Here is a 56,168-nt window from a genome sequence, read left to right as displayed (position 1 = left end):
CGCGCTCAACCTCTATATCAGCTTCCTGAACATGTTCCAGTTCCTGCTCATGTTCATGGGCCAGCAGGAATAGCAGGAACCGCCTGACAGGTTGCCAAGGGCCGGCCACATCGACCGGCCCTTTTTTTGTCGCGACACGGGCACAGGCCCCGCACAAAAAGAAAGCCGCGCCCGAGGGCGCGGCATCTCAAGGCCAAAAGCGGCAGATCGTTACTTGATCTTGCCTTCCTTGTATTCGACATGCTTGCGCACGACCGGGTCGTATTTCTTCACGACCATCTTTTCGGTCATGGTGCGGGCGTTCTTCTTGGTCACGTAGAAATGCCCGGTGCCCGCGGTCGAGTTGAGGCGGATCTTGATGGTGGTCGGCTTTGCCATGTCTCGTCTCCTGCGGCGGATGCAAAGGGGGCATCCGCGAATATCCCATGAACCCCGCCTTTTACCGGCGCGCGCGACCGAGTCAACCGCGATCGTCGCGCGTGGTGCGGGAATTGCGCGGCGTTCAGTTGCTCGAAACCCGCACCGGCTTGCGATAGAAGTGATGCACGCCGATCGAGGCGGTGCGCGCGAAGCTCCGCGCCCAGCGTGGCGTGACGGCGCGGGTATGGTAGTAGGTCGCACCATCGGTCAACTGTCGCGGCGCGCCATCGACCATCAGCCGCGCCACCTTGGACACCTGGCCATAAACCGCCTGATTATTGATGTGCTCGGGGTTGCCGTCGCAGGTATAGGTGAACTGGCACTGATATTTCTTGCCCGTGCCCTGATGGATCACGCCGCAGACCGTATCGGGGAATTCAGGGCTGTCGACGCGGTTCATGATGACCTCTGCCACCGCGAACTGGCCGCGCACGCTCTCGCCGCGCGCCTCGAAATAGAGCGCCTCGGCGAGGCATTCGGTGGCCCGGTCATTGCCGCCCAAGCGCTGCTGCGCCAGCCAGTCGCGGGAATATTCAACCTCGGTCTCGGTCCGGGCGACATAACCCGCCAGCCGGTCGGTCGAAATGGCGCGCAGGGCGCGCGTTTCCTGTGCCATGAGTTGCGTGAGCGGCGTATCCGCCGCAACCGCGCCCGACACCGCCGAGACAAGCGCCGCCGTCAACAGCGTCCATTTCATGCGTGTGCTCCTTCGCTTTCGGCGGGAGGATGTCCCGCCTGATCGCGAGAGCCCTTAGCCGAAAACGCCGCCCCCGTCGACCGGGCCCATCGGCGGGTCTCTGCCGATGTCGGATTCGTCCCGTTCGAGGCCGGTTATCGTGAAGGATCTTGCGCCACTTGCCCTTGGGACGCCTCGATCCTGTCGCGCACCGAAAGCTGTGCGGCAGCAAGTCGCGCCACCGGCACGCGGAACGGCGAGCAGGACACATAGGTAAACCCGGCATCGCGGCAGAACGAAATCGATTCGGGATTGCCGCCATGCTCGCCGCAGATCGACAGCACCACGTCCGGGTTGGCGGCGCGCCCGCGCTCGGCCCCGATGCGCAAAAGCTCCCCCACACCGTCCACGTCGAGCACGTGAAACGGGTCTTCGGGATAGACGCCCTGCTGCACATAGGTGGACATGAACCGCCCCGCATCATCGCGCGAGAGGCCATAGGTCATCTGCGTGAGGTCATTGGTGCCAAACGACAGGAACGAGACCAGCGGCGCGATCTCGCCCGCGCGCAGCGCGGCGCGCGGCGTCTCGACCATCACGCCAAGCCGATAGGTGAAATCGCGCCCGGTCTCGTTGCGCACGGCGGCGGCCACCGCATCCACCCGCGTCTTGACGATCTCCACTTCGCGGCGGGCGCTGACCAGCGGGATCATGATCTCGGGCACCACCGGCGCACCCTCGCGGCTGGCCTCCAGCGTCGCCTCGAAAATGGCGCGCGCCTGCATGTCGTAGATCTCGGGCACGGTGATGCCAAGGCGCACGCCGCGCATCCCCAGCATGGGGTTGTATTCGCCCAGCGCCTCGACCCGGCGGGTCACGTCCGAGACCGGCAGATCGAGCGCATCGGCCAGTTGCAGATGCCCCGCGCGGTCGGCAGGCAGGAATTCGTGCAACGGCGGGTCGAACAGGCGGATGCAGACCGGCTGCCCCTGCATGATGCGAAAGAGATCGGTGAAATCGGCGCGCTGCATCGGCAGCAGCCGCTCCAGCACGGCGGCGCGGTCGGCGGGCGTGTCGGCAAAGATCATCTCGCGCATGACAGTCAGGCGGTCGGCCTCGAAGAACATGTGCTCGGTGCGGCACAGCCCGATGCCGCGCGCGTTGAAATTGCGCGCCACCTCGGCATCGGCGGGGGTGTCGGCATTGGCGCGCACGGCGATGTCGCGGGTCTCGTCGGCCCAGCTCATCAGCGTCTGGAACGCCGCGTCGCGCGCGGCCTCCAGAAGCGGCGCCTCGCCCGCCAGCACATGGCCATTGGTGCCGTCGATGGTGATCGTCTCCCCCGCCTTGACCACGCGCCCGTCGGGCATGGTCAGCATCTTGCGCCGGGTCTGGAAACGGATTTCCGAGGCCCCCACCACGCAAGGCAGCCCGATACCACGCCCGATCACGGCGGCATGGCTGGTGATGCCGCCGCGCTCGGTCAGGATGGCGCGCGCCGCGTGCATCCCGCGAATATCCTCGGGGCTGGTCTCGCGGCGCACCAGAACGCAGGCCTCGCCGCGCGCCTCCGCCGCCTGCGCCTCGACCGCCGAGAACACCACCTTGCCCGAGGCGGCACCGGGGCTGGCGGCGATGCCGCGTGCGAGGATGTCGCGCGGGGCCTCGGGATCGACCTGCCGGTGCAGAAGCTCGTTGAGCGCGCGCGGCTCGATGCGCATCAGCGCCTCCTCGGGCGGGATGATCGCATCCTCGGCCAGCGCCACCGCGATCGCCACCGCCGCGCGGGCATTGCGCGCCACGCGAATGCCGTCGAGAATCCAGACGCGCCCCGCCTCGATGGTGAACTCGGTCTGCATCTCCTCGCGCAGTTTTTCGCGCATGAGGCGGGTATGGGCGAGAATTTCGGCAAAGGCGTCGGGGGCCAGTTCCTCGAGCGAGGGCCCGCGCGCATCGCGCGTGAGATAGAGCGCATCCGCCCCCCCGCGCAGCGCGTCGCGCCCCTGGCTCTGGCTTTGGTAGCGCCCGGTGATCTGCCGCGCGCCGGTGCGGCTGTCGACAAGCTGCATGACGCCCGACCCGCTCTCGCCCCGCCCGATCCCCAGCGCCAGTTGCTGCACCACAAGGCCAAGCCCGGCCTCGGCGGGCGCGCCCTTGGCCTGCCGCAAGAGGCGCGCGGTCGTGCCCTCCCAGGCCCGCGCCATCGAGCGCAGCACCTCCGAGAGCTGCACGGCAGGGTCTTGGGGAAATGCCTCGTCGGTCTCGTCCTCATAGGCGCGCAGCGCCTCGGCGAGGCCAAGCACCGGGTCCGCGGCGACATCCTCGAACAGGTCCGGATCAAGCCGGGCGACGTGGATCGCGTAGGATTGCACGAAGCGCAGGTATATCTCCGAGGCCGCCCGCTTGCCGATCTGGTCGGACAGATCAAGAAACCGCGCATCGTTGATGCCGATATTGAGAACCGCGTTCGGCCCGCCCCAGTCGGGGTCTTCCGAGGAGGGGCGCACGCATAAAAGCGGGGCCGGACCAAACGGCGCGAGCAGCGCCGCCATATCGGGCAGCTCACCGGCGGCGATCCGGTGCACGGCGGCAAAGGACAGCGCGATGGTGCGCGGCACCGGCAGATCGAGCCGCACCAGTCGTTGCAGGCATTTCGCCCGCCCGCCATGGGTGGCGATGTGCATCGGGGCCGCAGGCGTGATAAGGGTGATGTCGGGATCGTCTTGCTGCACTGCGGCACCTTTCGTTTCACCGCACCATACGCCGCGAAGCACACAAGGCAAGGGAAAGGATCACGCCCCCGCGACGGCCCCCGCCCCTATCGCCGCCTCTGTCAGAGGCAAGACGAAAGAGCGCGCCCGGCTCGGCAGAAGGCGGCCCTCTGCCGTGCTACCCCTGCAAGGCGGAAATGGCCATTGTCATCGCCGTCTCTCCGGCCTTTTGGAGGTAAACCGAATCGAAAGCATTCTCTGCACAATGTTCCTGAAAGGGAGGCGACATGGACCCGCGACCAGGCAGCATCGTGACGACGGCGATTCGAAACCTGACCGGGCTTTCGGCCGGGGCCGCTATCATGGATAAGGGGCACCGCCCCGCCGTGGAAGGACCCACGCTAGCGCTGCTTGTCACCTGTTACGCCACCTGGATCATCGGCACGACATGGGCGGCGGCGCTGTGGCTACCGCTGGGGGTGGCGGTCACCGGGCTGGCCATCGCGCTGCATTCCTCGCTCTGTCACGAGGCGCTGCACGGGCACCCGTTCCGCGCGCGCGGTGCCAATGAGGCGGCGGTGTTTCCCTGCCTGTGCCTACTCATCCCCTATGGCCGCTTTCGCGACACCCATCTGGCGCATCACCGCGACGAATGCCTGACCGACCCCTATGACGACCCGGAATCAAACTATCTCGACCCCGCGACATGGCACCGGCTGCCACGCTGGGGCCGCGCCGTTCTGCGTGCCAACAACACACTGGCCGGGCGCATTGTGATCGGGCCGCTGATCGCGCAAGCCGCGTTCCTGCGCGGCGAGTGGCGGGCAATGCGCGCCGGTGATCGCGCGGTGCTGCGCGCCTGGGCCTGGCATGTGCCGCAGGTGGCGGTGGTGCTGGCTTGGGTGTGGGTCGCGCCGATGCCGCTCTGGGCCTATCTGCTGGCGGTGTGGCTGGGCATCGCGCTCCTGAAAATCCGCACCTTTCCCGAGCATCGCGCCCATGAGCGGGCACGCGCGCGCACCGTCATCATCGAGGATCGCGGGCCGCTCGCGCTCTTGTTTCTCAACAACAACCTGCATGTCGTCCACCACATGCACCCCGAGGTCGCGTGGTATCGCCTGCCCGCGCTCTATGCCGCGCGGCGCGATCATTACCTGCGGCGCAACGAGGGCTATGTCTATCGCTCCTACGCGGAGCTTTTCCGCGCCTATCTCTGGCGCGCCAAGGACCCGGTGCCGCATCCGCTCCGGCCCGCGCCGCAAGAGAAATTGCGGCAGGGCTGAGCGCGCGCCCCGCCGCCCGATATCACCGGTTCAATTGCCGCTTTCCACGTCAAAGCCAAGGTGTTTGGCAACCGTGAAAATATCCTTGTCGCCGCGCCCGCACATATTCATCACCAGCAGGTGATCAGCGGGCAGGCTGGGCGCGATCTTCATCACATGCGCGAGCGCATGGGAGGGCTCCAGCGCCGGGATGATCCCCTCCATCGCGCAGCAAAGCTGGAACGCCTCCAGCGCCTCGGTGTCGGTGATCGACACATATTGCGCGCGCCCCGTATCGTGCAGCCAGCTATGCTCCGGCCCGATGCCGGGATAATCAAGCCCCGCCGAGATCGAATGCCCTTCGAGGATCTGCCCGTCGCCGTCCTGCAACAGGTAGGTGCGGTTGCCATGCAGCACGCCGGGCCGCCCGCCGGTGAGCGACGCGCAATGCTCCATCCGGTCATCGACACCGTGGCCGCCGGCCTCCACCCCGATGATCGCCACCTCCTTGTCATCGAGGAAGGGATAGAACAGCCCCATCGCGTTCGACCCGCCACCGATGGCCGCGATCAGCGTGTCGGGCAGACGGCCCTCGGCCTCCTGCATCTGCTCACGCGTCTCTCGGCCGATGATCGACTGGAAATCGCGCACCATCGCCGGGTAGGGATGCGGCCCCGCCACCGTGCCGATGCAATAGAACGTGTCGCGCACATTGGTCACCCAGTCGCGCAACGCGTCGTTCATCGCGTCCTTGAGCGTGCCGCGCCCGCTCGTCACCGGGATCACCTCGGCGCCCAAAAGCTTCATCCGAAACACGTTGGGCGCCTGCCGCTCGACATCATGCGCGCCCATATAGACCACGCATTGCAGCCCGAACTTGGCGCAGACCGTGGCCGTCGCCACGCCATGCTGGCCCGCGCCGGTCTCGGCGATGATGCGGCGCTTGCCCATGCGGCGGGCAAGGATGATCTGCCCCAGCACGTTGTTGATCTTGTGCGCGCCGGTATGGTTCAACTCGTCGCGCTTGAGATAGATCTTCGCGCCGCCCAGGTGCCCGGTCAGCCGCTCGGCGAAATAGAGCGGGCTGGGGCGGCCCACGTAATGCTTCCAGAGGAACTCCATCTCGGCCCAGAAATCGGGGTCGGTCTTGGCGTGCTCATAACGCTCTTCCAGCTCAAGGATTAGCGGCATTAACGTCTCGGACACGAACCGCCCGCCGAAATCGCCGAACCGGCCCTTCTCATCCGGGCCTGTCATGAAGCTGTTGAATAGATCGTTGGCCATGTCGCGAGCGCCCCCTGTTTGCTTTGGCTTGTCCTAATGCGCCCCGCCCCGCAGGGCAAGGCGCAGGCGCAGGGCACGTGTCAGTATTCCACCACCGCGCGGATCGATTCGCCCCGGTGCATCAGGTCGAACCCGTGGTTGATCTGATCAAGCGTCAGCTTGTGGGTGATCATCGGGTCGATCTCGATCATGCCATTCATATACATATCGACGATCTTGGGCACATCGGTGCGCCCGCGCGCGCCGCCAAAGGCCGTGCCGCGCCAGACCCGCCCCGTGACAAGCTGGAAGGGCCGCGTCGCAATCTCGGCACCCGCCGGGGCCACGCCGATGATGATGCTCTCGCCCCAGCCCTTGTGCGCGGCCTCAAGTGCTGTGCGCATGACCTGCACGTTGCCGGTGGCGTCAAAGGTGTAATCCGCCCCGCCCCCGGTCAGCTCCACCAGATGCGCGACCAGATCGCCCGCAACCTCCTTGGGGTTGACGAAATCGGTCATGCCGAAGTGGCGCGCCATCTCGGCCTTGCCGGGGTTGAGATCGACGCCCACGATCTGCGCCGCCCCTGCCAGCCGCAGCCCCTGGATGACGTTGAGGCCGATGCCGCCCAGGCCAAAGACGATCGCGCGGCTGCCCAGTTCCACCTTGGCGGTGTTGATGACCGCGCCGATGCCGGTGGTCACGCCGCAGCCGATATAGCAGATCTTGTCAAAGGGCGCATCCTTGCGCACCTTGGCCAGCGCAATCTCGGGCACCACGGTATGATTGGCGAAGGTCGAGCAGCCCATGTAGTGATGAATGGGCGTGCCGTCGAGCATGGAAAACCGCGTCGTGCCATCGGGCAAGAGGCCCTGCCCCTGCGTCGCGCGCACCTTCTGACAGAGGTTGGTCTTGGGGTTGAGGCAATACTCGCATTCGCGGCATTCGGGCGTATAAAGCGGGATAACGTGATCGCCCACTTCAAGGCTCGTCACCCCCTCGCCCACCTCGATCACCACGCCTGCACCCTCATGGCCGAGGATGGCCGGAAAAATCCCCTCCGGGTCGTCGCCCGAGCGGGTGAACTCGTCGGTATGACAGAGCCCCGTGGCCTTGATCTCGACCAGAACTTCGCCCGCCTTTGGCCCGTCGAGATTGACCTCCATGATCTCCAGCGGTTTGCCCGCCTCTACCGCAACCGCCGCTCTCGTGCGCATCGTCGTCTCCTTGTCATCTGCGTTTTCCCAGACCTAGCCGCAGACGCGCAGCCGCGCAATCTCCGAAGTCCGCCCGCAAGGCGGCAAAGGGCTTTGACAGGGGCCGCACGGGCGCGTATCTGAACAGGTGTTCATTTACCCAGGGAGGCCACCATGCGCATCACAGACACAGCCGCGATCATCACCGGCGGGGCCTCGGGCCTTGGCGAGGCCACGGCGCGGCATTTCCGCGGGCTTGGCGCGCAGGTGACCATCTTGGACCGCGACACCGAACGCGGGCCATCGGTCGCCGCCGAGATCGGTGCCAGCTTCGCCGAAACGGATGTGACAAATGAGGCCTCGGTCGCCGCCGCCATCGCAACGGCCAAGGCCGCCATGGGCCGGATCACGGCGGCGATCAACTGCGCGGGCATCGCCACCGGGGCCAAGACCCTCGGGCGCGACGGGCCGCACCCCCTGGATGCCTTTCGCCGCACCATCGACATCAACCTTGTCGGCACGTTCAACGTCGCCCGCCTCGCCGCCGCCGAAATGGCCGGGAACGCGCCCGATACGGACGGCGCGCGCGGGGTGATCGTCAACACCGCCTCGGTCGCCGCTTTTGACGGCCAAAAGGGCCAGACCGCCTATGCCGCCTCCAAGGGGGGGATCGTCGGGCTGTCGCTGCCGATGGCGCGCGATCTGGCACGCGAGGGCATCCGCGTCATGGCGATTGCGCCCGGCACCTTCGCCACGCCGATGCTGCGCGGCTTGCCGCAAGAGGTGCAGGACAGCCTCGCCACCGAGGTGACGTTCCCCAAGCGCCTCGGCGATCCCGACGAATACGCGGCACTTGCGCGGTTCATCGTGGAATGCGGTTATCTCAACGGCGAGGTGATCCGCCTCGACGGCGCGCTCCGGATGCAGTGACCGCGCCGGGGGGCGTTTGACAGGATGTACTGAGCCGCGCGGTCGCTGGGCCGGGGACTAGCGATGCAACGATAGAAATTGCCGCTTTATGCCAGCCAAACCCGTGTGACGCCGCTGGGTTACGCTTCCTCGCAAAATCGCTAGGCCGCATGACGGCCCAGCGACCGCACACCCCACCGAAGACCAGAAGAAATCAGCCCGCCGTTTCGGACCGTTCCGCCAGCGCCAGCCATTCCTCCTCGGCCTGCGCCAGCGCCGCCTGCCGCTGCGTGAGCGCCTCGGTGGCGCGGCGGAACTTGACCGGCTCGCGGGTAAACAGCTCCGGGTCGGCCAAGAGCCCCTCCAGCTTGCCGATCTCCGCCTCCAGCCGCGCGATCACGCCGGGCAATTCCTCCAGCCGGTGCGCCTCGGTAAAGCTGAGGCGCGACGCGGCGGGCTTCTTCTGCTTTAACTCCGGCTTCTTAGATGCTGATTTACCAATATTTTTCGGATCATCGGCCCCCGCCTCGCCGCGCTGTGCGCGATAGTCGCTCCAGCCCCCGGCATAGGCCGTGGCGCGGCCGTCCCCCTCCATCGCGATGGTGGTGGTCGCCACCCGGTCAAGGAAATCGCGGTCGTGGCTGACCAGAAGCACCGTGCCGTCGTAATCGTCGAGCAATTCCTGCATCAGATCGAGCGTCTCGACATCGAGATCGTTGGTCGGCTCGTCGAGCACCAGAAGGTTGCTCTCGCGCGCCATGATCCGGGCCAAGAGCAGCCGCGCCTTTTCCCCGCCCGACAAGGACTTGACCGGCGCGCGCACCTGCCGCTCGTCAAAGAGGAAATCCTTGAGATAGCTCACCACATGACGCGGCACTCCGCGCACCAGAACCTGATCCGCCTGCCCCGAGACGCGCATCTCCGCGTCCCCCGTCAGGCTGTCCCAGAGCGTCATTTCCGGGTCGAGACGCGCCCGCGCCTGATCGAACACCGCCGGGATCAGGTTGGTGCCCTGCACCACGGTGCCGCTATCGGGCCTCTCCTCGCCCATCAGCATCTTCAAGAGCGTCGTCTTGCCCACGCCATTGGGGCCGACAAAGGCCACCCGCTCGCCGCGCATCACCGTCAGGCTAAAGGGGCGCAGGATGAGGACATCCCCGTAAGCTTTTGTAATCTCTTTCGCTTCGATCACCTTGCGGCCAGAGCTTGGGCCGCTTTCCAGCGCCATCGCCGCCGTGCCCTGCCGTTTGATCTGCGCGCGCCGCTCCTCGCGCAGGGCTTGCAGGTTGCGCACCCGGCCCTGGTTGCGCTTGCGCCGCGCGCTGATGCCCTCGACGGCCCAGCGGGCCTCGGCCTTGATCTTGCGGTCGAGCTTGTGGCGCTGCTGGTCCTCTTCGTCCCAGACCTTGTCGCGCCACGCCTCGAACCCGCCGAACCCCTCTTCCTGACGGCGCGTCATTCCCCTGTCAATCCATAGGGTTGCGCGGCTAAGCTCACGCAGGAACGCGCGGTCGTGGCTGATCAGGACAAAGGCCTTGCGGGTGCTGCGCAACTGCTCTTCCAGCCAGCCGATCGCCTCGATATCCAGATGGTTGGTCGGCTCGTCGAGCAGCATCAATTCGGGTGCCTCGGCCATCAGCTTGGCCAGCGCCGCGCGCCGCCGCTCGCCGCCCGAGGCGGTCTCGACCGCGCGGGCGGGATCGAATTTCAGCCCCTCGCCCGCCATCTCGACGCGATACATCTCGCCCGGCTCCAGCGCGCTCATGGCATAATCGCCCAGCGTGGCGAAACCGGCCATGTCGGGCTCTTGCTCCATATAGCCCACGCTCACCCCCGGCGAGACCACGCGCGCGCCGCGGTCGGGTTCCACCAGCCCGGCCATCACCTTCATCAGCGTTGATTTGCCCGATCCGTTGCGCCCCACCAGCGCCACGCGGTCGCCCGCCTGCACCACCAGCGACAGCTCCGCAAACAGCGGCGCGCCGCCAAAGGTGAGCGATATATCGGTGAGTTGCAAAAGCGGGGCACGGGCCATGATCGCGGGCTACCCCGCCGCCCGCGCGCCGTCAAGCCACCTTGCGCGCTACCCCGCCAGCGCCCGCAAGAGCCGCCGCCGCGCCGCCGGGATGGCGCTGATCTCGACCCCGGTAAAGACATGCAGCGTGCCCATCTGCCGGTCGATCACCGCGTGATCGCTGACCCAGCCGCCCATCATCAGATAGGTCCGCAAAAGGGGCGGCATATGGCGCATCGCGGCCTTGAGGTCGGGCTTGTGCCGCCGCAGCCGCTCGGCAAAGCGGAACACGCTCGGCGCCTTGACGCGCGGCCACCAACGGCGGGGCGCAAGGTGCCGCGCCCCCAGCACCGCGAAGGCGTCAAGATAGGGCGCGGCCTCGACCCCCTTGAACGAGGAGCAACCAAACAGCATCGCCACGCCGTGATCGTCCACCAGCCGCGTCATCGCCGCCCACGCGAGCCGCAGGATATCGGCATCGCGCTGCCCCGGTGCCACGCAGAATCGCCCCATCTCGGCCATCCGCCCCTCGAACGCCTCGAGCGCCGTGAGATCGTAGAACCGCGCCGAATAGCTGCGCGCAACCCCGGCCCCGCCGTCGAGCATCAAAACCCGGAAACAGCACAAAAGCCGCCCGCTTCGCGCCTCTTCGACCAGCACATGAAGGCACTGCGCGTCATGCTCATCAGCATCGGATGCGGCCTCGTCGCCCAAAAACGCCGCCGCGCGCAGCGCCTGCGCGCGCGCCACATCCTCAGGCCCGAGCGCCAGCCGTGCGACATAGCCGCCCTGTCGTATATCCCTCATCGCGCCGCCCCCATATCGCCGCGCCTCGCCTGTGCGACAGTCTCGCATGGCAGCGGCAACAGCGTCATGACAGCATCGGCGCGCGCGGGGTCAGTTGTCAAACGCATCCACCGGGCTGATCGCCCCGATATTGCTGAGCAACTGCCGCAAGAAGCCGTTCTTGACGACGGAGCTATCGGTCACCCGGCTCGTGATCGGCACGATCTTCCCGTCTTCCAGCCCGAATCGCTCGATATTGGCGATGGTGTCATCCGCGTTGAAGGAAATCGCGACCACCTCGCGCTCGATCACCTTGGGGCGCAGCATCATATAGGTGCGCTTGCGCGACCGCACGTAATAATAATCACCGTCGCCCACCATGCCCGAAACCGAGGGCGGGCCGATCAGATCATCCACCGTGGCGCGGGTATCGGTGCCGACGACCAGGTTTTCCAGCTCGCTCTCGGGGGGGACATAGCCGTGGTTGCGGTAGGTGGACGCACAGGCCGCAAGCACCGTGAGCCCGCAAACCGCGAGGATGCGCAGCACCCGCATTGACAACGCCTTCATCTGTGCCCCCTTGTCACCGCCACGCGCGGCTTTTATCCCGCTTACATCAATGCAACCCTCGGGTTCAAGAATGCAAAGCAGGAGGCCGCGATGACCGGCGACGGCCACGCCCCCCACCGCCTACCCGTGGCACAGCTTGCGCGGCGCGGTGGCCACCGATTCGAAATCGTGCCGGACAAGGGCGCGCGCGCCGCACTCGCCGCGCGGCTCGACCTCATCGAATTGCGCAAGCTGCGCTTTGAGGGCGAGATCACCCCCGATGACGGGCGCGGCTGGCGGCTTGATGCCACGCTCGGAGCCACCGTGGTGCAGCCCTGCGGCGTGACCCTCGCGCCGGTTGCCACCCGCATCGACGAGGCGGTGACACGCCGCTACGCGCCCGACGCCACGCCGCCCCAGGCGCTGCCCGGCGACGAGATCGAAATGCCCGAGGATGACAGCATCGAGCCGCTGGGCGCGGTGATCGACCTCGACACCGTGCTTGCCGAGGCGCTGGCGCTGGCGCTGCCACCCTGGCCGCGCAGCGAGGGGGCCACGCTTGGGGCAATGGCCGCCGGCCCCGTGGGTGCCACGCCCGAGGACGCGGCCGCCCCCCGCCGCCCCTTTGCCGGGCTTGCCGGGTTGCGCGACAGGCTCTCCGGGGAGGGCGACGAGGACGACGAAAAAGGCACCGACGATGACGCGCCCGCCTGATCCGCAGCGCGCCCCCAAGAATCGCTTGTCCCGGCACCAAATCTCTGTATTTTCGCGCTCTCACCGGAATTTTGGGTTGAACCGGCGGCTCGGTAGGGATTAAGAGCCGCGAACACCCGTGAAACATGGGCCGTCTACCGGCCCGCAGGAATTGAGGTTGTGACATGGCCGTCCAACAGAACAAGGTCTCGAAATCGCGCCGCAACAATCGCCGCGCACATGATGCACTCACCGCAGGCAATCCCAACGAATGCCCCAATTGCGGCGAGCTGAAACGCCCGCACCACGTCTGTGCGGCTTGCGGCCACTACGCCGAGCGCGAAGTCGTTGCGATGGTTGAGGAAATCGACCTGGAAGACGACGCCGCCTGAAACAAGGCCGGGGGCATCGACCGAATGAGCGCTCAGAGCGATCAACACATGACCGGCGCGGCGCGCTTCGTCATCTCTGTTGATGCAATGGGTGGCGATGAGGGGCCCTCCGCCGTGGTGGCGGGCATGGCGCAATCGGCGCAGAAAAACGCCGATATCGGCTTTATCCTGCACGGGCCGCGCGACACGCTGGCCCCGCTCGTGGCCCGGCGGCGCGAACTCGCAGGCCGGGTCGAGATCCGCGACGCGCCCGATGTCGTGTCGATGACCGACAAGCCCAGCCAGGTTCTGCGCCAGGGCAGCACCACCTCGATGTGGTCGGCGCTCGAATCGGTGCGCGCGGGCGAGGCGACGGTCTGCGTCTCCTGCGGCAATACCGGCGCGCTGATGCTGATGTCGGTGATCCGGCTGCGCAAGCTTCCCGGCATCTACCGCCCCGCCATCGCGGTGATGTGGCCCTCGCAGAACCCGCAACAGCACAATATCATGCTCGACGGCGGGGCCGATATCCGCGCCGATGCCAAGGATCTGATGCAATACGCGCTGATGGGGGCATCTTATGCTCGCAACGGCTTTGGCCTTGCCTGCCCACGCGTTGGCCTGCTCAATGTCGGCACCGAGGAACACAAGGGCCGCGCCGAATTGCGCGAAGCCTATGACCTGATTGCCGCCAACGCGCACAGCTCGGATTTCGAATTCGTCGGCTTTGTCGAGGGGCGCGACCTGCCCGGCACCACCTGCGACGTGATCGTGACCGACGGCTTTACCGGCAATGTCGCGCTCAAGACCGGCGAGGGCACGGCCAAGCTTGCCGGCGATCTGCTGCGCGAGGCATTCGCCTATTCGCCGCTGTCGCGGCTGGCGGCGCTGATGGCCTATACCTCGCTGCGCCGGATGAAAAAGCGGATCGACCCGCGCCGCGCCAATGGCGGCGTGTTCCTGGGGCTGAACGGCACCGTGGTGAAATCGCACGGCGCGGCGGATGCCACCGGCGTCTCCTCGGCGATCAAGCTCGCGTTCGAACTGGCGCAATCGGGATTCACCGAACGGCTCGCGGCGCGCGTCGCCGGCGCCATCGCCCCCGATGCAAGCGCCTCTGAGCACGACGACACCACAGGCGGCACCACCGACGACATTACCGACGAGGCCCCGCAATGACCCGCCGCGCCATCGCCCTTGGCACCGGGCATTACCTGCCCGCCCGCATCGTGCGCAACAGCGAATTCGAGGCAACCCTCGACACCTCCGATGAATGGATTCGCACCCGCTCGGGAATCGAGCGCCGCCGCTTCGCCGCCGAGGGCGAGACCACCTCCATGCTCGCGATAGAGGCCGCGCGCGCCGCCCTCGCCAATGCCGGGCTCGGGCCGGAGGATATCGACGGGATAATCGTCGCCACCTCCACCCCCGATCTCACCTTTCCCTCGGTCGCCACGATGGTGCAGCAGGGGCTGGGCATGACCCGCGGCTTCGGCTTTGACGTGCAGGCGGTCTGCGCGGGCTTTGTCTACGCGCTCGCCACCGCCAACGCGATGATCGTCTCGGGCCAGGCCGAGCGGCTGCTGCTGATCGGGGCCGAAACCTTCTCGCGCATCATGGACTGGTCTGATCGCTCCACCTGCGTGCTTTTCGGCGATGGCGCGGGCGCGCTCGTGCTCGGCGCGAGCGACGACACCGGCACCAATGCCGATCGCGGTATCCTGTCGGTCGATCTCAATTCCGACGGGCGCTACCGCGACATGCTCTATGTCGATGGCGGCGTCTCGACCACCGGTGCCTCGGGCAAGCTGCGGATGCAGGGCAACGCGCTCTTCCGGCAGGCAGTCGAGAAACTTGCCGCCACCGCCGAAACCGCGCTTGGCAAGGCCGGGCTGGAGGCGGCGGATATCGACTGGATCGTGCCGCACCAGGCCAATATCCGCATCATCCAGGGCACCGCCAAAAAACTCGGCCTGTCGATGGATCGTGTGATCCTCACCGTTCAGGACCACGGCAACACCTCCGCCGCCTCGATCCCGCTGGCGCTCTCGGTGGGGGTGTCCGAGGGCCGCATCCGCCGGGGTGATCTGGTCCTCTCGGAGGCAATCGGCGGCGGGCTGGCCTGGGGCGCGGTGGTGCTGCGCTGGTAAACCACGCCTTGGCTTGCGAAATTTCGCGCTGAAACCCGCCGCGCGGGGCCATCACGATTGACACGCCGCAGGCTTCGCCGCAAACTGCCATGCAAAAAAGCGGGGATGGTATGGCCAGCAAGACGTTGACACGAATGGATTTGAGCGAGGCGGTCTTCCGCGAGGTGGGCCTGTCGCGCAACGATGCGGCCCAGATGGTGGAGAGCGTGCTCGACCACGTCTCCGACGCGCTCGCGCGCGGCGAGACGGTCAAGATTTCGTCCTTCGGCACCTTTTCGGTGCGCGACAAGACCGCCCGTGTCGGTCGCAACCCGAAAACCGGCGAAGAAGTGCCGATCGAGCCGCGCCGGGTGCTCTCCTTCCGGCCCTCGCACCTGATGAAGGATCGCGTGGCGATCGGCAACAAACGCTGAGGACACCGCCGCAAATGGGCAAATCCGCCGACGCCTTCCGCACCATCAGCGAGGTGGCCGACTGGCTCGAGGTGCCCGCCCACGTGCTGCGCTTCTGGGAAAGCAAGTTCACCCAGGTGAAGCCGGTCAAGCGCGCGGGCGGGCGACGCTATTACCGCCCCGCCGACATGCGCCTGCTGGGCGGCATCAAGGCGCTGCTCCATGATCACGGGCTGACCATCAAGGGCGTGCAGAAAATCCTGCGCGATCAAGGCGTAAGCCATGTCGCCGCGCTCTCGCCCGATCTCGGTGACGAGGACGAGGCGGCACCGGCAACAACGACGACACCGGCACGGGCATCGCCACCCCGCGCCGCGCAGGTGCTGAGCTTCGCGCGCCCCGAGGCATCAGACGATGCCCCGCCGCCCGACGAGACATCGCCCGACGCGCCCGCAGACACGCCAACGCCCGAGGACGAAACCGCCCTCGACCCGTCCGCCAAGGCCGGCCCGCCAGACGCGGACGCAGCGCCAGATCCCGGCACGCCCGCCCTGCCGCCGCTGCCCGATCTGCCCGCCGATCCGCCAGACACTGCCGCCGCGCCCGGCCCGCTCGCGCGGCTTGCCGCCCTGCCCCGCCCGCTCTCGCCCGCCCTAGCGGGCCAGCTCGCGGCGCTCGCGGACAAGCTGCGCCAGGCGCACGCGCCAAAGGCATGACCGGCGTCATTTATTCGCATCAGCCCCCTTGCCCCCGCGCACAAAACCGGTATGAACAGCGCATCGTCGGGCTATGGCGCAGCCTGGTAGCGCGTCCGTCTGGGGGACGGAAGGTCGCAGGTTCGAGTCCTGCTAGCCCGACCAAATTTACCGACGATACCACCGCCCGCCTACCGCGCGGTCGCTGTCTGGGCCGGGGGGGCCACGCATGACCGGCGTTTTGTCCTGCCAGCAAATCGCCACCATGATCGGGTCGGGCCAGATCACCGCCGATCCGGCCATCGCCCCCGATCAGGTGCAACCCGCCAGCCTCGATCTGCGCCTCGGCCCGGTCGCCTACCGCGTGCGCGCCTCGTTCCTGCCCGGGACCGGGCGATCCGTCGCCGACCGGCTCGAGGAGTTCGGGATGCACCGGATCGAGCTTGGCCCCGGCGCGGTGCTGGAAAAGGGCTGCGTCTACCTTGTCCCGCTGATGGAGCGCCTCGCCCTGCCGCCGGGCGTGCAGGCGGTCGCGAATGCCAAATCCTCCACCGGGCGGCTCGATCTGCTCACGCGCACCCTCACCGATGGCGGCACCGAGTTCGACCGCGTGCCCCCCGGCCATTGCGGGCCGCTCTACGCCGAGATCTGCCCGCGCTCCTTCTCGGTCCTGGTGCGGCCGGGGATGCGCCTCAACCAGATCCGGTTTCGCACCGGCGATACGCGGCTCGCGGATGACGAGATGCACGCACTGCACGCCGAGACACCCCTTGTCGATGGCCCTGCGGTGATCGATGGCGGGCTGGCCTTCTCGGTCGATCTGCGCCCCGCAGCGGGCACGCTCACCGGCTATCGCGCCAAGCCGCATACCGGACTGATCGACCTTGACCGCATCGGCCATTACCACGCCGCCGATTTCTGGGAAGAGGTCCATGCCCGCGATGGCCATATCGTCCTCGATCCCGGCGCGTTCTACATCCTTGTGAGCCGCGAGGCCGTCCATATCCCGCCCCGCTTCGCTGCCGAGATGGCCCCTTTCGTGGCGATGGCGGGCGAATTCCGCGTGCATTACGCAGGCTTTTTCGATCCCGGCTTCGGCCACGCGGCAGCGGGCGGCGCGGGCGCGCGCGGCGTGCTCGAGGTGCGCTGCCACGAGGCCCCGTTTGTGCTGGAACACGGCCAGATCGTCGGGCGGCTGGTCTATGAGCGGATGGATCAGGTGCCAGACCGGCTCTACGGCGCGGGCATCGCGTCGAACTACCAGGGCCAGGGCCTCAAGCTGTCAAAACATTTCCGCGCCTGACATCCATCGCGCACCGTCGGCATGATCCGGTTTACTGCGCCACCTTCAGTCCTGAAGACCCTCGAAAGCACGCGCCCTGGATTGTCAGGCCACAACGCCCGACGCCGTCACAGATGCACCAGCCCTGCCACCCCATCCAAAGCCGCTCAGAACCGCCCCATCCGACGGCCAAGCTTCATCGTCTTGCGGGCATTGGCCACGGTCTTCTGCCCGTCGGGGCCGCTCTCCTTGCGCCCACGCGTTGCCCGCGCGATCCCGGCATTGATGCCGCGCCCAATCACCTGGCGCATGACCATGCGGATCACCATGTTGATTATCTGGTTGGCGTTCATTGCGCCCTCCTCTCTCTGCCTCCTGTCCTACATAGCCCCGAAACATGCCGATTTGAGGGCAGATTGGCCAGAAAACCCTAAGAAATCGTGAAAAGACGCGAGTTTTCGCGCTCAATCCTCGAACAGCTCGTTCTGCCCCGGCGCATCCTCGCCATCCTCGTCCTCGTCCTCACCCATGCGCGGCAAGCTCCCCGGTGGCGGGCGGTTGTCCAGAAGCCCCGCCGCGCGCAATTCCGCCAGCCCCGGCAGGTCGCGCGCGCTTTCCAGACCGAAATGGTCGAGAAACGCCTCCGTGACCACGAAGGTCACCGGACGGCCCGGCGTCATCTTGCGCCGCCCGAACCTTATCCATTCCATTTCAAGGAGTTGGTCCACGGTCCCCCGGCTGACCGAGACGCCACGGATCTCTTCGATTTCGGCGCGCGTGACCGGCTGATGATAGGCGATGATCGCGAGCGTCTCGATCGCGGCGCGGCTGAGCTTGCGCGTCTCGACCACCTCGCGCCGCATCAGGTAGCCCAGGTCGGGCGCGGTGCGCATGGCCCAGCCATCGCCCACCTTTACCAGCGTAACCCCCCGCCCCTCATACCTTTTTCGCAAATGCACCAACGCCTCCGCCGGGTCGCAGCCATGCGGCATCCGCGCCGCCATCTCGCGCATATCAAGCGGCTCGGTGGCAGCAAAAAGCATCGCCTCGACCATGCGCTCCTGCTCCGGTATCGGCGGGGCTTTGAAAAGGCTTTCCTTTTCTTTATCAGTGTCTTGCGGCACGATCCTAATCCTTCCGACGAAGCTCGACCGGGGCAAACACCGCCGATTGCCGCAGCTCTGCGCGCCCCTCTTTCACAAGCTCCAGCGCCGCCGCAAAGGTCGAGGCCGTGGCCGAGCGCCGCCGTTGCGGATCAACGGTGAACCCCTCGGGCAGAAACCCCGCGATGTCAGACCATGCCCCGACCGTGCCGATCAGCCCCCGCAACCGCTCAAGCGCTTGTTCCATCATGAAAATCGCGTCGCGATCCATGACGAAGGGGCGAAATTCGTCGCGCGTGCGCAGCCGCGCATAGGCCTGCATCAGATCGAGCAGCGTCGCCGTATAGCGCGTCTCGCGGCGGCGCGTGATGTCCTCGGGCAGGCCACGCGCAAAAAAATCCCGCCCCAGCCGGTCGCGCGCCATCAGCCGCGCCGCGCAATCGCGCATCGCCTGAAGCCGCTCGAGCTGAAACGCCAGATGCGCCGCCAAGTCCTCGCCCGAGGGCCCCTCCTCTGCGGGGTCGGGCGGCAGCAACAGCCGTGATTTAAGATAGGCCAGCCAGGCCGCCATCACCAGGTAATCGGCGGCCAATTCGAGCCGGAGCGCGCGCGCGCGCTCGACGAAGGCGAGGTATTGCTGCGCCAAGTGCAGCACGGAAATGCGCCGTAAATCAACCTTTTGCGTGCGCGAAAGCATCAGCAGGAGATCGAGCGGCCCCTCGAACCCGTCTACATCGACGATGAGCGCCTCCGCCGCCAGCCGCTCGGCCACGGGCACCGGTTGCGCGTGATCGTCGAATATCTCCTCAGCCATGCTCCTGCCCGCCCGTCAGCGCCTCAAGCTGCGCCGAGAGGCCTGCGATGTCAACCGGATCGGGGCTGCGACGCGCGGCCAGCACGCGCTCGGCGCGGGCCTGCGCGGCGGCGCGCATCGCGCCTGCGGCCTCGGCCACCGCCTGCCGCTCGGCCAGCGTGCCGTTGCAATGCAGGATCACGTCACAGCCCGCCGCAAGCGCATCGCGCGCGCGCTCCACCAGGCTGCCCGACAGCGCGTTCATGCCGATATCGTCGGTCATCAACAGCCCGTCAAACCCGATGGAGCGGCGGATTATCTCAATGATAACAGGCGACAAGGTCGCGGGCCGCGGATCAAGCGCGCGATAGACCACATGCGCCGTCATCGCCATCGGCAGATCGGCCAGCGCCTCGAACGGGGCGAAATCGACCTCGGCCAGATGCGCGGGCGGCGCGGTCACGCAGGGCAGGTCGTGGTGGCTGTCGGCGCTGGCGCGGCCATGACCGGGGATGTGCTTGACCACCGGCAGCACGCCCCCCGCCATCAGCCCGTCGGCCACCGCGCGGCCAATAAGCGCCACCTGCCCCGCCGTCGCACCATAGCAGCGGTCGCGCAGGAACGGATGGGTTTCGGCCCCGGCCACATCCACCAGGGGCGCACAGTTGCTGTCGATCCCCAAGGCCGCGAGTTCCGCCGCGATGATCCGGTAGCGCAGATACATCGCCTCTGCCGCGTGCGCCCCTGCCGCCGCCACATGATCCAGCGGCGCGGGCCAGTCGCGCCAGTGTGGCGCGCGCAAGCGCTGCACCCGCCCGCCTTCCTGGTCTATGGTGATGACCGCGTCATGCCCCGCCGCCTCGCGCAGCGCCGCGCAGAGCGCGCGGACCTGATCGGGCGTGTCGATATTACGCGCGAAAAGGATGAAGCCGAACGGCCTCACCTCGCGGAAAAACGCCGTTTCCTCGGCGGTCAGGCGCAGGCCATCAACCCCGGTAATCAGCGCACCAAACGGTGTCACCGGGTGACCACGGGGATGCATTCGGCCTGTTCGGCCTGCAAGGCAGAGCAGAAGCGCCGTGCGTCGGCCAGATCGTCAAAACCCACCACCCGCAGCCGGTAGAAGGTGCGCCCGCCGCTCTCGGCGCGCTGCACCACGCGGCGCTTGCCATCCAGAAGATCGCCAAGCCGGGTGCTCAGCCGGTCCCACTCAGTGCGCGCCACCTCGGCGGACTCGAACGCGCCAAGCTGCGCCAGCCGCGACCCCACGGGCAGGCTGTCGGGGTCAACCTCACGGGTCGTGGTATCCATCGCCGCTGCAATCGCATAGGCCACCGGATCGGGCAGCGCCGGGCGCAGACGCGGGCGCAGCGATTGCCCAAGCCCGCCATCGACACCCGCGCCGGTCTCATTGGCCTCAGGGCCGGGCGCGGGCCGCGCTGCCGGGGCCTGCGCGGCCATCTGCTCCGGTTGCCGGGCCACGGCCAGATGCACACCATCAGTGCGCGCCGGGGCGGGGGCCTGTGTCGCGGGCCTTGCCGCGAGCGGCACATCCTCGAGCGTGAGATCGAGCGGCGGGGGCGCAATGATGACCCGCTCGGGCGGCTCTGCGGTCGCGCCCTGCGCCGCCACCCGGTTGACCGAAAGCCCCTGATGCGCGGCCTCGCGCCCGCCCGGCTCTGCGGGCATGTCGCGCATCGGGCCGCCGAGGGCGCGCACAACCGGCACGCCCGACACGTCGCGCATCACGACCCCATAGCCCCATATGCCGATGCCAACCAGCAGCGCCATCGACACAAGAGCGCCCGAGATATTGGTGATCTTCGCCACGGCAGCCGTCCGGCCACCCTCCCCGGACTCCATCCGGGATGCCTGAATATACGCCATGCTCTGCCTCTTGCCACCGGCGATACATAGCCGCCGATATGTGTATGTCCTGCTCGAACCGGTGGCGGCGGCGTTCAGCGCATCTCTTCCACCGGTGTGACGCCAAGGATACCAAGACCCGCACAAATCACAACCGTTGCCGCGCGCACCAGCGCGATTTTCGCCGCAGATGTGGCCGGATCGCCCTCTTGCAGGAACCGCAGCGACGGATCGTCATGGCCACGGTTCCACAATCCGTGCAATTCCGAGGCGAGATCATAGAGGAAAAACGCCACCCGGTGCGGCTCTCCAGCGCGCGCGGCAATCTCGATCTGACGCGGCCATTCGGCGATCTTGCGCGCCAGCGCCAGCTCCGCCTCATGGGTGAGCACCGAAAGATCCGCCTCTGCAAGATCGGCATCCGCCACCGCGATCCCCGCGTCGCGCGCCTTGCGCAGAACCGAATTGACGCGCGCATTGGCGTATTGGACGTAGAAAACCGGGTTATCTTTGGATTGCTCCTGCACCTTGGCAAAATCGAAATCGAGGGCTGCATCGTTCTTGCGGGTGAGCATGACAAACCGGGTCACGTCCGGCCCCACCTCGTCCACAACGTCGCGCAGCGTGACGAAGGTGCCCGCGCGCTTGGACATCTTGAACGGCTCGCCATTCTTGTAGAGCTTGACCAGTTGGCACAGCTTGATCTCGACCGGCACGCGCCCGTTCGAGAGCGCCGAAACGGCAGCCTTCATGCGCTTGACATAACCGCCGTGATCGGCGCCGAACACGTCGATCAAGAGGTCATACCCCCTTGATATCTTGTCGTAATGATAGGCGATATCGGGGGCGAAATAGGTCCAGCCGCCATCGGATTTCATGATCGGGCGATCCACGTCATCGCCGTGCTCGGTGGATTTGAACAGGGTCTGCTCGCGCGGTTCCCAATCCTCGGGCATCTTGCCCTTGGGCGGCTCCAGCACGCCGCGATAGATCAGGCCCTTGCCGCGCAGGTCGTCGATCGCCGCCTCGATCAGGCCGGTGCCGTAGAGCGATTTCTCCGAGAAAAAGCGATCCATCTCGACGCCCAGCGATTTGAGATCGGCGCGGATGAGCGCCATCATCGCCTCGGTCGCGAACTCGCGGATCGGCGTCAGCCAGACCGCCTCGGGCTGATCGAGATAGGCATCGCCGACCTTGTCCTTGAGCGCAGCCCCCACCTCGATGAGGTAATCGCCGGGATAGGTGCCATCGGCAAAGGCCACCTCCTGCCCATGCGCCTCAAGATAGCGCAGATAGACCGAGCGCGCGAGCACATCGACCTGCGCGCCGCCGTCGTTGATGTAATATTCGCGCGTGACATCGTATCCGGCAAAGGCCAGCAGGCTGGCCAATGCATCGCCGAACACCGCGCCGCGGGTGTGGCCGACATGCAACGGCCCGGTGGGATTGGCCGAGACATATTCGACATTGACGCGGCTCCCCTGCCCCAGCGTGGCGCGGCCGAAATCTGCGCCCTGCCTCAGCGCCGCGCGCAGCACCTCGTGCCAGAGCGCGGGTGCCAGCCGCAGGTTGAGAAAGCCGGGGCCCGCCACCTCGGCGCTGGCGATGCGCGGATCGGCGGCAAGGTGTCCGGCAAGCGCCGTGGCGATATCGCGCGGCTTGAGGCCCGACGGTTTCGCCAGCACCATCGCGGCATTGGTTGCCATGTCGCCATGCGCCGGATCGCGCGGCGGCTCGACCGTCACCGCCGCCATATCGAGCGGCGCGGGCAAGGCCCCGTCGGCCTGCATCCGGCCCAGAGCGTCGAGAACAAGACCGCGAATATCGTCGAATAGGTTCATGACCCGCCTTTCCGTGTTGGCATGCGCGCCGGTTTACCACCCGTGTCCGGGGCGTCAATCGCCTTGGGCAGGCAGGTCGATCACCGCGCCGCGCAGGCCCTCGCGCCCCTGCGCCGCCAGTTCCTGCACCGCTTCTGCCAGCGCGACGGCCCCCGCCCCCGGTCCCAGCCGCAGCAGGTTGACGCGCGCGCGCCCGCCCGCCTCGGCCTGCATATGGGGGGCCAGCGCCATGAACGCCGCGTCAAAGGCATGGGCCTCGGGCGGCGCATCCCGCCCCGGCGCATGGCAGGCCACCAGCACCAGCCCCTCGCCCCGCGCCAGCCCAGCATCAAGCGCGCGCGTCAGCGCCGGGATCGCCGCCACCGCCGCACCGGGGCGGCGCGGGCTGCGCAAGGGATGCAGATGCACCAGCAGGTCAAGCGGGGTATCGCCCCAGATATCCCCGAAACGCCGACATTGGCTGGGCCGCAGCGGATCGAGCCTCAGGCTTTCGATCGACAACGGCACGCGCCGCGCCAACGCCAGCGCACGACGTTCGGCGTGATCGGCCACGATCACCTGTGCGCCCCATGTCGCCAGCATTTCGGCCAATGCGCCCCCCGCCGCACAGCCCGCCGAGACGATCAGAACGGTTTTTCGCGATCCTTTCGCGTCCACATGACCTCACCCACTCTATACGCATCCCGGCACCTCTCTAGCACCGTGGCGCGCGGGCTTCAACGTGGCCGCCGGTCAGGTGGCGCGCGCCGCCGCACGCGGCGGGGCAAGGGCGGTGATATGCACCCCCGCGCCGCCCTCGGCGCGATCCTCGCCCACGATGAAGCGCGGCGCGCCCCCCTCGCCGGTTTCCACCAGCGGCACCGCGTCGGGGTTGTCGGCGCGCCAGTCCTCGATGGTGTAATCCTCGCCGAGCCGGGTGGTGCGCACGCGCCACCCCTCTGCCATGCGCCGCGCCAGCGCCTGGTAATCCAGCCCGCCCGCGATCCGCCGCCCCCCGAGCGTGGCGGGCAGCGCGTGGCGCGCGCCCTCCTCGCGCTCGCGGCGAAGCTGGTAGACGTTGTCGCGCCCGAATTCCGGCGCGAGATCGCTGGTGACGAGGGTGTTGTAGGCGTCGTTGCCGGTCAGCGCGACGACCTGGCCAAAGCTCATCACCTCTACCCCGTGTTCGGCGGCCTCCGACAGGATGTCGCCAAAGAAGGTGCGCAGCCCCGCCTCGCGCGCGGCGCGCAATCGCGCGTGGTTCGGATCGCTTACCAGCACCGGCACGTCGAGCTTTGCCAGCGCCTGACCAAGCGCCACCGAGAAGGCCGATCCGCCCACTACGATCACTCCCGGCGGCCCCTTTTGCGCCAGCCCCAGCGCGCGCCCCAAGGGCGCCAGCGCGAACCCGTGCAACACCACGGTCGCCGCCACCAGCGCGAAGGCCAGCGGCGTGAGCCGCGCCGCATCCTCGAAGCCGAGCGCCACCAGCCGTTCGCCGAAGAGCCCCGCCACCGCCACCAGAACCACCCCGCGCGGGCCGGTGAGCGCCACCAGAAGCCGTTCGTTCATCGGCAGGCTCGTGCCCAAAAGCGACAGCAGCACCGTCAGCGGCCGCACCGCGAGGATCGTCACCGCCACGAAAAGGCCCGCGCGCCAGTCAAGCAGCGCCAGCCGCTCCATGTCCATCGACGCCGCCAGCAGGATGAACACGCCCGAGACCAGAAGCACCGTCGCGTGCTCCTTGAAGCGGCGCAACTCGGCATAGCTCGGCAAGTCGGCATTGGCCATGTAAAGGCCCATCACCGTCACCGTCAGCAACCCGCTTTCATGCAGCACCGAATCCGCCAGCGCAAACACCCCCAGCAACAGCGCGAAGAGCACCGGCACCTTCATGTATTCCGGCACATGCCCGCCGCGAAACGCGCGGGTCACGCCCCAGCCCGCGCCAAACCCCAGCACCAGCGCCACCGCGATCCCCCAGACCATCGACAGCGCCGCGCCGCTCACGGTCTCCGAGGCGGCTATCACCAGCACCACCTCGAACGCGAGCACGGCCGCGAGCGCGCCCACCGGATCGTTGACGATCGCCTCCCATTGCAAGAGTTGCGCGGGCCGCCGCGCCAGCCGCGCCTGCCTGAGCAGCGGCGCGATCACCGTCGGGCCGGTCACGATCATGATCCCGCCGAACACCGCCGCCACCGGCCAGCCAAGCCCGGCGGCATAATGCAGCGCCAGCGTCGAGCCAAGCCAGCCCAGCGGCGCGCCGACAAGCACCAGCCGCCACACCCCTTGGGCGGCGTCGCGCAGGCTGTGCAGGTTGAGCGACAGCCCCCCCTCGAAGAGGATCACCGCCACCGCGATGGCCACCATCGGCCCCATCAGCGGGCCTATGTCGCGCGCCGAATCGAACAGGCCAAGGCCCGGCCCGACGATGAGCCCTGCGGCCAGCATCAGCACGATGGCGGGCATCTGCAACCGCCATGCCAGCCATTGCGCGCCCACGCCCAGCGCGCCCACCAGCGCAAAGACCATCACCGGATCGAGCGCGCCGCTATCCGTGCCCAGGGCCATGGCTATACTCCCTCGGGCAAATGCGGCACCTCAGCGCCGCCGACAAGGCGGGCATGGCTCTGGAGCGCGAAACGGTCGGTCATCCCGGCGATGTAATCGCCCACCAGCCGCGCCAGCGCCGCGCGGTCGGGTGCGCGCGCCACATCCGCGCGCCATTCCTCCGGCAGATGTTCGGGCGCGTCGAGATAGACCGGGAACAGGTCGCCGATCACCCGCGCCACCATGCGCCGCATCTCGTTGACCGCCGGGGCGCGATACATGCGGGTAAAGAGAAACGCCCGGATCGCCTGCAAATCCTGCCACATAGCGGGCGAGAACCGGATCACCGGCGCGCCCAGATGGCGCAGCGCCGCCACATCGGCGGGGGCGCTCTCGGCCAGCCGCGCGCCGCTCGTGGCGATCACATCGCCCACCATCTCGCCAAAGACACGGCGCAGCGCCTCGAACCGGCGGCGTTTGGGATCGAGGCCGGGATAGCGCCGGTCCACCTCGGCATAGCACGCGCCGACAATGGGCAGCGCGGCGATCTCGTCATCGGTGAAAAGCCCCGCGCGCAACCCGTCATGCAGGTCGTGGTTGTTATAGGCGATGTCATCGGCAATCGCCGCCACCTGCGCCTCGCCCCCGGCATGGGTGTGCAATTCCAGCCCGTGTACCGCGTCGCATTCGGCCAGCGCCAGCGGCAGATCGCCTGTCACCGGCCCGTTATGCTTGGCCAGTCCTTCCAGCGTCTCCCATGTCAGGTTGAGCCCGTCGAACTCGGCGTAATGCCGCTCCAGCACCGTCACGATGCGCAGCGCCTGCGCGTTGTGATCGAACCCGCCATAGGGGGCCATCAGCGCGGCCAGCGCATCCTCGCCCGCATGGCCAAAGGGCGTGTGGCCCAGATCATGCGCCAGCGCCACCGCCTCGGTCAGATCGGCGTTGAGGCCAAGCGCGCCCGATATGGTCCGCGCCACCTGCGCCACTTCGATGGAATGGGTGAGCCGCGTGCGGTAATAATCGCCCTCATGGGCTACGAAAACCTGCGTCTTGTGCTTGAGCCGGCGAAAGGCGCTGGAATGGATGATCCGGTCGCGGTCGCGCTGAAAGGGCGAGCGAAAGGCGCTTTCCTCCTCGGGCACGCGGCGGCCGCGGGCACGCAAAGGATCGGTGGCGAAACGGGCTGACATCGGCTTGGGTCCTTGTCGCGGCGCGCATGATTCATATATGTCAGACTGAGCAATGAGATGAAACCACCGAAGACAGCCCGGAGGCCCGCCATGAACCTGCCCCCCAAGGTCACCCCCCGCGCCTTTGCCCGCCTCGCCGAGATCGGCGCAGGGTCCGACGGCAAGGCGCTGCGCGTGGCGGTCGAGGGCGGCGGCTGTTCGGGGTTTCAGTATGACATCCGCCTTGACGCGCCCGCCGAGGATGACCTGATCCTCGAGGGCGAGGGGCAGCGCGTGGTGGTCGACAGCGTATCGCTGCCGTTTCTCGCCGGGGCCACCATCGACTTTGCCGAGGAACTCATCGGCGCGCGGTTTGTCATCGACAATCCCAACGCCTCGTCGTCCTGCGGCTGCGGCACCTCGTTCTCGATCTGAGCCTTGCGCCACGACCGCCCCCGCGCGATAGAGGGCAGACGGCTCGGAGGAACGCCCTATGCGCATCGCGTGTTTCAACATCAATGGCATCAAGGCGCGCCACGCCGCGCTCTGCGACTGGCTCGACGAGGCCAGCCCCGATGTGGTGCTGTTGCAGGAGATCAAATCGGTCGATGAGGCCTTCCCCCGCGAGGCGTTCGAGGAGCGCGGCTATAATGTCGAGACCCACGGGCAAAAAGGGTTCAACGGCGTCGCGATCCTCTCAAAACGCCCGCTTGAGGATGTGACGCGCGGCCTGCCCGGTGATGACACGGACGAGCAGGCCCGCTGGATCGAGGCCACGGTGATGGGCGAGGCGCGCGCGCTGCGGGTCTGCGGCCTCTACCTGCCCAATGGCAACCCCGCGCCGGGGCCGAAATACGACTATAAACTCAAGTGGATGGAACGGCTTCGCGCCCGCGCACAAGAGCTTCTGGCGAGCGAAGAACCGGTGCTGATGGGCGGCGATTACAACATCATCCCGCAAGACGAGGACGCGGCCCGCCCCGAGGCATGGCGCGAGGACGCGCTCGCCCTGCCCGAGAGCCGCGCCGCCTTTCGCCGGATTGTCCATCTGGGCTTCACCGAGGCGTTCCGCGCGCGCGTGCAGGGGCCGGGGCATTACAGCTTCTGGGATTATCAGGCCGGGGCCTGGGCGCGCAATAACGGCATCCGCATCGACCATTTCCTGCTCAGCCCGCAGGCCGCAGACCTGATGACCGATTGCGGCATCGACCGCGCCGTGCGCGGGCGCGACAAGCCCTCCGATCACGTCCCCGTCTGGGTCGATCTCGACGCTTGAGCCACGCCTGAGTCAAACGGCCAGTCGCGCCGGTAATGGCCATCGGCAAAACCGGGGCTGACACGGCCCAGCCACGGCGCGCGCCACGCGCCCCCCAGCATCCAGTCAAGCTCGGGCGCGCGCACGCGCTTGGTGCAGCCATTGGGCACAAGGCCGATCTCGCCCAGATAGACCTCGCCGCCGCGCAGGAACATGTCCACACGGATGAAATCGAAAAACTGCCCGATCGCCTCGGCGGCCTCTACCATCAGGTCGAGCTGCGCGGGGGCAGCCACCGGCTTGGACAGCCCCTTGCGTACGTAAAGCTGTTTATTGAGCCACGTGCCCGCGCGGCTATAGACGGTCTGCTGATGTGCGCCAGACCGGTCGGCATCGTGCTGATAGACGACGACGCGCCCGTTGCAGACATAGAATTTCCAATCCGCCGCATCGCCCGCGCCCTCCTCGCGCAGGTCTTCCTCGAGATAGACGCGCCGCTCCATCAGCTCATACCACCACAGGCTCAGCCTCGTGCTGTGCACCCGCCGCATCCAGCGCCGCGTGAGCGCGGCCAGATCGGCGCGCTCTTCGGTCCCGAGCGGGAAAGTCACCGGCAGGTTGGTGCCCGATCCGTGGTTGCACTTGAACCAGTAGGTGCCCGGCGCGACCTCGTCGTTCAGCGGCACTTCGGCATGGGCCGAACTCCACAGGATCGCGGGCCGCCGGATCTGCGCACGCAGGCGGGGCGAAAGCCAGTCATGCGCGCGCAGCTTGTCCGAGGGGGTAACACAAGGCACCAGCCCGAAGAACTTGAACAAAAGCTGCTTGTTGCCAAAGGTCTGCGGATCGATCAGATCGGGCCAGCACTCGTGGTTCTTGTGATAGATCTCGACCGCGCGCACCAGCCCCGGCGCGAATTCCTCGCCCAGCATCTCGACCCCGCGCAGATAGCGCGCGGGCAGCGGCTCGTTGATGCCGTGCAGCCCCTCATCGAGAATGCGCTGAAGCGACCGGCTGACGAACCTTTCGGCGCGCATGATCCGCCCCCTCCCCTGTTGCGGGCCTTGTGCCCGGTTCAGCCAGCCTTGCCCGCCCGCGCCGCCGCGTCAATCGCGTCATAGCGATAAATCCAGTCGAATTGCCGGATCATCGCCTCGGGCGCCAGCCGCCCGCCCGCGCGCAGCGCGGTATGGGCGGCCCATCGCAGCGGCGGAAAACTCAGATGGTATTTCCAGGCATTGCCGGTTGCCGCCGCGACCACCCGGCGCGCGCGGCTCTCGCGCAGCGCCTGGTAGCGGGCAAGCCCACCGGCCATGTCCCCGGCATCATCGAGCGACGCCGCCAGCACCCAGGCATCCTCGAGCGCGAGGCACGCGCCCTGCGCCATGAAGGGCAGCGTGGGATGCGCGGCATCGCCGAGGATCGCCAGCCCGCCGCCCTGCCAGACCCGCGCCACCGGGTGGCGGAACAGCCCCCAGAGGTGCACCACGTCCACCGCCGCGAGCATCGCGCGCACCTCCGGGCCGAAATCGGCGAATGCCGCGCGCAGGGCGTTCGGGTCGTCGGTCTGGCTCCAGCTTTCGGCGGTCCAGGCGGCGCGCTCCTGCACCGCGACAAGGTTGAGGATCTGACCGCCGCGCAGCGGATAGCTCACCACATGGCGCATCGGCCCCATGTGAACGCGCACCTCCCGCCCGCGATCTTGAGTATTGGGGATGAGCGCGCGCCACGCGACCTGCCCGGTAAAGGCCGGGGCCGCGAGACCGTTGAGCACCGGGCGCACCACCGAATGCAGCCCGTCGGCGCCGATCACGATATCGGCATCGAACCGCGCCCCGTTGGCCAGATCGACGCGCGGGCGCGCTCCGCCGGTGACGCCCGCAACCCGTTGCAACAGCCGGATACGCACCCCCGCCGCGCGCGCCCCATCGGCCAGTAGCTCGATGAGATCAGCACGGTGGAGAAAGTGATACCCGCCCTGCCCGGCCTCGCGCAGATCGAGCCGCAGCACCTCGCCGCCCCGGTAATCGCAAAGCTGCACGGCCTGCGCCGCCACCGCGCGCGCGCGCAGCCCCGCGCCCAGCCCGAGCGCATCGAGCACCGCCGCGCCATTGGGGCTGATCTGAAGGCCCGCGCCCACCTCGGCGATCTCGGCGGCCTGCTCGAGCACGGTCACATCAGCCCCGCGCCGCGCCAGCGCCTGCGCCACCGCCAGCCCGCCGATCCCCGCGCCGATCACGGCGATCCTTGTTGCGTTCAGGCCCATCATTCCCCTTTCGGAACAAAACGCGCGCCGGAGGTATGCCCCGGCGCGCGCCTGTCCGTTCCCATTGCCCGAGGCCCCATTGCCCGAAGCACCGCCTCAGTCGTCGCGATGCACCTTCTCGCGGCGCTCGTGGCGTTCCTGCGCCTCCAGCGTCATCGTGGCGATGGGGCGCGCGTCAAGGCGCTTGAGGCTGATCGGCTCGCCGGTCACCTCGCAATAGCCGAATTCACCCTCCTCGATCCGGCGCAAAGCGGCGTCGATCTTGGCCACCAGCTTGCGCTGGCGGTCGCGGGTGCGCAATTCCAGCGCGCGGTCGGTTTCCTCGCTGGCGCGGTCCGCCACGTCGGGAATGGCGCGCGTGCCGTCTTGAAGCGCCTCGATGGTCTCGCGGCTGCCTTCGAGCAATTCCAGCCGCCAGCGCACGAGCTTGCGACGGAAATACTCCAGTTGCCGTTCGTTCATGAACGGCTCGTTCTCTGCGGGTGTGTAATCCTCGGGCAAGAACACTTCGGCTTTCATCTCGATCCCCTCATCAAGGCCAGTGTCCGGCATCTTGAACTCCTCAGCCTGTCGGTGCCTCTGGCCGGTCATCTACACGCGGCACAACGGAATGTCACTAGCCAATCACGCGCCATTGATGTGACCTGATCGAGCGTCTAGTGTCCCGTCATTGCATCCATTTCCGCGCATGAAGGGGGCTCGCAGAGCAATGAGATTCGAGGGAACCGACGCCTATGTGGCCACCCATGACCTGACCGTTGCGGTCAATGCCGCCGTGACGCTGGAGCGGCCCCTGCTGGTCAAGGGGGAGCCGGGCACCGGCAAGACCGAACTGGCGCGGCAGGTGGCGCAGGCGATGGGGATGCGGCTCATCGAGTGGCATGTGAAATCGACCACCCGCGCGGCACAGGGCCTTTACGAATACGACGCCGTCAGCCGCTTGCGCGACAGCCAGCTTGGCGATGCGCGGGTGCATGACGTGGCCAATTACATCCGGCGTGGCAAGCTCTGGGAGGCATTCGCCTCGGAGGACCGCGTGGTGCTGCTCATCGACGAGATCGATAAGGCCGATATCGAGTTCCCCAACGACCTGTTGCAGGAACTCGACCGGATGGAATTCCACGTCTACGAGACCGGCGAGACCGTGCGCGCGCGCCACCGCCCCGTCATCATCATCACCTCCAACAACGAAAAGGAACTGCCCGACGCCTTCCTGCGGCGCTGTTTCTTTCACTATATCCGTTTCCCCGAGGCCGACACGCTCCGGCGCATCATCGCCGTGCACCACCCCGGCATCAAGGAGGCGCTGCTCAGCACGGCGCTCACGCAATTCTACGAGATCCGCGACACGCCCGGCCTCAAGAAAAAGCCCTCCACCTCCGAGGTGCTCGACTGGCTCAAGCTGATCCTCGCCGAGGATCTGAGCCCCGAGGATCTGCGCCGCGACGGCACCGATGCGCTGCCCCGGCTGCACGGCGCGCTCTTGAAGAACGAACAGGATGTGCACCTGTTCGAGCGCCTCGCCTTCATGGCGCGGCGGGGGCGTTGAAGGGCGATACCTGGCAGGTGTTGCCCGATGCGGTGCGGCCAGGCATGTCGCGGCAGACGGTGTGAAGGTCCATGAGGGGACGTTGAAGTATTCCCCCGCGCGGAACAAGGCGCGCTTGCGCGCCGCCGCGCGAGCGCCCGTCCGCCCCCTCGGGCGGGCGCTTTTGCAACGGTGCATACCCGTGCAATCGTTCAAGTATTTTGCGCCATAAAGCGCCTCCCAAAGCCGTTGCTGCGCCCACCCGGCGGACGGGCCCTCGCGCGGCTCATCGCATCATATCGAATGTCCCCTCCAGGCCAGAAACCTCCACCGTGCATCATCGGGCACCTTTTGTCAGGTGCCGCAGACCAGAGTCCTTGGGTCACATCCGGCCTGCTCTGCCTCAGCCCGCAACGCCTCGACCGCCCGCCGAAAGCCGCAGCACCGGTACCGACAGTTTCCCAAATCAGGCATTTATCCCCTGACATGGCCCGCGATCCGTGTCATGAGTTGTCCAAAGGCGATCTTTCCGGCTCTGGAGGCGCGCATGGACCATGCAACGGTGATGACGCTCGTGCAATGGGGGCACGGGGAGGAATGGCGGCTCATGCTGCAACATTCCCGCCCGCATCACGCGCTTGTCTGGATGACGCGCGGACAGGGGATTGCCGTGGTCGAGGGGGTGCGCCGGGGCCTCGGCGTTCACAACGCGCTGGTGCTGCCTGCGGGCACGATGTTTTCGCTCGATACCGGCAAGACCGGCTTTGGCCTTGTCTGCGAGATGCCCGCGCAACCCGCAGCCCCCATGCCCGACCGCGCGCAGCACCTGCGCATCCGCGATGTCACAGGCCAGAGCGAGCTTACGGCGATTTTCGAGGCGATGCAGCGCGAGCAGAACGACGCGCGCCCCTTCTCGGAGGAAGCGGTGGACGCGCAGGCGGCGCTGATGAGCGTGTGGTTGCGCCGCGCCATGCTCTCGCATCCCGACGAGCCCGCCCCCGGTGCCGCCGAGCGGCTGGTGCGGGCCTATGCCGCGCTGGTCGAGCGCCACCACGCCAGCACCCGCAGCATGGCCGATCACGCCCGCACGCTGGGCGTGACGCCCACCCATCTCACCCGCGTCTGCCGCCGCCTCTCGGGGCTGAGCGCCGCCGAATTGCTGACCCAGCGCAGCCTTCATGCCGCGCGCGACCTGATCGAGGCGGGCGAGCGCCCGATGGCGCAGATCGCCGCCGATCTCGGCTTTGGCAGCGCCGCCTATTTCTCGCGCTTCATCCTGCACCATACCGGCAAGAGCCCGTCCGACCTGCGCCAGGCCGCGCTTGAGGCGCGCAAACGCACACCGTTGCGGCGCGTGATCTGACAGCGGGAACGGGTTGCACGCGCGGGCACGGCGGTCTCTAATGAGCCAAGGCCCCAAGCGAGAGAATCCCGCCATGCCGCGCCCTGCCCTGCCCCGCCCTTCCGGCCTTGCCACCCTGTGCGGCGATCTGCATGCGGGCCGGATGGGACGGCGCGAGTTTCTCGGTCAGGCCACGGCGCTGGGTGTCGGCGCGGCAGCGGCGCTTGTGCTGGCCGGGCTACCGGGGCCTGCGCGCGCGCAGCCCGCCATTGCCCGAGGCGGCACCCTGCGCATCCAGCAAAACGTCAAGCCGCTCGGGGATCCGCGCAGCTATGACTGGAGCGAAATGGGCAACCAGACCCGTGGTTTCCTTGAATATCTGGTGGAATACCAAAGCGATGGCACATTTCACGGGATGCTGTTGCAGGGCTGGAGCGTGAGCGAGGACGCCACAAGCTACGTGCTGCGCCTGCGCCCCGGCGTGCGCTGGAACAATGGCGATGCCTTCACCGCCGCGCATGTCGCGCATAATATCGCGCGCTGGTGCGACACCACCGCGCCGGGCAATTCGATGGCCAGCCGCATGACGCCGCTCATCGACGCCACCACCGGACAGGCGCGCGCCGACGCGATCGAGATCACCGACCCGCTGACCGTGACGCTTTATCTCGACCGCCCCGATATCTCGCTCATCGCCAGCATGTCGGATTACCCGGCGGCGATCGTGCATCCCGGCTATGACGGCGGCGATCCGTTCGCGCATGGCGTGGGCACCGGGCCGTTCCGCCCCGTCAGCCTCGCCGTGGGCGAGCGTTGCGTGCTCGAGCGCCACCCCGATCACCGCTGGTGGGGGGCGGAGGTGTTCGGCGGGCCGTGGCTTGAGCGGGTGGAATTCGTCGATCTGGGCACCAACCCCACCACCTGGCTTGCCGCCGCCGAGGCGGGCGAGATCGACATGCTTTATGAAAGTGTCGGGGCCTTCATCCCGGCGATGGATGCCATCGGCTGGACCGATACAAGCGTCGAGAGCGCGGCCACCATCGTGTTTCGCGGCGCACAGGATGCGCGGATCATCGGCACCAACCCCTATGCCCGCCGCGACATGCGCCGCGCGCTGGCGCTGGCGGTCGACAATGCGATCTGCCTCGAGCTTGGCTATGACGGGCGTGGCACGGTCGCGGGCAACGATCATGTCAGCCCGCTGCACCCCGCGCATGCCGATCTTGGCCCCGCCAGGTATGACCCCGGCGAGGCGCGCCGCCTTGCGACGCAAGCCGGGCTTATGGGGTTCAAGCACGAGCTTGTGACCCTCGACGACGAATGGCAGCGCGCCAGCGGCGACGCGGTCGCGGCGCAATTGCGCGATGCCGGGCTGCGGGTGGTGCGGCGTATCGTGCCGGGGGCAACATTCTGGGCCAATTGGCGTGACTACCCGTTTTCCGGCACCCAGTGGAACCACCGCCCGCTTGCGGTGCAGGTGCTGGGGCTGGCCTATCGCTCCGGTGCCGCGTGGAACGAGACCGGCTTTGCCAATGCCGAATTCGACGCCCTGCTTGACGAGGCCAACGCGCTTTTCGATGCCGAGGCGCGCCGCCGCGTGATGGCGCGGCTTCAGGCGATCCTGCGCGACGAGGGCGTTATCATCCAGCCCTATTGGCGCGACCTGCACAACCACCATAACGGGCGGCTGGTGAACGCGGAAAAGCATCCCTCCCACGAAATCCATCTCTACCGGATCGGATTTGCCGCCTGAGCGGTGCGGCCTGGAGCGTGCCCGCGTTCATTCGCATTCACGCGCGTCGCTCCGGTGTTCGGCATCTGACACAAACTGCCCGATGCTGCACTGGGGCCGTCTTTGGCCTTGAGCCGCCATTCGCGTCTTGTTCCCGCGCGGAGTCAAGGCGTGCTTGCACGCCGCCGCGCAGCGCCCGACCGCCCGGACGGGCGGGCACCGCGCGGCTATCTCTGAAACCACGAATGTCCCCTTCAGGCCATTCACGACGCCTGCCGCACCACATCTTACAATATGTCAGGCCGGATCATCCTTGGGCACCATCTGTCAGATGTCGAACACTAGCTTCCCAGGATCACCCGCACGTAATCGCGGGTCTCTTTGTAGGGGGGCACGCCACCGTGTTTCTCAACCGCGCCGGGACCGGCATTATAGGCCGCCAGCGCCAGACGCCACGTTCCAAACTTGCGGTATTGCGCGGCAAGATAGCGCGCGCCGCCCTCGAGATTCTGCCGCGGGTCGCGCGGATTTACGCCGAGGATGCGCGCGGTCTCGGGCATGAGCTGCGCCAGCCCGATCGCCCCTTTGTGCGATACCGCGTCAGCGCGCCAGCCCGATTCCTGCTGCACCAGCCGCAAAAACAGGCTCTCGGGGATACCGTGACGGCGCGCCGCCTGTTTCGCCGCGTCAAGATAGGGGCCGCGATAAGCCCCGCGAAAGAGCGGCGACGGCGACAGATCATCCCATATCGTGGGCGCGCGAAAGCCCGTGCGCTCGATCTGCACGGTGCTTTTGGATTTCTGGTTCGCCCGACGGTCAAGCACTCTTGCCTGCGATTTGAAGACGCCGATCCGCCCCTTGGTCGACAGCGTATCTGCCGCAGAAACCTGCGGCATCAGCAACCCGGCCACGAGCGCCCCAAAGATCCAGCGCATCCCCTGTCGTCCCCCGTCACATCCTTGACGCGTACCCTAGCGGGATTTCGCAGGATTTTCGAGCGATTTTCGTGCCGCGCGCCCCGACGCGCGGGAAATTGCCAAGATGCCGCGAATTTTAACCTTTCCTTCACACCGATGCGATGATGTAACCGGGGCCTAGGCATAACAACGCGAACAAGGAGGGCATCATGGCCGGCTCTGTCAACAAGGTCATCATCATCGGCAACCTTGGCCGCGATCCCGAGGTGCGCACCTTCCAGAACGGCGGCAAGGTGTGCAACCTGCGTATCGCCACCTCCGAGCAGTGGAAAGACCGCACCACCGGCGAACGCCGCGAGAAAACCGAGTGGCATTCGGTGGCGATCTTTCAGGAGGGGCTGGTGCGCATCGCCGAGCAATACCTGCGCAAGGGCTCCAAGGTCTATATCGAGGGCAAGCTGCAAACCCGCAAATGGCAGGATCAGTCCGGCCAGGACCGCTATACCACCGAGGTCGTGCTCCAGGGCTTTGACGGCACGCTCACCATGCTCGATGGCCGCAGCGAGGGCGGCGCGGGTGGCGGTGGCGGTAGCAGCTATGGCGGCGGCGATCCCGGCTACGGCGGTGGCGATTATGGCGGCGGGGCCCCCGCCGGGCGGCCCTCGAATGATATGGATGACGAAATCCCGTTCTGATCTCCCCTGCGATCTCGCCTGCGCCTAAACCGCTTTGCCTCTGGTCATTCTGCGCCGCGGCGTCTAAGGCGCGGACTGAACAGCATCAGGACACCGCCCAATGGATATGCGCAACATCGCAATCATCGCCCATGTCGACCACGGCAAGACCACGCTCGTGGACGAATTGCTCAAACAATCCGGCGCCTTTCGCGCAGGACAGGCCGTGGACGAGCGCGCGATGGACAGCAACGATATCGAGCGCGAGCGCGGTATCACAATCTTTGCCAAACCCACTTCGGTGGTGTGGAAAACCACCCGCATCAACATCGTCGATACCCCCGGCCACGCCGATTTCGGCGGCGAGGTGGAGCGTATCCTGTCGATGGTGGACGGTGTCGTGCTGCTGGTCGATGCCGCCGAAGGCCCGATGCCGCAGACCAAGTTCGTCACCTCCAAGGCGCTGCGCCTCGGGCTGCGGCCCATCGTGGTGCTCAACAAGGCCGACAAGCCCGCCGCCGAGCCTGACCGCGTGCTCAACGAGGTGTTCGACCTCTTCGCCAATCTCGACGCCAATGATGACCAGCTCGATTTCCCCCATATGTATGCCTCGGGGCTGAATGGCTGGGCCGATCATGAGATCGACGGGCCGCGCCGCGACCTGACGGCGCTGTTCGAGCTGATCGTGAACCACGTCCCCGCGCCGAAACAGATCGCGCAGGTGGATGATGATTTCCGCATGCTTGCCACCACGCTCGGGGCCGATCCCTTTGTCGGGCGCATCCTCACCGGCCGCGTCGAATCGGGGCGGCTCAAAGTCGGGCAGACAGTGCAGGCGCTGTCGCGCATCGGCCAGAAGATCGAGCAGTTCCGTGTGAGCCGCATCCAGGCGTTTCGCGGCCTTGCCAGCCAGGATATCGACGAGGCCAGCGCCGGCGATATCGTCAGCCTTGCCGGCATGTCCAAGGCCACCGTGGCCGATACGATCTGCGCGCTGGCCGTCGACACGCCGCTGGCCGCACAACCCATCGACCCGCCCACCATCTCTGTTACTTTCGGCATCAACGACAGCCCCCTTGCCGGGCGCGACGGCAAGAAGGTCCAGAGCCGGGTGATCCGCGAGCGCCTGATGAAAGAGGCCGAATCGAACGTCGCCATCAAGGTCAGCGACACGCCGGGCGGCGAGGCCTTCGACGTGGCCGGGCGCGGCGAATTGCAGATGGGCGTGCTGATCGAGAACATGCGCCGCGAGGGATTCGAGCTGTCGATCACGCGACCGCAGGTGCTCATGCGCGAGGGCGAGAACGGCGAGCGGCTGGAACCGGTCGAGGAAGTCACCATCGACGTGGATGACGAATATACCGGCGCGGTGATCGAGAAGATCACCGGCCCGCGCAAGGGCGATCTGGTCGAGATGCGGCCCTCCGGCGCGAGCAAGACCCGGATCGTCGCGCATGTGCCGTCGCGGGGCCTCATCGGCTATCACGGCGAGTTCTTGACTGATACGCGCGGCACCGGCGTGCTCAACCGCGTGTTTCACGGCTGGGTGCCGCATCGCGGCCCGATTCCGGGGCGGCGCGCGGGCGTGCTCATCTCGATGGAATCGGGCGAGGCGGTGGCCTATGCGCTGTGGAACCTCGAGGAGCGCGGGCATATGTTCATCGGCGCGCAAGCTCCGGTCTATACCGGCATGATCATCGGCGAGCACAGCCGCGAGAACGATCTCGAGGTCAATCCGCTGAAGGGCAAGAAGCTGACCAACGTGCGCGCCTCGGGCACCGACGAGGCGGTGCGCCTGACGACGCCGGTCACGCTCAGCCTCGAAGAGGCGATCGCCTATATCAACGATGACGAATTGGTGGAGGTCACACCGAACGCGATTCGCCTGCGCAAGCGCCATCTCGATCCGCATGAGCGCAAGCGCGCCTCCAAACAGGGCTGATGGGGGCTGCACCGGCGCGGATCTCCGCGCCGGGATGCCTTACTCGCAGGAAATTTCCTGCATGACGTAATATTCATCCTTCACGAGGGTTTTTTCCTCGCGATAGATCGCGGCGTATTCCAGCAGCTCGATCCGCCCGTTGCGCTTGATGTATTTGCGCTCCGGTTCCTTGACGAGGATTTTCTTGACGTCGTATTGCGCCGGGACGAGCACCCGCTGATAGCAGGCGATCAGCTTCGGCTCCTGCGCCTGCGCCGCGCCGCCCAATGCGATCATGGTCGCGCCCAAGGTGATGACAAGTTTATTCATTAATCCGCTCCACATGCCTCTTTGCCGCAGGTCTAGACCCTGCAAATGGTAAAGACGGGGCACAGGGATGGCGAAACCATGAAAAAGGCCCCGCATCGCGGGGCCCCTGGAATTGGTGTTTCACCCGTCAAAGGGGCGTTAGTTGATGCAGGCTTCCTGGCGCATGATCCAGTGGCCATCCTTGGTCTTGGTCTTCACTTCCTTGTAAACCGGCGCGTAGTGAACCTTGACCATCTGGCCGTTGCGGTGCTCCCACGCGGTCTTGCCATGTTTCACAAGAACCTTGGACGTGCTGTATTCAGCGGGATACCAGACCTTGCCATAGCACTCGACAACGTGGCCTTCCCAGGCTGCAGCAGAGGTTGCGCTCAGGGCGATGGCCGTGGCAGCGGCGGCAAAAACTTTTGTGATCATAGACATACTCCTCAGGTGACAATAGTGGTTAAAGGTTAATGCATCTTTGCGAATTTTAGCAAATGAACAGTCACCACCTGCGCCTGCTCCACTTTCCCAACCATTTGAAAAAAAATGAAATATGGCAAAACTGTGGCAGCGCGGTCACGGAAAATTTCGAACCCGCCGGAAATACTTTGAGCCGACTGGCCACCGTCACGAAACAATACCAGCGATTGCGTGATCACTGTTTCCCGACCGCCCTCTGCTCACCGAATCAGAACGCAAATCACTTTTCTTCCACCGGCGGCTATTCGCTTGTCTCGACGATCACCAGATCGCGCTCGGACGCGCCCCGCGCATGGTCGAGGGCCTGCTGATAGGCGGCGCTGCGATAACAGGCCTCTGCCGCGTCGAGGCTGGGAAACCGCGCCACCACGTTGCGCGCGTGATCGCGCCCCTCAAGCTGCACGTAGCGGCCACCGCGCGCGATGAACTCTCCGCCATGCGCGGCGATGGCGGGACCGGCGAGCGCGGCATAACGGCCATAGGCCTCGGCATCGGTGACGGTAACATGGGCAATCCAGAGCGCGGGCATGGGGCTTTCCTTTCAGCTATTGGGGATCATATCCCGTCGACGATCACGAGATCGCGGCTCGACGCAGACAGCGCCAGCGGCAGGATGCGGCGATACTCCTCGGAATGATACCAATCAAGCGCGGTCTGCCGGTCGGGAAAGGCAATCACGACATGGCGGTCGGGGCAATTGCCCTCGACCACCGTTTGCGCGCCGCCCTTGACCAGAAACCGCCCGCCGAACTTCTCGGCCAAGGCCACGGTCTGCTCGGCATAGGCCGCGTAATCCTGCGGGTTCGTGATCGTGATCCGACCGATGATATAGGCGGTCATCTTCCCTCCTCAGGAGGCAAGAACCGCCTCCGCTGCCGTGATCGCGGCCTCGGCACCGCCGATATCGCTGCCACCGCCCTGCGCCATGTCGGGACGGCCACCGCCCCCCTTGCCGCCGAGCGCGGGCACCGCCGCCCTCACCAGATCCACCGCCGAAACGCGGCCCTCCAGATCGGCGGTCACACCCGCCGCCACCGCCACCTTGCCGCCGGTATCGGCAATAAGCAAGATCGCACCGCTTCCCATCCGCGCCTTGTGCGCGTCGATGAGCGGTGGCAGATCGCGGCCCTGCACGCCCGTCAGCACCTGCGACAGGAAGGCCACGCCGCCCACCTCGCGCGGCGCAGGCCCCGCCTGCCCGGCAGAGCCGCCCGCCATCGCCAGTTCGCGGCGCAGTTGCGCCACCTCGCCCGCCAGCGCGCGCCGCTCCTCGATCAGGGCGCGCACGCGGTCGGGCACGTCCTCGGCCCGCGTCTTCAACTCGCCCGCCACCGCCGCCAGCCCGGCGCTGCGGGCACCCAGATAGTCGAACGCCGCCGCCCCGGTCAGCGCCTCGATGCGGCGCACCCCGGCGCTCGACGCGCCCTCGCCGATGACCGCGAATGTGCCGATATCGCCGGTGCGCCGCACATGGGTGCCGCCGCACAGCTCGATGGAATAGGTCGCACCATCCGCGCCCTTGCCCGAACCCTCCAGCCGCCCCATCGACACGACCCGCACCTCGTCGCCGTATTTCTCGCCGAAAAGCGCCTGCGCACCGATCGCGCGGGCATCATCGGGGGTCATGATCCGCGTCTCCACCGGAGTATTGCCGCGGATGAAGGCGTTGACCTCCGCCTCGACGCGCGCCAGCTCGTCACGGCCAAGCGCGGCGGCGTGGGAGAAATCGAATCGCAGCCGGTCCGGCGCGTTGAGGCTGCCGCGTTGCGCCACGTGCGGCCCGAGCGCGCGCCGCAACGCCTCGTGCAGCAGATGCGTCGCGGAATGGTTGGCGCGAATGGCACTGCGGCGGTCGTGATCGACCACCAGCCGCGCCGCCGCGCCCGCCCTGATCTCCCCGGTCTCGACCTCGGCCATATGCACGAACACGCCCGACAGCTTTCGGCAATCGCTCACCCGCGCGCGCCCGCTCTCCGTCTCGATCACGCCGGTATCGCCGACCTGCCCGCCGGATTCGGCGTAAAACGGCGTCTGGTTGAGCACGATCTGCACCCGCTCGCCCGCGCGCGCCTGCGCCGCCTCGGCCCCGTCCGTGACCAGCGCCACGATGCGCCCCTCGGCGCGCTCGGTCTCGTAGCCGAGGAATTCGGTCGCGCCATGCGTCTCGGCGATGTCGAACCAGATCTGCTGATCGGCAGTCTCGCCCGTGCCAGCCCAGGCGGCGCGCGCCTTGGCCTTCTGCTCGGCCATCGCCGTCTCGAACCCGTCGAGATCGACGCCGCGCCCCTGCTCGCGCAAGGCATCCTGCGTCAGATCGAGCGGAAAGCCGAACGTATCATAGAGCCGGAACGCCGCCGCACCGGGCAGCGCCGCACCCTTGGGCAGGTGGCCAAGCTCGTCTTCCAGCAGGCGCAGGCCGCGCTCCAGCGTCTGGCGAAACCGCGTCTCTTCAAGGCGCAGCGTCTCGGTGATGAGCGCCTGCGCGCGGCCCAGTTCGGGGAAGGCCTGCCCCATCTGCGAGACCAGCGCGGGCACCAGCCGGTGCATCAGCGGATCGCGCGCGCCCAGCATATGCGCGTGCCGCATCGCCCGGCGCATGATCCGGCGCAGCACATAGCCGCGCCCCTCGTTCGAGGGCATCACGCCATCGGCGATGAGAAACGAGGTCGAGCGCAGGTGATCGGCGATCACGCGGTGATGCACCGCGCCGGGCCCGTCGGGATCGGCGCTGGTGGCATGTGCGCTCGCCTCGATCAGGCTGCGCATCAGGTCGGTGTCGTAATTGTCGTGCTTGCCCTGCAACAGCGCGCCGATCCGCTCCAGCCCCATGCCGGTATCGATGGATTGCATGTCGAGCGGGCGCATCGAGCCATCATCGAAGCGCTCGTTCTGCATGAAGACGAGGTTCCATATCTCGATGAACCGGTCGCCATCCTCATCGGCGCTGCCCGGCGGCCCGCCCCAGATATCGGGCCCGTGATCGTAGAATATCTCGGTGCAGGGCCCGCAGGGGCCCGTGGGCCCCATCGACCAGAAATTGTCATCCGTGGCGATGCGGATGATCCGCTCGTCGGGCAGGCCCGCGTATTTCTTCCAGATCGCGGCGGCCTCATCATCGGTATGGTAGACCGTCACCAGGAGCTTGGAGCGGTCGATCCCGAAATCGCGGGTCAGCAGATCCCAGGCATAGGGAATCGCCTGTTCCTTGAAATAATCGCCAAAGCTGAAATTCCCCAGCATCTCAAAGAACGTATGGTGCCGGGCGGTATAGCCGACATTGTCGAGATCGTTATGCTTGCCACCCGCGCGCACGCATTTCTGGCTGGTCACGGCGCGGGTGTAGTCGCGATGCTCGACACCGGTGAAACAGTTCTTGAACTGCACCATGCCGGAATTGGTGAACATCAGCGTCGGATCATTGCGCGGCACGAGCGGTGAGCTTTCGACGACGCGATGGTCGTTGCGCTCGAAAAAATCGAGGAAGGCGCTGCGTATCTCGTTGAGCGTGGGCATGGCTGTGTGACTTTCGGCTTTTGTCTCGGGAGCTTCGTGCCGATTTAGCCGTCACCGGGGGCCATGTCCACCGCCCTGAATCGGCCCCGCGTCAGCCCTCCACCACATCGCCGGTGTCCGGTCCGCCGGGTATGGTGGACGCAAGCCCGTGCGCCGCGCGGATCTTGTCCTCGATTTCCGCCGCGATGTGCGGATTGGCCTTGAGGAACGTCTTGGCGTTCTCGCGGCCCTGGCCGATCCGCTCGTCGCCATAGCTGAACCAGCTTCCGGATTTGTCGACGATCCCGGCCTTCACCCCCATGTCGAGCAATTCGCCGGTCTTGGAGATGCCTTCGCCATACATGATGTCGAACTCGACCTGCTTGAACGGCGGTGCGACCTTGTTCTTGACCACCTTGACGCGGGTCGCGTTACCTACGACCTCGTCGCGGTCCTTGATCGCCCCGGTGCGCCGGATATCGAGCCGAACGGAGCTGTAGAACTTGAGCGCGTTGCCGCCGGTGGTGGTTTCCGGGCTGCCGAACATGACGCCGATTTTCATCCGGATCTGGTTGATGAATATCACCGTGCACTTGGTGCGGCTGATCGAGCCGGTAAGCTTGCGCATCGCCTGGCTCATGAGGCGCGCGTGCACACCCACGCTGCTGTCGCCCATCTCGCCCTCAAGCTCGGATTTCGGGGTGAGCGCGGCCACCGAATCGACGACGATGAGGCTCACGGCACCCGATCGCACCAGCGTATCGACAATCTCGAGCGCCTGCTCGCCGGTATCGGGCTGCGAGATCAGCAACTCATCAAGATCGACACCAAGCTTGCGAGCATAGATCGGGTCGAGCGCGTGTTCGGCATCCACGAAGGCGCATACACCACCCTTTTTCTGCTCTTCGGCCACGCAATGCAGCGTGAGCGTGGTCTTGCCCGAACTCTCCGGCCCGTAGATTTCGACCACGCGCCCTTTGGGAATACCGCCGATCCCCAGCGCGATATCGAGCCCGATGGAGCCGGTGGAGGTGGACTCGATATCGGCGATGGGGTTGTCGCCGCCGAGCTTCATGATCGAGCCCTTGCCGAATTGCCGCTCGATTTGCGCCAGCGCGCTGTCGAGCGCTTTTTGCTTGTCCGCCATACGCTTGTTATCCATTGAAAGAAGATCTGCCGTTGCCATTGCGTCGCTCCGTTATTTCACACGCTGCGGAGGGCGGCAATGCCCGCCGATGTTCCTGTCTTGTTCTACACTCATGGGGCAAATGATCTGCCATGACAAGAGGTAATCTTGGTGATGACAGTATCCCGGCAAGACGTTAACATTTGATTTATAGTGATGGAGCACAGTGCATCAGGGATCGGAAATCGCCGGAATTGCTTGTTTTTTCTCGACAGAATCTTGTCCTGCTCTCCGTGCCGAAAACCGGCAGCACCGCGTATGAGGCAGCGCTTGCCCCCCATGCGGCAATGGTCATCAGCGCGCCGCCCGAGCTCAAACATGCCCCCGTCTTTCGCTACAACCGCTTCTTTCGGCCCATGATCGAGCGCTTCGTTGGTCCCGATCCGGAGGTGGTCGCGGTGATGCGCGAGCCTGTTGACTGGCTGGGAAGCTGGTATCGCTACCGGCACCGGGATGCGCTCGCGGATCATCCCAACAGCACGGCCGGTATGAGTTTCGACGCCTTCGTGGCCGCCTATTGCCGAGGCGACCCGCCACCCTTCGCTCGCGTCGGCAGCCAGGCGAAATTCCTCGAGCCCCAGCGCAATGGAACCCGCGTCACCCACCTGTTCCGCTTCGAGGATCGGGATGGGTTCCGAAACTTTCTCGAAGCACGGCTTGGGATCACCATCAAAACCGGGCTGGTCAATCGGTCGCCGAAACTGAAGCTCGACCTCTCTGCGCAGACCGAGGCGCGCCTGCGTCGCAAGCACGCCGCCGATTTCACGCTTTACGAGGGCATTGGCCCGGAAGGTGACTACGCCCCATCCGATCCTGCCCCGCGACCGGTTGGCTAATCTGGCGCGCTTGCAGCGATAGGCGCGGCGCGGCGCGTGCGTTCGCCATCCTTTGGGGCCAGCCTGTGGACGGTCTCGACAAGCTCGTCGAGAGAGAATGGCTTGGGCAGAAAAACCGATTTTGCAATCCGGGCCTGCGCGTCGCCAAAGGTTTCCTCGGCATAGCCGGACACGAAGACAACGGGCACGTCCGGGCGCGAGGCCATCGCCTTTTGCACCCAGCCCGGACCGTCAAGCCCAGGCATCACGACATCGGTGACGAACACGTCCACGTCGAGCGTGGCATCGCCAAGCATTTCAAGCGCATCCTCGGCCGATCCGGCCTCGATCACGGTAAAGCCCTTCAGTTGCAGCGCACGGCTGGCGAAGGCGCGAACCGGAACCTCATCCTCCACGAGAAGCACCGTGCCGTGGCCGCGGCCTGCGCCCCCGGACGCCGTATCACGCGCCGCCTGAACGGCTTCGCGATGCGCATGGGCCGGGAACAGGAGCCGGAACGTCGTGCCTTGCCCCTCGACGCTATCAACGAAAATGAACCCGCCGCTCTGCTTGACGATCCCGTAGACCGTCGAGAGGCCAAGACCGGTGCCCTTGCCGACGCGCTTGGTGGTGAAAAACGGCTCGAACACCTTGTCGATCTTGTCTGGCGCAATGCCGGTGCCTTCGTCGATCACCTCGACGGCGACGTATCGACCGGGGGCCACCACCGCGCGGTCGCGGCGCAGAGGCTCGTCAAGGAATATGTTCTGCGTCACGATGCGGATGGTGCCCCCCTCGGGCATGGCATCGCGGGAATTGACCACGAGGTTCATGATGACCTGCTCGAGTTGCCGCTTGTCGGCGCGGATCGCGTCGAGGCCCGGTTCATGGCTCAACTCCAGGGTGGTGCGCTCTCCCACGAGGCGGTTGAGTAGATGCGTGAGGTCGGACAGGATATCGCGCAGATCAAGGATGCGTGGGTGCATCGTCTGCTTGCGGGAATAGGCCAGCAACTGGCTGACAAGCGCGGCGGCGCGGTTGGCGTTCTGGTTGATCTGGGTCAGGTCTGCATGGTCCTGATCGGCAGGATCGTGGCGAAGCAAAAGCAGGTCGCAATGGCCGGTGATCGCGGTGAGAAGATTGTTGAAATCATGCGCGATTCCGCCTGCAAGCTGGCCGATTGCCTGCATTTTCTGGCTCTGGGCGAATTGCGCCTCCAGCGATTTGAATTCCGTCGCGTCGGTGATGACGGCGATCAGCACCGGCTCGTCGCCATCGCGCGCGCGGTTGAGCGCCACCTGCACGAATCTCTCGCTTTCGGCGTGCCGCACCCGCAGGAATTCCGGATGCACGGTTCCGCGCTCGGCTGCGGCATCGGCAATCCAGTCTGTCACCGGGCGGCCCAGCCCCTCGAGCATCTCGGCAAGGCGCACCCCGTCTGTGGTCTCGCAGCCAAGAAGCGCACGGGCCGGGCTGTTGGACAGCCTTATCCCACCCTCGGTGTCGAGCTTGAGCAGGGGGACCGGCAGATGATCGAAAAACGCCCAGCCGTCCACGACCGCCGGGTTGGCCGCGACCCCAGGCAGCAGATAGGCCTCACGACGACCGGCAATCCCCACCCGCTCGACGAAAAGACACTCAACCGGGCCATGTGGCGTGTTGACACGACAGGTGGTCCCGGATCGCAGGCCCCCACTGTCGCAGGCCTCGTCGAGGGTGCGCACGCGGGCACCGATCAGATCTCGCGCTGCAGGATTCATGTAAAGCACCGTGCCATTGCGCCCGAGAGTGACCATCGGCAGCGGATGCGCCTCGGGGTCGCGAAGGGGCGGATCGGCAGATTTCTCAACTCGCCAGACATAGAGCGCGCGCGCCCCCCGATGCACCGTGAGACGCATATGCCCGGCGCGTGTCACGACATCCTCGGAAGCCGCGCCAACCGAGGCGGCGCGCGATTCCATGCGAAAGAGAAGCGGACCGGGATTGGCGAGATGCTCGCGCAGGGCGGCGGCAAGCGTCTTGTTTTGCCCGGCTGCGAATTGCTCGCGCGCGGCACGATTGGCGAAAACAATCGCCCCCCCGGCACCGGTGAAAAACAACGGTTGTGAATCGAATTCGGCCAGGGCCTCCGCCCCGGATACGAGCGTTGCGCGACGTCGATCGCCGAGATACCGCGTCAAACGCAGCCAGACCGCGACGCAAAACAGCACAGCCGCCACCACGCCCAGAAGCCATTGCGCATGACCGCTCCCGACCATCAGCCCAACCACCGCGAACCCTAGCGCCGCAAGGCCGATCACGCCCGCACGTGGCGCGAGCCGGTGACCGGCGCGCCACCAGTTGCCCCCAGATGTCGTCAGGAATGCCACCAGCCGCGCCTTCCGCCTTGAACCTTTACGCCGCGATCCTGCGGGCAAAGGTTTAAGGCAGACTTAACGACACCGTGAAAATCGCGTCAAGGTTGATTAGAATCGTCACTTTCGTGACATAGCTGCGCGAGAAAGAATCCATCGCCGGACGCGCTGATCGGCCAACGCTTGGCAAATACCTGCACCCAGCCCGGAGTTTCACTTAAAAAACACTCTACAACATGCTCGTTTTCCTCGATAAAAACAGAGCACGTGGAATAGATGAGCCGACCGCCGGGTGCCACCAGCGCCGCCGCTTGTCCAAGGATACCGGCCTGCACGCGGCCCAGATCGGCGAGGCCCTCGGGCGTCAACGCCCATTTTGCCTGTGGTCCGCGCCGCCAGGTGCCGCTCCCCGAACAGGGCACATCACACAGCACCGCGTCAAACAGCCCAAGCCCCTGCAAATCCGGCGTTTCGCACAGCCGGACCCGCGCCCCGGCGCGGCCCGCGCGCGCGGGCAGGTCGGACATGCGGCGCGCCGAGGCATCATGGGCGAACCATTCGCCCTCGATCCGCGCCGCAAGCGCCAGCGTCTTGCCGCCCCCGCCCGCGCAATAATCGAGAACGCGCGCCCCCTCGGGGAGATCGAGCGCTTCCATCGCGGCCTGGCTGCTGGCATCCTGAAGCTCGACCGCGCCCGAAAGGTAGAGAGGGGATTGCGAGATTTTCCGTTCACCCTTAATGACATGCAAGGCCATCTTGATGTCATCCACGGGACGGCAAAGAATACCCTCCGCTGCCAATGCCGCCTGCGCCGCCTCGCGCGTCATCCGGCGCGCATTGACCCGGAGCGTGACCGGTGCGCGGTGGCGCAGCCTCTCGGCGGCCCGCTCTGCCCCATCCCCGAGCGCGGCCTGAAACCGTGGCCAGAGCCACTCCGGCAGATCGCGCGCCTCGGCCCCCTTCGGTGCCCGCCCTGCAGCGCGCTCGGCCTCGGAGAGTGGCGGGGGCGCATGGCCCTCGCCGGTGAAAAACCCATCAGGATCAAGCCCCTGACCCCGCAGCAGCCCGAGGAGCAGCGCCCGCCCGTCATCGCCGCCGCCAAGCGCGGCAGAAGAGCGCCAGCGCCGCAGCACATCGAAGACATGATCGCGCACCGCCGCGCGATCCCCGGAGCCGGCATAGCGGGCACCGCGCGCCCAGTTGGTCAGCGCCTGTTCGGCAGCCGCCCCGTCGCGGATCGCATCGATCACGCCGATGGCTGCGGCCACGCGCGCGCCCGGCGTCATGCGCTCACCTGAACTATGGACTGCAACCTGCTGATATTACGAACCAACCCGATAATTCGGTGCCTCGCGGGTGATCTGCACATCATGGACATGGCTTTCCTTGAGACCGGCCCCGGAAATGCGCACGAATTGGCAATTCCGGCGCATTTCCGCGACCGTGGCGCAGCCGGTATAGCCCATTGCCGCGCGCAGACCCCCGACAAGCTGATGGAGAACCGTGCTCGCCGGGCCCTTGTAGGGCACCTGCCCCTCGATCCCCTCGGGCACCAGCTTGTCGCTGGCGGCATCCTTCTGGAAATAGCGATCCGCCGAGCCGCGCGCCATCGCGCCAAGGCTGCCCATGCCGCGATAGGCCTTAAACGAGCGGCCCTGGTAGAGGATCACCTCGCCGGGGCTCTCGTCGGTGCCCGCCAGCATGGAGCCCACCATCGCGCAGGACGCGCCCGCCGCAATCGCCTTGGCGAAATCGCCCGAGAACTTGATGCCGCCATCGGCGATCACCGGCACATCGCCCGCCGCCGCCGCGCTGTCCATGATCGCGGTGAGTTGCGGCACGCCCACGCCCGCCACCACGCGCGTGGTGCAGATGCTTCCCGGACCGATGCCCACCTTGACCGCGTCGGCACCTGCGTCAATGAGCGCGCGGGTGGCCTCTCCGGTGGCCACGTTCCCGGCCATGATCTGCACCTCGTTGGAAATCGCCTTGGCGCGCTTCACCGCCAGGGCCACCCCCTCGGAATGGCCATGCGCGGTGTCGATCACCACCATGTCCACGCCCGCCTCCACCAGCGCCTGCGTGCGCTCGAACCCGGCATCGCCCACGGTCGAGGCCGCCGCCACCCGCAACCGGCCAAGCCGGTCCTTGCAGGCCGTGGGATTGAGCACCGCCTGCTCGGAATCGCGCAGCGTCAAGAGCCCCGTGAGCTTGCCCTTCCCGTCGGTCACGAGCAATTTCTCGATCCGCCGCGCCTTCATGAGCGAGCGCGCCTCGTCGCGGTCAGCGGGCTCGCGCAGGATCGCGAGGTTCTCGGAGGTCATCATCACGCGCACCGGCGTGTTCTCGTCCTCGGCAAAGCGCATGTCGCGATTGGTGACGATGCCCACGACATGGCCCGCCTCATCCACCACCGGAAAGCCGGTGATCTTGTAGCGGTCCTGAAGCGCCTTGGCATCGGCCAGCGTCTGTTCGGGGCGCAGCGTGATCGGGTTGTAGACGATCCCGCTCTCGAAGCGCTTGACGCGGCGCACCTCGCGGGCCTGTTCCTCGACCGACAGATTGCGGTGGATCACGCCCATCCCGCCCATCTGCGCCATCGAAATGGCCATGCGCCCCTCGGTCACCGTGTCCATAGCCGAGCTGAGCAGCGGAATGTTCAGGGCGATGTCGCGGGTGACCCATGTGCGCGTATCGGCCGTGCCGGGCAGCACCGAGGATGCCGCAGGCACCAGCAGAACATCGTCAAAGGTGAGTGCCTCGCGAATTTCCATTCCGCATCTCCGTGAATGTGTCGTTTGGCGCGTCCCTATCGCATGGATCACGGGGCGTTGAAAGGGCGTTCTGGTCGTGGCCGTCACAGCCACAGCCCGGCACCGGGTCATAGCCACAGCCCCCCCACGGGTTGCACCGCGCGATCCGCCACAGCGCCAGCCACCCGCCGCGCAGCGCGCCATGATGCTCCAGCGCATCAAGCGCGTATTGGCTGCATGTCGGCTGATAGCGGCACGACAGCCCGAACCAGGGCGACAGCAACAGCCGGTAGCCACGGATCGGCAGCGCAAGCAGGCGGGCGAGCGGGCTCATCCCCGGCCCCGCAGCCGCGCGAGCGCATGGGCAAGATCGCGGCGCAGATCGTCGAACGGGCGCAGGCCGGTTTCACCCGCGCGCCCGATCAGCACGTAATCCCAGCCGGGTTGCGCCTTGTCGCGCAGGATTTCGCGTGCCACGGCGCGCAGGCGCCGCTTGGCGCGGTTGCGCGCCACCGCGTTGCCGACCTTCTTGGAGCAGGTGAATCCCACCCGCACGCGCGGATCGCCGTCGCGCCGGTCGCGCCCCTGCACCATCATCGTGGCGGTGCCCTGCCTGCGCGCCCGCGCGGCGGCGAGGAAATCCGCGCGCTTGCGCAGCATCTCGGGCTTGGGCCCCGCGCACGACAACACCGCCGGACACACTTCCCCTGCCATGCGGTCAGGGGGGTCCGGCGGTTCATCGGTCATGTCGCAGTGCTGGCGCTTAGGCGCTCAACGACTTGCGGCCACGGGCGCGGCGGGCGTTGAGGATCTTGCGCCCGGCCTTGGTCGCCATACGCGCACGGAAGCCGTGGCGATTCTTGCGCACGCGGTTCGACGGTTGAAAGGTGCGTTTCATCGCTCCATCTCCGGTTCTGTGGGGTGCCGGTCGTCTGGAATCGCGCCGGGCCCGAATATGTCAGGAACCCGCCGTATAAAGAGCGGCGTAGCCCAAGTCAAACCCCCGCCAGCGATTTTCACACCGCCCCGACATATTACAGGAACCACGCCTTGTATCACCCGCGATCACCCCCTCGTGAGGGCACTGGCGGGCGGGCACCGGACCGTGCATCTAGGGCGGGACAGCAAACAGCCCCGGTGATCCCATGACCCAAAGCGACCCCACCACGCCCTCCCGCCGCAGGCCTGCCCTGCTGCGCCATGCGCCGCTTGCGATCATCCTGATTGCGGCGGTGGTGGGCACCGTGACCTTGCGCGATCATATCACCTTCGACACGCTGCGCGCCCATCGCGAGACGCTTCTGGCCTTTCGCGACAGCCATTTCGCGGCGCTGGCGGCGGCGTTTATCGCCACCTATGTGGTGATCGTCGCCTTTTCGCTGCCCGGCGCGGCGGTGGCCTCGGTCACCGGCGGGTTCCTATTCGGGCTGGTCCTTGGCACCACGTTCAACGTCTCTGCGGCCTCGCTGGGGGCGATCATGATCTTTCTTGCCGCGCGCTGGGGCTTGGGCGCGACGCTTGCCGCGCGAATCGAGACATCGGAAGGCCGCATGAAACGGCTCAAGCAGCGGCTGCACGATAACGAGATCAGCGTGCTGTTCCTGATGCGGCTGGTGCCCGCGGTGCCGTTCTTCGTGGCCAACCTGCTGCCCGCGCTGGTGGGGGTGCGGTTTCGCAACTTCGTGCTGACCACGGTGCTGGGCATAATCCCCGGTGCCATCGTCTTTACCTGGATCGGCGTCGGGCTGGGCGAGGTCTTCGACCGGGGCGACACGCCCGATCTTTCCCTCTTGTGGGAGCCGCAGATCATCGGCCCCATCCTGGGGCTTGCGGCGCTTGCGGCGCTGCCGATGCTCATCAAGGCCATTCGTGGAAAAAAGGACATTTGAACATGACAAAATTGACACCGGATCTGCTGGTCATCGGGGCCGGCTCAGGCGGGCTTTCGGTTGCGGCGGGGGCCGTGCAGATGGGGGCGAGCGTCGTCCTGATCGAAGGCCACAAAATGGGCGGCGACTGTCTCAATTTCGGCTGCGTGCCCTCCAAGGCGCTGATTGCCAGCGGCAAGGCAGCACATGCGCAGGCCCATGCCTCTGCCTATGGCGTGGCAGATGTGGCCCCGCAGGTGGATTACGCCGCCGCCAAGGATCATGTCGCGGGCGTGATCGCACAGATCGAGCCGGTTGACAGCCAGGAGCGGTTCGAGGGCCTGGGCGTGCGGGTGATCCGCGACTATGGCGAATTCATCTCGCCCACGGAGGTGAGCGCGGGCGCGCATGTCATCTCGGCCCGGCGGGTGGTGATCGCCACCGGCTCCTCGCCGCTGGTGCCGCCGATTCCGGGGCTGGACAACGTGCCCTATGAGACCAACGAGACGATATTCGAGCTGCGCGAGCGCCCCCGCCACCTGCTCGTCATCGGCGGCGGCCCCATCGGCATGGAAATGGCGCAGGCGCATCGCCGCCTTGGCTGCGAGGTGACGGTGATCGAGGGGGCGAAGGTGCTGGGCCAGGACGACCCCGAGATGGTGGCCGTCGTGCGCGCGCAATTCGACGCCGAGGGCATCGTGATCGAGGAAGGCGCGATGGCCTCGGAAATCCGTGGCACAGCAGGCGCGATCGAGGTCGAGGCCAAGGATGGTCGCATCTTCAAGGGCTCTCACCTGCTCATGGCCGTGGGCCGCCGTGCCAATACCGACCGGCTCAACCTCGAAGCTGCGGGCATCGAGACCACGCGGCGCGGCATCAAGGTGGATGGCGCCATGCGCACCACCAACAAACGCGTCTATGCCATCGGGGACGTGGCGGGGGGGCTGCAATTCACCCATGTGGCGGGCTATCAGGCGGGGCTTATCATCCGGCAGGCGCTCTTGTCGCTGCCTGCCAAGAACCGCACCGACCACATCCCCTGGGCCACTTATACCGATCCCGAACTGGCGCAGGTAGGCCTCACGGAGGCAGAGGCGCGCGAAATCCATGGCGGCAATCTCGAGGTGGTGCGCTTTCCCTACACCCACAATGACCGCGCCATCGCCGAGCGCAAGACCGCCGGTCTCATCAAGGTGATGGTGGTGCGCGGGCGGCCCATTGGCGTCTCCATCGCGGGCGCGCAGGCGGGCGAGCTGATCAATCTCTGGGCCTTCATCCTCGCCAACAAGCTCAAGATGAAACATGTCGCGAACATGGTCGCGCCCTACCCCACGCTTGGGGAAATCAACAAACGTGCCGCCGGGGCCTATTTCTCGCCACGCCTCTTTGATAGCGCTATGATGAAACGGGTGGTGGGTCTGGTGCAGCGCTGGCTGCCCTGACCCCGCTCATGGGAGGCGCGCGTGCTAAAGTCACTTTCAGGCCGGTTCCTGATTCTCACCGCCATCTTCGTGATGCTGGCCGAGGTGCTGATTTTCGTGCCCTCGGTGGCCCGCTTTCGCGAGCAATTCCTGTTCGACCGGCTGCAACGCGCGCAGATCGCCTCGCTGGGGCTGCTCTCGGGCGGCGAGGTCTCGGCCGATCTGCAAGAGGAGCTGTTGCGCAACGCCGAGGTGTTCAACGTGGTCCTGCGCCGCGACGAGGCGCGCCAGCTTGTGCTGTCCTCGCCGGTGCCCGCGCCGGTATCGCGCAGCTTCGATCTGCGTGACCCGCCCGCAATCACCCTCATCGTCGACGCCTTTCGCCGCCTTGCCAAACCCGAGCCAGAGGTGATCCGCGTCATCGGCGAGCCGGTGCGCATGGGCGGGCTGCTCATCGAGATCACGCTCGATACCCGTGACCTGCGCGCCGCGATGATCGAGTATGGCCTGCGCATCCTGTGGCTGTCGCTGGTGATTTCGCTCATCACGGCGGGGCTGTTGCTGGTGGCGGTGCAATGCTTCGTGGTGCGCCCGATCCGCCGGGTGGTGCGCGCGATGCAGACCTATGCCGCCGATCCCGAGGATGGCCGCCACGTCATCACCCCGTCCTCGGGCATCACCGAATTGCGCGAGGCCGAGGAAAGCCTGCACTCGCTGCAACGCCAGCTCACCTCCGCGCTCAAGCAAAAAGAGCACCTTGCCCAGCTTGGCGGCGCGGTGGCCAAGATAAGCCATGACCTGCGCAACATCCTTACCTCGGCACAGCTTTTCACCGACCGGCTGGAGGCAAGCGAGGACCCGCTCGTGCAGCGCATGGCCCCCAAGCTGGTGAATTCGCTCACCCGCGCGGTGCATCTGTGCGAATCCACCCTCGCCTATGGCAAGGCCGAGGAGCCGGGGCCGACGCTTGCGCGCCACAGCCTTGCCGACCTGGTGGAGGACACGATCGAGGGCGAGCGCCTCGCCGCCGCAGGCCACCCAGTGCGTTTCGAGAACCGCGTGGCCGATGATGTCGTGCTGCGCGCCGATGCCGAGCAGTTGCACCGCGTGCTCACCAACCTGTTGCGCAACGCGCGGCAGGCCCTCGTCAAGACCGGCGCGCCGGGCAGCATCACAATTTCCGCCGAGGCCAGCGCCGAGGACTGGATCATCCGCGTCACCGATACCGGCCCCGGCCTGCCCGCCAAGGCGCGCGAACACCTGTTCAAGCCGTTCCACGGCGGCGCGAGCAGCGGCGGCACCGGGCTGGGCCTGTCGATCGCGTCCGAACTGGTGCGCGGCCATGGCGGCACCCTCACGCTCGAGCGCAGCGACGAGACCGGCACCTGCTTTCGCATCACCCTGCCCAGAGGAAATTTCGTCTCCGCGTCATAATCTTGCCCTCCCCCTCTTGCATCGTCAGGCGGCAAAGTCTAAACGCTGCCCTCAACGGACCGATAGCTCAGCTGGATAGAGTACTTGACTACGAATCAAGGGGTCGGGGGTTCGAATCCTCCTCGGTCCGCCAACAAAACAAGGGCTTAGGGCAAATCGCCGCTAAGCCCTTTTTTTGGGGAAACACCGGAGGAACAGGGGCTAAGGTGATTCACCCTTGGCCTCGCCCAATCCCCCGCCGACCTGCAATGATCGCTGCACCAGCGCGCATGTGAGCGCATTGCGACCGGCATAGGCCCCCCGCAATGGTCACACATCCGACCGGCAAGCGCCGCGTGTCTGGCCTCACGCTGCAAGGCAACCTCGTCCAGCTTGATGCACTTGCGAGAACACCACCGCGCATCCGCCCGCTTGGTGACAGGGATAGGCGAGTGGCAATATTCGCATGTCCGACCGGCCAGAACCTCGTGCCGCGCCTCACGCTCAAGGCGCGCCTGATCGACCGCGATACAATGGTCGCTGCAAAATATCTTTCCGACCGGCACGGCCACATGTCCACCCCACAGACCGCGCAAAGCGGCCTCATATCGAGTGAGTTGCCGTCCATATCGCCTGATCCTGTTAGCCGCTCGAAGCCGGTCAAGGCGTCCATTGTGTGTCCTCGCGCAACCGCTTGAGCAGAACTTGAAATGCCCCTCGGGCAAAGGCCCATGACAATAGGGCACCTCGAAAATTTGCCCTGACCTGACCGCGGCGGTATGATGGTCGAGGAGTTCCATGGCTTGGGGTTTGATGATGGCGCAGATGGGTTTCTTTGATCTTTCGGACCGCTACGCGAGCCTCGATGCGAAGCGTGACCCGTTGGTGGAGATCGACGCGGTCGTGCCGTGGGAGGAGTTTCGGTCGGTTCTGGAACGGGTCTGGCGCAAGCCGGAGGCGGCGCGCAAGTCGCGGGCCGGGCGCAGGCCTTGGGATGCGGTTGTGATGTTCAAGACGCTGGTCCTGAGCGCGCTCTACAACCTGTCGGACGACCAGATCGAGTATCAGGTCCGCGACCGGCTTTCGGCCAGGACGATTCCTCGGGCTTGGCCTGGAGGACCGGGTGCCCGATGCCAAGACGGTGTGGCTCTATCGCGAGGGGCTGGCCCAGGCGGGTATGGTCGATGCGCTGTTTGGGCAGTTCGACGGCTATCTGGCGCGGCAGGGCTACATCGCACGCGACGGGCAGATCCTCGATGCGTCCATCGTGCCGGTGCCGAAGAACCACAACAGGCGCGAAGAAAACAAGGCGATCAAGCGCGGCGAGGTGCCCGAGGGCTGGGCCGACAAGCCCGCCAAACGGTCGCAGAAAGACATTGATGCCCGCTGGACCAAGAAACATGGCAAGAGCCATTACGGCTACAAGAACCACGTCAACGTGGACCGCAAGCACAAGCTGGTCCGCCGTTACCATGTCAGCAACGCCGCCCTGCATGACAGCCAGGCGGTGGACCACCTGCTGATTGTCAATGTGCATTCAAAAGTGACCCGGTGTGATCATCCAAAAATGACCCACTGAACCAGACCGGGTTTACCGGAGAGCAAAAAGCTCGGAAGGTAAGCTATGACCAAGGGAAACCCAGGGACCCGTTTTTCGACCGAGTTACGTGCGCGTGCGGTGCGCATGGTCTTGGAGAATGAGGCGGATTATAAGTCACGGTCGCAGGCGATTGCCTCGATTTCAGAGGAATTTGGATGCAGCCGCG

54 protein-coding genes, 2 tRNA genes and 2 pseudogenes (1 of these 58 running past the window's edge) are annotated in these 56,168 nt (G+C 66.4%); 25 read left to right on the top strand and 33 right to left on the bottom strand.

From position 1 onward, the window contains the following. On the top strand, positions 1–73 hold the 3' end of the coding sequence (locus tag ABIE58_RS12620; RefSeq protein WP_354545076.1) for a Bax inhibitor-1/YccA family protein. Its footprint begins 707 nt before the window's first position; 73 of the gene's 780 nt are visible here — the last part of the coding sequence; its start codon lies off the left edge, out of view; it ends in the stop codon at positions 71–73. A gap of 137 nt (positions 74–210) precedes the next feature. On the opposite strand, the gene rpmG is transcribed toward ABIE58_RS12620, so the two are convergent. The 3 genes from rpmG to ABIE58_RS12605 form a co-directional block, all read right to left on the bottom strand. Beyond that, the gene (gene rpmG / locus ABIE58_RS12615; protein ID WP_058315632.1) at positions 211–378 is read right to left on the bottom strand and encodes a 50S ribosomal protein L33; all 168 of its coding nucleotides are present in this window, start codon (positions 376–378) and stop codon (positions 211–213) included. Positions 379–502: 124 nt separating this feature from the next. After that, the gene (locus tag ABIE58_RS12610; RefSeq protein ID WP_354545075.1) at positions 503–1,117 is read right to left on the bottom strand and encodes a cell wall hydrolase; all 615 of its coding nucleotides are present in this window, start codon (positions 1,115–1,117) and stop codon (positions 503–505) included. A 134-nt stretch (positions 1,118–1,251) separates the two neighbouring features. Beyond that, positions 1,252–3,828, bottom strand: a complete 2,577-nt coding sequence (locus tag ABIE58_RS12605) for a putative PEP-binding protein (RefSeq protein WP_354545074.1) — start codon at positions 3,826–3,828, stop codon at positions 1,252–1,254. Between the two features lie 341 nt (positions 3,829–4,169). On the opposite strand from ABIE58_RS12605, the gene ABIE58_RS12600 reads away from it, so the two are divergent. Further along, complete coding sequence (locus ABIE58_RS12600) at positions 4,170–5,090, top strand: fatty acid desaturase (protein ID WP_354545115.1); 921 nt, start codon at positions 4,170–4,172, stop codon at positions 5,088–5,090. Between the two features lie 30 nt (positions 5,091–5,120). Here the strand turns inward: ABIE58_RS12600 and trpB are convergent, their stop codons facing one another. Beyond that, positions 5,121–6,353, bottom strand: coding sequence for a tryptophan synthase subunit beta (gene trpB / locus ABIE58_RS12595; RefSeq protein ID WP_354545073.1), 1,233 nt, complete (start codon positions 6,351–6,353; stop codon positions 5,121–5,123). A gap of 80 nt (positions 6,354–6,433) precedes the next feature. After that, entirely contained in the window at positions 6,434–7,546 is a 1,113-nt protein-coding gene (locus ABIE58_RS12590) for an S-(hydroxymethyl)glutathione dehydrogenase/class III alcohol dehydrogenase (protein WP_354545072.1), read from the bottom strand. A gap of 153 nt (positions 7,547–7,699) precedes the next feature. Here ABIE58_RS12590 and ABIE58_RS12585 point away from each other — a divergent pair, with 153 nt between their 5' ends. Then, the gene (locus ABIE58_RS12585) at positions 7,700–8,455 is read left to right on the top strand and encodes an SDR family NAD(P)-dependent oxidoreductase (protein WP_354545071.1); all 756 of its coding nucleotides are present in this window, start codon (positions 7,700–7,702) and stop codon (positions 8,453–8,455) included. 193 nt (positions 8,456–8,648) lie between these two features. Here ABIE58_RS12585 and ABIE58_RS12580 read toward each other — a convergent pair whose 3' ends face one another. The 3 genes from ABIE58_RS12580 to ABIE58_RS12570 all read right to left on the bottom strand — a co-directional run bounded on the left by ABIE58_RS12580 (position 8,649) and on the right by ABIE58_RS12570 (position 11,804). Next, positions 8,649–10,469 (bottom strand): ABC-F family ATP-binding cassette domain-containing protein, encoded by a 1,821-nt coding sequence (locus ABIE58_RS12580; RefSeq protein ID WP_354545070.1) that lies wholly within the window; start codon positions 10,467–10,469, stop codon positions 8,649–8,651. Positions 10,470–10,517: 48 nt separating this feature from the next. Then, positions 10,518–11,255, bottom strand: coding sequence for a GNAT family N-acetyltransferase (locus ABIE58_RS12575; RefSeq protein WP_354545069.1), 738 nt, complete (start codon positions 11,253–11,255; stop codon positions 10,518–10,520). A 90-nt stretch (positions 11,256–11,345) separates the two neighbouring features. Continuing rightward, complete coding sequence (locus ABIE58_RS12570) at positions 11,346–11,804, bottom strand: outer membrane protein assembly factor BamE (protein WP_354545068.1); 459 nt, start codon at positions 11,802–11,804, stop codon at positions 11,346–11,348. Positions 11,805–11,894: 90 nt separating this feature from the next. Here ABIE58_RS12570 and ABIE58_RS12565 point away from each other — a divergent pair, with 90 nt between their 5' ends. From ABIE58_RS12565 to ABIE58_RS12530, 8 genes are all read left to right on the top strand, one after another. Next, positions 11,895–12,497, top strand: a complete 603-nt coding sequence (locus tag ABIE58_RS12565) for a YceD family protein (RefSeq protein ID WP_354545067.1) — start codon at positions 11,895–11,897, stop codon at positions 12,495–12,497. A gap of 164 nt (positions 12,498–12,661) precedes the next feature. Further along, complete coding sequence (gene rpmF, locus ABIE58_RS12560; protein WP_354545066.1) at positions 12,662–12,868, top strand: 50S ribosomal protein L32; 207 nt, start codon at positions 12,662–12,664, stop codon at positions 12,866–12,868. A 24-nt stretch (positions 12,869–12,892) separates the two neighbouring features. Next, entirely contained in the window at positions 12,893–14,026 is a 1,134-nt protein-coding gene (plsX, locus tag ABIE58_RS12555) for a phosphate acyltransferase PlsX (RefSeq protein ID WP_354545065.1), read from the top strand. Next, on the top strand, positions 14,023–14,997 hold the full coding sequence (locus tag ABIE58_RS12550; protein WP_354545064.1) for a beta-ketoacyl-ACP synthase III: 975 nt from the start codon (positions 14,023–14,025) through the stop codon (positions 14,995–14,997). The genes plsX and ABIE58_RS12550 overlap by 4 nt, the downstream gene beginning before the upstream one ends. Positions 14,998–15,107: 110 nt before the next feature. Then, positions 15,108–15,410: an integration host factor subunit alpha gene (gene ihfA / locus ABIE58_RS12545; RefSeq protein WP_354545063.1), complete on the top strand. Its 303-nt coding sequence runs from the start codon at positions 15,108–15,110 to the stop codon at positions 15,408–15,410. Positions 15,411–15,424: 14 nt separating this feature from the next. Next, positions 15,425–16,105: a MerR family transcriptional regulator gene (locus ABIE58_RS12540; protein WP_354545062.1), complete on the top strand. Its 681-nt coding sequence runs from the start codon at positions 15,425–15,427 to the stop codon at positions 16,103–16,105. A 67-nt stretch (positions 16,106–16,172) separates the two neighbouring features. Further along, positions 16,173–16,249: transfer RNA gene (locus tag ABIE58_RS12535), tRNA-Pro, on the top strand. A 64-nt stretch (positions 16,250–16,313) separates the two neighbouring features. Continuing rightward, the gene (locus ABIE58_RS12530) at positions 16,314–17,387 is read left to right on the top strand and encodes a 2'-deoxycytidine 5'-triphosphate deaminase (protein WP_354545061.1); all 1,074 of its coding nucleotides are present in this window, start codon (positions 16,314–16,316) and stop codon (positions 17,385–17,387) included. Positions 17,388–17,533: 146 nt separating this feature from the next. On the opposite strand, the gene ABIE58_RS12525 is transcribed toward ABIE58_RS12530, so the two are convergent. From ABIE58_RS12525 to ABIE58_RS12485, 9 genes are all read right to left on the bottom strand, one after another. Then, positions 17,534–17,719 carry a hypothetical protein gene (locus tag ABIE58_RS12525; RefSeq protein WP_354545060.1) on the bottom strand — a complete coding sequence of 62 codons (186 nt, stop codon included), beginning with the start codon at positions 17,717–17,719 and terminating at the stop codon, positions 17,534–17,536. Positions 17,720–17,830: 111 nt separating this feature from the next. Further along, positions 17,831–18,490 carry an SMC-Scp complex subunit ScpB gene (scpB, locus tag ABIE58_RS12520; protein ID WP_354545059.1) on the bottom strand — a complete coding sequence of 220 codons (660 nt, stop codon included), beginning with the start codon at positions 18,488–18,490 and terminating at the stop codon, positions 17,831–17,833. A gap of 4 nt (positions 18,491–18,494) precedes the next feature. Beyond that, the gene (locus ABIE58_RS12515; RefSeq protein WP_354545058.1) at positions 18,495–19,283 is read right to left on the bottom strand and encodes a segregation and condensation protein A; all 789 of its coding nucleotides are present in this window, start codon (positions 19,281–19,283) and stop codon (positions 18,495–18,497) included. Further along, entirely contained in the window at positions 19,276–20,304 is a 1,029-nt protein-coding gene (nagZ, locus tag ABIE58_RS12510; RefSeq protein WP_502950093.1) for a beta-N-acetylhexosaminidase, read from the bottom strand. The genes ABIE58_RS12515 and nagZ overlap by 8 nt, the downstream gene beginning before the upstream one ends. After that, positions 20,280–21,092, bottom strand: a complete 813-nt coding sequence (locus ABIE58_RS12505) for an SPOR domain-containing protein (protein WP_354545056.1) — start codon at positions 21,090–21,092, stop codon at positions 20,280–20,282. The genes nagZ and ABIE58_RS12505 overlap by 25 nt, the downstream gene beginning before the upstream one ends. A 131-nt stretch (positions 21,093–21,223) precedes the next feature. After that, positions 21,224–22,969 carry an arginine--tRNA ligase gene (gene argS / locus ABIE58_RS12500; protein WP_354545055.1) on the bottom strand — a complete coding sequence of 582 codons (1,746 nt, stop codon included), beginning with the start codon at positions 22,967–22,969 and terminating at the stop codon, positions 21,224–21,226. A gap of 54 nt (positions 22,970–23,023) precedes the next feature. After that, entirely contained in the window at positions 23,024–23,626 is a 603-nt protein-coding gene (locus ABIE58_RS12495; RefSeq protein WP_354545054.1) for a hypothetical protein, read from the bottom strand. Between the two features lie 75 nt (positions 23,627–23,701). Then, positions 23,702–25,522: a cation:proton antiporter gene (locus tag ABIE58_RS12490; protein WP_354545053.1), complete on the bottom strand. Its 1,821-nt coding sequence runs from the start codon at positions 25,520–25,522 to the stop codon at positions 23,702–23,704. 2 nt (positions 25,523–25,524) lie between these two features. Then, positions 25,525–26,694, bottom strand: coding sequence for a deoxyguanosinetriphosphate triphosphohydrolase (locus ABIE58_RS12485; protein ID WP_354545052.1), 1,170 nt, complete (start codon positions 26,692–26,694; stop codon positions 25,525–25,527). Positions 26,695–26,784: 90 nt separating this feature from the next. On the opposite strand from ABIE58_RS12485, the gene ABIE58_RS12480 reads away from it, so the two are divergent. Both ABIE58_RS12480 and xth read left to right on the top strand, forming a co-directional pair. Next, the gene (locus tag ABIE58_RS12480; RefSeq protein WP_354545051.1) at positions 26,785–27,108 is read left to right on the top strand and encodes a HesB/IscA family protein; all 324 of its coding nucleotides are present in this window, start codon (positions 26,785–26,787) and stop codon (positions 27,106–27,108) included. A 58-nt stretch (positions 27,109–27,166) separates the two neighbouring features. Beyond that, complete coding sequence (gene xth, locus ABIE58_RS12475; protein WP_354545050.1) at positions 27,167–27,949, top strand: exodeoxyribonuclease III; 783 nt, start codon at positions 27,167–27,169, stop codon at positions 27,947–27,949. Here xth and ABIE58_RS12470 read toward each other — a convergent pair. The 3 genes from ABIE58_RS12470 to dksA all read right to left on the bottom strand — a co-directional run bounded on the left by ABIE58_RS12470 (position 27,916) and on the right by dksA (position 30,746). Next, a complete protein-coding gene (locus ABIE58_RS12470; protein WP_354545049.1) occupies positions 27,916–28,965 on the bottom strand; it encodes an ATP-grasp fold amidoligase family protein in 1,050 nt (349 codons plus the stop codon). The two genes, xth and ABIE58_RS12470, sit on opposite strands and share 34 nt — an antisense overlap. Positions 28,966–29,003: 38 nt before the next feature. Beyond that, the gene (locus tag ABIE58_RS12465) at positions 29,004–30,194 is read right to left on the bottom strand and encodes an FAD-dependent monooxygenase (RefSeq protein ID WP_354545048.1); all 1,191 of its coding nucleotides are present in this window, start codon (positions 30,192–30,194) and stop codon (positions 29,004–29,006) included. Between the two features lie 96 nt (positions 30,195–30,290). Then, positions 30,291–30,746, bottom strand: coding sequence for an RNA polymerase-binding protein DksA (gene dksA / locus ABIE58_RS12460; protein ID WP_354545047.1), 456 nt, complete (start codon positions 30,744–30,746; stop codon positions 30,291–30,293). 157 nt (positions 30,747–30,903) lie between these two features. Here dksA and ABIE58_RS12455 point away from each other — a divergent pair, with 157 nt between their 5' ends. The 3 genes from ABIE58_RS12455 to ABIE58_RS12445 all read left to right on the top strand — a co-directional run bounded on the left by ABIE58_RS12455 (position 30,904) and on the right by ABIE58_RS12445 (position 34,817). Continuing rightward, complete coding sequence (locus ABIE58_RS12455; RefSeq protein ID WP_354545046.1) at positions 30,904–31,743, top strand: AAA family ATPase; 840 nt, start codon at positions 30,904–30,906, stop codon at positions 31,741–31,743. Between the two features lie 526 nt (positions 31,744–32,269). Beyond that, positions 32,270–33,085: an AraC family transcriptional regulator gene (locus tag ABIE58_RS12450; RefSeq protein ID WP_354545045.1), complete on the top strand. Its 816-nt coding sequence runs from the start codon at positions 32,270–32,272 to the stop codon at positions 33,083–33,085. A 73-nt stretch (positions 33,086–33,158) separates the two neighbouring features. Beyond that, a complete protein-coding gene (locus ABIE58_RS12445) occupies positions 33,159–34,817 on the top strand; it encodes an ABC transporter substrate-binding protein (RefSeq protein WP_354545044.1) in 1,659 nt (552 codons plus the stop codon). Between the two features lie 320 nt (positions 34,818–35,137). Here the strand turns inward: ABIE58_RS12445 and ABIE58_RS12440 are convergent, their stop codons facing one another. Beyond that, on the bottom strand, positions 35,138–35,731 hold the full coding sequence (locus ABIE58_RS12440) for a lytic transglycosylase domain-containing protein (RefSeq protein WP_354545043.1): 594 nt from the start codon (positions 35,729–35,731) through the stop codon (positions 35,138–35,140). Positions 35,732–35,922: 191 nt separating this feature from the next. Here ABIE58_RS12440 and ssb point away from each other — a divergent pair, with 191 nt between their 5' ends. Further along, complete coding sequence (gene ssb, locus ABIE58_RS12435; RefSeq protein ID WP_354545042.1) at positions 35,923–36,408, top strand: single-stranded DNA-binding protein; 486 nt, start codon at positions 35,923–35,925, stop codon at positions 36,406–36,408. 100 nt (positions 36,409–36,508) lie between these two features. Then, the gene (typA, locus tag ABIE58_RS12430) at positions 36,509–38,329 is read left to right on the top strand and encodes a translational GTPase TypA (RefSeq protein WP_354545041.1); all 1,821 of its coding nucleotides are present in this window, start codon (positions 36,509–36,511) and stop codon (positions 38,327–38,329) included. Between the two features lie 39 nt (positions 38,330–38,368). On the opposite strand, the gene ABIE58_RS12425 is transcribed toward typA, so the two are convergent. The 6 genes from ABIE58_RS12425 to recA form a co-directional block, all read right to left on the bottom strand. Then, a complete protein-coding gene (locus ABIE58_RS12425; protein WP_354545040.1) occupies positions 38,369–38,638 on the bottom strand; it encodes a hypothetical protein in 270 nt (89 codons plus the stop codon). A gap of 138 nt (positions 38,639–38,776) precedes the next feature. After that, on the bottom strand, positions 38,777–39,052 hold the full coding sequence (locus ABIE58_RS12420) for a hypothetical protein (protein ID WP_354545039.1): 276 nt from the start codon (positions 39,050–39,052) through the stop codon (positions 38,777–38,779). 289 nt (positions 39,053–39,341) lie between these two features. Further along, positions 39,342–39,629 carry a DUF1330 domain-containing protein gene (locus ABIE58_RS12415; RefSeq protein ID WP_354545038.1) on the bottom strand — a complete coding sequence of 96 codons (288 nt, stop codon included), beginning with the start codon at positions 39,627–39,629 and terminating at the stop codon, positions 39,342–39,344. A gap of 26 nt (positions 39,630–39,655) precedes the next feature. Beyond that, positions 39,656–39,940 (bottom strand): DUF1330 domain-containing protein, encoded by a 285-nt coding sequence (locus ABIE58_RS12410; RefSeq protein ID WP_354545037.1) that lies wholly within the window; start codon positions 39,938–39,940, stop codon positions 39,656–39,658. Positions 39,941–39,949: 9 nt separating this feature from the next. Further along, entirely contained in the window at positions 39,950–42,613 is a 2,664-nt protein-coding gene (gene alaS / locus ABIE58_RS12405; protein ID WP_354545036.1) for an alanine--tRNA ligase, read from the bottom strand. Between the two features lie 91 nt (positions 42,614–42,704). Then, a complete protein-coding gene (gene recA, locus ABIE58_RS12400) occupies positions 42,705–43,778 on the bottom strand; it encodes a recombinase RecA (RefSeq protein WP_354545035.1) in 1,074 nt (357 codons plus the stop codon). 194 nt (positions 43,779–43,972) lie between these two features. Here recA and ABIE58_RS12395 point away from each other — a divergent pair, with 194 nt between their 5' ends. Continuing rightward, entirely contained in the window at positions 43,973–44,614 is a 642-nt protein-coding gene (locus ABIE58_RS12395) for a gamma-glutamyl kinase (protein WP_354545114.1), read from the top strand. Here the strand turns inward: ABIE58_RS12395 and ABIE58_RS12390 are convergent. The 6 genes and pseudogenes from ABIE58_RS12390 to rpmH all read right to left on the bottom strand — a co-directional run bounded on the left by ABIE58_RS12390 (position 44,611) and on the right by rpmH (position 50,598). Further along, positions 44,611–46,962 carry an ATP-binding protein gene (locus ABIE58_RS12390; RefSeq protein WP_354545034.1) on the bottom strand — a complete coding sequence of 784 codons (2,352 nt, stop codon included), beginning with the start codon at positions 46,960–46,962 and terminating at the stop codon, positions 44,611–44,613. The two genes, ABIE58_RS12395 and ABIE58_RS12390, sit on opposite strands and share 4 nt — an antisense overlap. A gap of 86 nt (positions 46,963–47,048) precedes the next feature. Continuing rightward, complete coding sequence (locus tag ABIE58_RS12385) at positions 47,049–48,233, bottom strand: RsmB/NOP family class I SAM-dependent RNA methyltransferase (protein WP_354545033.1); 1,185 nt, start codon at positions 48,231–48,233, stop codon at positions 47,049–47,051. Between the two features lie 36 nt (positions 48,234–48,269). Beyond that, complete coding sequence (gene guaB, locus ABIE58_RS12380; RefSeq protein WP_354545032.1) at positions 48,270–49,721, bottom strand: IMP dehydrogenase; 1,452 nt, start codon at positions 49,719–49,721, stop codon at positions 48,270–48,272. Between the two features lie 70 nt (positions 49,722–49,791). Then, positions 49,792–50,034, bottom strand: a pseudogene (gene yidD / locus ABIE58_RS12375) (membrane protein insertion efficiency factor YidD); the annotation flags it as partial. Then, complete coding sequence (rnpA, locus tag ABIE58_RS12370) at positions 50,031–50,414, bottom strand: ribonuclease P protein component (protein ID WP_354545031.1); 384 nt, start codon at positions 50,412–50,414, stop codon at positions 50,031–50,033. The pseudogene yidD and the gene rnpA, both read right to left, overlap by 4 nt. 49 nt (positions 50,415–50,463) lie before the next feature. Next, the gene (gene rpmH / locus ABIE58_RS12365) at positions 50,464–50,598 is read right to left on the bottom strand and encodes a 50S ribosomal protein L34 (protein WP_026757035.1); all 135 of its coding nucleotides are present in this window, start codon (positions 50,596–50,598) and stop codon (positions 50,464–50,466) included. Positions 50,599–50,845: 247 nt separating this feature from the next. On the opposite strand from rpmH, the gene ABIE58_RS12360 reads away from it, so the two are divergent. From ABIE58_RS12360 to ABIE58_RS12335, 6 genes and pseudogenes are all read left to right on the top strand, one after another. Continuing rightward, positions 50,846–51,589, top strand: coding sequence for a TVP38/TMEM64 family protein (locus ABIE58_RS12360; protein ID WP_354545030.1), 744 nt, complete (start codon positions 50,846–50,848; stop codon positions 51,587–51,589). Between the two features lie 2 nt (positions 51,590–51,591). Beyond that, positions 51,592–53,010 (top strand): dihydrolipoyl dehydrogenase family protein, encoded by a 1,419-nt coding sequence (locus tag ABIE58_RS12355; RefSeq protein WP_354545029.1) that lies wholly within the window; start codon positions 51,592–51,594, stop codon positions 53,008–53,010. Positions 53,011–53,031: 21 nt separating this feature from the next. Beyond that, positions 53,032–54,423, top strand: a complete 1,392-nt coding sequence (locus ABIE58_RS12350; RefSeq protein WP_354545028.1) for a sensor histidine kinase — start codon at positions 53,032–53,034, stop codon at positions 54,421–54,423. Positions 54,424–54,479: 56 nt separating this feature from the next. After that, positions 54,480–54,556: transfer RNA gene (locus tag ABIE58_RS12345), tRNA-Arg, on the top strand. Positions 54,557–54,728: 172 nt separating this feature from the next. Then, positions 54,729–55,100 (top strand): hypothetical protein, encoded by a 372-nt coding sequence (locus ABIE58_RS12340; protein ID WP_354545027.1) that lies wholly within the window; start codon positions 54,729–54,731, stop codon positions 55,098–55,100. 118 nt (positions 55,101–55,218) lie between these two features. Further along, positions 55,219–55,924 (top strand): annotated as a pseudogene (locus ABIE58_RS12335) (IS5 family transposase); the annotation flags it as partial. Between the last annotated feature and the right edge of the window lie 244 nt (positions 55,925–56,168).

The organism is Roseovarius sp. MBR-78 (genome assembly GCF_040547535.1).
In the GTDB taxonomy this organism is placed as follows: domain Bacteria; phylum Pseudomonadota; class Alphaproteobacteria; order Rhodobacterales; family Rhodobacteraceae; genus Roseovarius.
This window is presented reverse-complemented; position numbering and strand designations above follow the sequence as displayed.

Bases quoted from the DNA above. Each gene is read 5' to 3' on its own strand.
- rpmG (WP_058315632.1), bottom strand. From the start codon at position 378: ATGGCAAAGCCGACCACCATCAAGATCCGCCTCAACTCGACCGCGGGC.
- ABIE58_RS12610 (WP_354545075.1), bottom strand. From the start codon at position 1,117: ATGAAATGGACGCTGTTGACGGCGGCGCTTGTCTCGGCGGTGTCGGGC.
- ABIE58_RS12600 (WP_354545115.1), top strand. From the start codon at position 4,170: ATGGATAAGGGGCACCGCCCCGCCGTGGAAGGACCCACGCTAGCGCTG.
- trpB (WP_354545073.1), bottom strand. From the start codon at position 6,353: ATGGCCAACGATCTATTCAACAGCTTCATGACAGGCCCGGATGAGAAG.
- ABIE58_RS12590 (WP_354545072.1), bottom strand. From the start codon at position 7,546: ATGCGCACGAGAGCGGCGGTTGCGGTAGAGGCGGGCAAACCGCTGGAG.
- ABIE58_RS12585 (WP_354545071.1), top strand. From the start codon at position 7,700: ATGCGCATCACAGACACAGCCGCGATCATCACCGGCGGGGCCTCGGGC.
- ABIE58_RS12580 (WP_354545070.1), bottom strand. From the start codon at position 10,469: ATGGCCCGTGCCCCGCTTTTGCAACTCACCGATATATCGCTCACCTTT.
- ABIE58_RS12575 (WP_354545069.1), bottom strand. From the start codon at position 11,255: ATGAGGGATATACGACAGGGCGGCTATGTCGCACGGCTGGCGCTCGGG.
- ABIE58_RS12570 (WP_354545068.1), bottom strand. From the start codon at position 11,804: ATGAAGGCGTTGTCAATGCGGGTGCTGCGCATCCTCGCGGTTTGCGGG.
- ABIE58_RS12565 (WP_354545067.1), top strand. From the start codon at position 11,895: ATGACCGGCGACGGCCACGCCCCCCACCGCCTACCCGTGGCACAGCTT.
- rpmF (WP_354545066.1), top strand. From the start codon at position 12,662: ATGGCCGTCCAACAGAACAAGGTCTCGAAATCGCGCCGCAACAATCGC.
- plsX (WP_354545065.1), top strand. From the start codon at position 12,893: ATGAGCGCTCAGAGCGATCAACACATGACCGGCGCGGCGCGCTTCGTC.
- ABIE58_RS12550 (WP_354545064.1), top strand. From the start codon at position 14,023: ATGACCCGCCGCGCCATCGCCCTTGGCACCGGGCATTACCTGCCCGCC.
- ihfA (WP_354545063.1), top strand. From the start codon at position 15,108: ATGGCCAGCAAGACGTTGACACGAATGGATTTGAGCGAGGCGGTCTTC.
- ABIE58_RS12540 (WP_354545062.1), top strand. From the start codon at position 15,425: ATGGGCAAATCCGCCGACGCCTTCCGCACCATCAGCGAGGTGGCCGAC.
- ABIE58_RS12530 (WP_354545061.1), top strand. From the start codon at position 16,314: ATGACCGGCGTTTTGTCCTGCCAGCAAATCGCCACCATGATCGGGTCG.
- ABIE58_RS12525 (WP_354545060.1), bottom strand. From the start codon at position 17,719: ATGAACGCCAACCAGATAATCAACATGGTGATCCGCATGGTCATGCGC.
- ABIE58_RS12515 (WP_354545058.1), bottom strand. From the start codon at position 19,283: ATGGCTGAGGAGATATTCGACGATCACGCGCAACCGGTGCCCGTGGCC.
- nagZ (WP_502950093.1), bottom strand. From the start codon at position 20,304: ATGCATCCCCGTGGTCACCCGGTGACACCGTTTGGTGCGCTGATTACC.
- argS (WP_354545055.1), bottom strand. From the start codon at position 22,969: ATGAACCTATTCGACGATATTCGCGGTCTTGTTCTCGACGCTCTGGGC.
- ABIE58_RS12490 (WP_354545053.1), bottom strand. From the start codon at position 25,522: ATGGCCCTGGGCACGGATAGCGGCGCGCTCGATCCGGTGATGGTCTTT.
- ABIE58_RS12485 (WP_354545052.1), bottom strand. From the start codon at position 26,694: ATGTCAGCCCGTTTCGCCACCGATCCTTTGCGTGCCCGCGGCCGCCGC.
- ABIE58_RS12480 (WP_354545051.1), top strand. From the start codon at position 26,785: ATGAACCTGCCCCCCAAGGTCACCCCCCGCGCCTTTGCCCGCCTCGCC.
- xth (WP_354545050.1), top strand. From the start codon at position 27,167: ATGCGCATCGCGTGTTTCAACATCAATGGCATCAAGGCGCGCCACGCC.
- ABIE58_RS12470 (WP_354545049.1), bottom strand. From the start codon at position 28,965: ATGCGCGCCGAAAGGTTCGTCAGCCGGTCGCTTCAGCGCATTCTCGAT.
- ABIE58_RS12465 (WP_354545048.1), bottom strand. From the start codon at position 30,194: ATGGGCCTGAACGCAACAAGGATCGCCGTGATCGGCGCGGGGATCGGC.
- dksA (WP_354545047.1), bottom strand. From the start codon at position 30,746: ATGCCGGACACTGGCCTTGATGAGGGGATCGAGATGAAAGCCGAAGTG.
- ABIE58_RS12455 (WP_354545046.1), top strand. From the start codon at position 30,904: ATGAGATTCGAGGGAACCGACGCCTATGTGGCCACCCATGACCTGACC.
- ABIE58_RS12450 (WP_354545045.1), top strand. From the start codon at position 32,270: ATGGACCATGCAACGGTGATGACGCTCGTGCAATGGGGGCACGGGGAG.
- ABIE58_RS12445 (WP_354545044.1), top strand. From the start codon at position 33,159: ATGCCGCGCCCTGCCCTGCCCCGCCCTTCCGGCCTTGCCACCCTGTGC.
- ABIE58_RS12440 (WP_354545043.1), bottom strand. From the start codon at position 35,731: ATGCGCTGGATCTTTGGGGCGCTCGTGGCCGGGTTGCTGATGCCGCAG.
- ssb (WP_354545042.1), top strand. From the start codon at position 35,923: ATGGCCGGCTCTGTCAACAAGGTCATCATCATCGGCAACCTTGGCCGC.
- typA (WP_354545041.1), top strand. From the start codon at position 36,509: ATGGATATGCGCAACATCGCAATCATCGCCCATGTCGACCACGGCAAG.
- ABIE58_RS12425 (WP_354545040.1), bottom strand. From the start codon at position 38,638: ATGAATAAACTTGTCATCACCTTGGGCGCGACCATGATCGCATTGGGC.
- ABIE58_RS12420 (WP_354545039.1), bottom strand. From the start codon at position 39,052: ATGATCACAAAAGTTTTTGCCGCCGCTGCCACGGCCATCGCCCTGAGC.
- ABIE58_RS12415 (WP_354545038.1), bottom strand. From the start codon at position 39,629: ATGCCCGCGCTCTGGATTGCCCATGTTACCGTCACCGATGCCGAGGCC.
- ABIE58_RS12410 (WP_354545037.1), bottom strand. From the start codon at position 39,940: ATGACCGCCTATATCATCGGTCGGATCACGATCACGAACCCGCAGGAT.
- alaS (WP_354545036.1), bottom strand. From the start codon at position 42,613: ATGCCCACGCTCAACGAGATACGCAGCGCCTTCCTCGATTTTTTCGAG.
- recA (WP_354545035.1), bottom strand. From the start codon at position 43,778: ATGGCAACGGCAGATCTTCTTTCAATGGATAACAAGCGTATGGCGGAC.
- ABIE58_RS12385 (WP_354545033.1), bottom strand. From the start codon at position 48,233: ATGACGCCGGGCGCGCGCGTGGCCGCAGCCATCGGCGTGATCGATGCG.
- guaB (WP_354545032.1), bottom strand. From the start codon at position 49,721: ATGGAAATTCGCGAGGCACTCACCTTTGACGATGTTCTGCTGGTGCCT.
- rnpA (WP_354545031.1), bottom strand. From the start codon at position 50,414: ATGGCAGGGGAAGTGTGTCCGGCGGTGTTGTCGTGCGCGGGGCCCAAG.
- rpmH (WP_026757035.1), bottom strand. From the start codon at position 50,598: ATGAAACGCACCTTTCAACCGTCGAACCGCGTGCGCAAGAATCGCCAC.
- ABIE58_RS12360 (WP_354545030.1), top strand. From the start codon at position 50,846: ATGACCCAAAGCGACCCCACCACGCCCTCCCGCCGCAGGCCTGCCCTG.
- ABIE58_RS12355 (WP_354545029.1), top strand. From the start codon at position 51,592: ATGACAAAATTGACACCGGATCTGCTGGTCATCGGGGCCGGCTCAGGC.
- ABIE58_RS12340 (WP_354545027.1), top strand. From the start codon at position 54,729: ATGGTCACACATCCGACCGGCAAGCGCCGCGTGTCTGGCCTCACGCTG.